This window comes from Rubrivirga marina (genome assembly GCF_002283365.1).
Lineage (GTDB): Bacteria > Bacteroidota > Rhodothermia > Rhodothermales > Rubricoccaceae > Rubrivirga > Rubrivirga marina.
The window spans coordinates 3,360,255-3,417,574 of the sequence record NZ_MQWD01000001.1; the positions used below are offsets into that span (position 1 = coordinate 3,360,255).

Below are 57,320 nucleotides of genomic sequence, written 5' to 3' on the forward strand. Positions count from 1 at the left end.
GGAAAGGTGCGGCCGAAGCGTCGGCCCTGCCACCCGATCCGCCGAAGGTCGTGTGGAACAGGTCGGTTCGCCCTCCCCTATCCCTCATCCCTCGTCCTCCGCGCCGTCCACACGACCCAGGCGGTGACCGCGACGGCGGCGAGTTGGCGGAACGGCACGAACGCGATCGCGAGCGTCGGGGCGCTCGGACGAGCGTCGGGACGAAGGGCGACGGCATAGAGGGCGACGCCCAGCCCGAGTGTCAGGAGCGCGCCGAGGAGCGCGGCCCACGACGCCAGCCGGTGGCTCCCAGCCAGGCGGATGGTCACCCAGGCGAGGCCCAGAGCCGGCAACGCCGCGTACGTGGCACCGTCCAGCACGCCCGTCAAGGTCGGGCCGGCACCGGCGCGCGAAGCGACGATCGCCGGGAACACCGCCCCCGTGCCCAGCACCAGGCCAGCCGTGACGAGCGCGCCAATCCGGAGTCCGCCCCCGCTCACCCGACGTCCCAGAGCGCCTCGTCCTCGCCGTCCGCCGCCGCGTCCACCGCGTCACGCGCGACGTCGAACCCGAAGCCGCGGCGGACGAGGTATTCCATCGTCTTCTTCTTCCGCTTGCGGACGTCCTCCTCGGACGAGAGCAACCGCCACTTTTTCGCGGCCTGCTCGCGGGCCTCGGCGCCGAGGTCCTCCGCCTCGGTGAGCTCCGCGAGCGCCTCGTCGATCACGCGGCGGCCGACGCCCTTTCGCATCAGATCCTGCCGCAACCGTGCCGGGCCATAGCCGCGACCGTTGAACCGGTCGCGCACGAACGCCCGGGCATACGCCGCGTCGTCGACGAGGCCCAGCCCCTCGAGATGGGCGACGGTATCCTCGACGATGGTCTCCGCGTACCCCTTCCTCAACAGCGACTGGCGGATCTCGTCGGCGGTCCGCGCGCGGTGGTTGACGCTCGCGAGCGCGGACGCCTTCGCCGCGTACGTCTCTTGCCGAATGAGGAGCTCGCGCTGCTCATCGGCCGTCAGCGTGACGCCCTTGCGGAGGCCGGACTGGATCACGAGGTCGACCGCGAGGCCGAAGGCGAACTGCTCGTCGATGAACACGCTCGCACGCTCGGGGTCCTTCTTCTGCTGCGCGACGCGGGTGACCGTCCCGTCGCGGAGGTCGAGGTCGGCGGGGTCGGGGCGCTCGCGGCGGGGGGTCAGAAAAGCCATGGCACAGGGTACGCCCGGGGGGTGACGCCTGGTCCGTCCGTGCCGCATCACCAGCGCGCCGAGACGCTCACGACGGGCCAGCCCGGGAGCCCCCGCGCGTCGGTCGCCAGCGGGAGCCCGACCTCACCGACCCCACGGCTGATGGATGGGCCGAGTGGACGCGCCGTGGCCTGTGCGAGCGCGGTCCACTGGAGCCCCCCAAACGCCGTGTGGGCGCCGACGGCCCCGCTCGCCCGGACCTGCACCCCGTCCCGGCTCCCATCGGGACGCGTGAGCCCGGATTCGACGTCGAGGCGGAGCGCGGCGGTCCACGGACCCGCGGCCCGCTGGGCGATGAGCCCGAGCGCGACCGGCCGGTCGTACGCCGACGCCCGCCACTCCCCTCCCGTCTCGGGCCGAATCTGGGCCCGACTGAGCGCCCCGCTGAAGCCAAGCGTCCAGTCGGCCACCGCGTATCGCGTGGCGAGTTCGATGCCTGCGGCGCGTCCGGCGTGCGCTGGATGGGTCGCGAGGAGATCGGCCGGAATCACGCCCGCCTCCTGAATCGAGCTGCCCACCGGCTCCAAGAGGCCGCGCGACCGCCGACCGTACACGTCGAGGCTGAACGCAAGCGGGTCCGAGGGCGCCCACTCCACGCCCGCGCCCACCTGCCACGCCCGCGCGAGCGCGACGGCGCCATCCGAGAGAAGCCAGCGCGAGGCTGCCAGCGCGTACCGCCCCGCGACGAGATCGCGGACGCGGTGGACGGCCTGCGTCTGGCGACTCAACCCAGCGCGGACCACGAGGCGATCCTCATCGGGCGACCACCGCGCGAACAGCCGGGGGCTGAGGTCCAGACCCATCGGCCGCCCGTCGACGACACGGGCCTCGGCGCGGAGGCCCGGCTGGACTTGCCACCCCTCCCCTGGACGCCACGTGTCCATCACGTATGCGGCGACCTCCCCGACCCGTTGCCGCGCGTCGTCGGCGCCCTCCGGCCGGACTTGTTTCCCCGTCACCTCGCGCGACGCGACCTGGATGCCGCCGCGGAGCTGGTGCGTCAAGGACACGAAGTGGTCGACGTCGAGCGACGCGCCCCGCTCGACGAGCGCTTGGTCGGTACGGGTCTCCCCCAGCCGGAGCCGTCGGTTCTCGACCGCCGAGTGGCCGGTCTGGTAGCCGAGGGCGGTCACGAGCGTCGTCTGCCCGACCAGCCCCTCGTAGCGGGCGGACGCCGTGTGCGTCCTCCACCCGTAGTCCATCCCGCCGATTCCGATGGGAAGGTCGATGCGGACGGCATCGGTCCCCAGCGTGCCGCCCACCTCGACGTGGCCGTGCCGCCCCACCCGCCGGCTGAACTTGAGGGCGGCGTCGCTGAACGTGACGTCGGGCCGGCCGGTACGCCGGAACGGGTCGCCGCCGGTCGGGTCGAGGACCCACGCACCGCCCTCAGCACGGAGGCCGGGCGTGAGGAGCGCGCCGAGCGCCGAGCGCCGGAAGCCGATGTGCATCCCGGTCTCGCCGCCCAGCGGCACGTCGGCGACGGCCCGGGCGGCGACGGCGCCGAGGCCGAGCGTGCGGAGCGTGTCGCCGGCGAGCGCATCCGTGGTTTCCACGTCGAGCACGGCCGCCAGCCCACCCCCGAGCGACGCTGGCAGGGACCCGCGATGGAAGCGGACGCGGGACAGCGCCTCGGGCTGGAACGCCGAGAACAGCCCGAACGCGTGCCACGGCTCGTAGAGTGGCACGCCGTCGCGGACGTAGCGCGTCTGCGTCGGGTCGGCACCGCGGACGACGAGCGCGCCGCTCGCGCCGCCGGTCCGCGTGAGGCCCGGGAGCCACGAGAGCGTCGCCGCGAGGTCGGCCTCGCCGAGGGCGTACGGGATGGCGGCGGCCTGGCGGGCGCCCAGTTCGGTCATGCCCGGCTGTACGCCGGGCGGCTCCGGACCGGCGATCACGTCGGCATCCGGGCTCTCGACGGTCTCGGTCTGAAGGCGGATCGTCGGCGGGAGCCGCGGCGAGTCGGGGAAGACGTCGAGCTCGAGGCGGACCGGCGTGTAGCCGACGTGCGACACGCGGACGACGTAGCGGCCCGTCGGGAGGTCCGCGACCGCGAACGACCCGTCATAGGCCACCACGTCGCCGAGGCCGAGGTCGACGAGCCAGACGTGCGCCCCCATCAGCGCGGCGCCCGTCTCGGCGTCCACTACACGGCCGTCGAGCGTGCCGGTGTAGGCCTCGCGCTCGGTCTCGCCGGCCACCGTCACGTTCAGCGGCTCCTTGATCAAGACGTACTGGCCCTCGCGGATCCGCTCGGCGCGGACGCCCGTCCCGCGGAGCAGGTACCGGAGCGCGCGGTCGGGGTCGTCGGACGCGCGGTAGCGGCCGGTCACGCGGACGTCCTCGACCAGCCGGAGGGCGAACACGAGCTCGAGACCGGTCGCCTCGGCGAGCTCGTAGAGCGCCTCCGACAGCGGCGCGCCGACCCACACGAACTCGGCCTCGGCCTGTGCCCCGGCCGGGCGCACCGCTCCCAGGGCGATCGCGGCGGCGAGCACGGGGAGGACGAACGGGCGCATCGGCGGAGGATAGGGACGGGCACAACGGCCGACGCCCCTCCGTCCGCGTCCGCGCCGCTGGTCGGGCCGTCCCCTACTCGACGATCCGGTAGCCCGCCCCGTCAACGAGAACCTCGCCACCGAGCGCGAGCGCGAGCTTGTCGAGCGCGTCGTCGAGACCGTCGGCGCCCCACTCACTCGCGCCGAGCGGCTCGCCCGCCAGCGTCGAGTCGATCTCGACCTCGGCGTCGAAGCGGTCGGCGAGGCGGCGGACGATCTCAGCAGCCACGGTACCCTCCGCGACGTAGAGCGTTCGGGTCCAGTCGAGGGACGCGAGGTTGGCGGCCTCAGGCGTCGTCGGCGGGTCGAGGGCGAGCACGCGGCTCCGCTGCCCCGGCTCGAGGCGGATGGCGGCGTCCGGCGTCGCGCGCGGCGCGAGCGCCACGGCGCCCTCCACCAGCACCACCTCGGTCTCGACATCGGAGGCGTCGACCGAGAACGTCGTCCCGAGCACGGTCACCTCGGCGTTGGGCGTCGTCACCTCGAACGGATGGTCCGGGTCGCTGACGATCTGGAACAAGGCCTCGCCGCCGAGCAGCCGCGCCTTGCGGGCCTCGTCGTCCGAGACTTCGAGCCGCGCGCCGTCCGCCAGTTCGACCGTCGAGCCGTCGGCGAGGGTGACGGTCTGGGCGCCCGCGACCGTCTCCCACCCGGCGTCGCGCGTGGCGAGGAACGTGAGGACGCCCGCGAAGGCCACGACGGCCACGACGGCGGCCATCCGCGCGATCCAGCGCGTCGGCCGAGCCGTGCTCCGCGCCGCAGGCCGGTCCGCCGCATGGCTCACCGCACGGTCCGCACGACGCGCCGCCGTCTGGGTAGGCGCCGCCGTCTGGGTGGGCGCCGCCGTCTCGGTGGACCGCCCCACCGAGGCGGACGCCGTCGCCGGTCCCGTCGCGGCCTCGGACCACGCGGCCTCGAAGGCGTCCCGGTCGGACCGGATGCGCCGGACGGCGGCGACGAGGCCGGGGTGCTTGGCGAGCGCGGCGTCGAGGGCCGGACGGGCCGCCTCGACCTGCTCGCGCTCGGCATCGCTCAGCAGGTCGTCGTCGGCGAGGGCGTAGAGGACCAGGAGCGCGCGGTCCGGGAGGTCGCGGGCGAGTTCACGGCGCACGCCGGCTCGGAGGCTCTGCCAGCGGGCAAACGCCTCGGCGAGCGCGGGGTGCTCGCGGAGCGCCGCGTCGAGGGCGGCCCGCTCGTCGGGCGGGAGCGCGTCGTAGAGGGCGAGGGCGTCGGGGTCGCGCATGGCGATGGACTTAGAGGGCCGCGTGGAGCGCGGCGAGGACGGCGAGGCCCACGGCGACGGCGGATCCGTCGGCGAGGAGCCCGCGGAGCTTCTCGAAGGCCCGCTTGACCTGCATCTTCACGGCGGCCTCGGTCGTGTCGAGCGTCTCGGCGATCTCGGCGTAGGGGTAGCCGAGCTCGCGCATCTCGAGGATGGTCCGGGCGTGGTCGGTCAGCGCCGCGAGCGCGCCCTCGAGGTCGAGCTTGAGCCCGACGTCCTCCGCGCCGACGGAGCCGGGCGTCGGGAGGTCGGGGTCGAAGAGGGCCTCGCGCGACGAGTAGCGGCCGCGGTAGAAGTCCTGGAGCTCGAAGAGGGCCGCTTTCATGGCGAAGGCCTTGAACCGGGCCGGGTTGTTGAGCGCGTCGAGGCCGCGGTGGACGCGGACGAGCGCGTTCTGGACGAGGTCGTCGACCTCGGGCGCGGCCCCGATCCGGCTGCGGAAGAAGCCCCGGATGGGGCGCTCGACGGCCGAGAGGAGGGCCTCGCGGGCCGCGTCGTCGCCGGACTGGGCTCGGGTGACGGCGTCGGGGTCGAAGGTCATGGGCGGGGTGCCTCAGGGGGAGGCATCAGGGGAGCCGCCGCTCGACCGTCCGGAGTCACACCGGGGCGGACGGCTACTCCGACGCGGTCTGCTCGCCGCCGGCCGCGCGCCAGCCGGCGTAGGCACGGTCGTAGAGGCCCTGGGCCTCCTCCAGCGTCGGGCTCTGCGGGAAGAGCGTCGTCAGCTGGTCGTAGAGGTCGAGCGCCGAGCGGTAGCGCGCGAGCTGGCGCGCCGCGATGCTGTTGTCGGCGTACGTGACCTGGGCGCGGAGCGCCCCGAGGAGTGCGTCATCGGCGTAGACGCTGGCCGGGTACTCGTTCAGCACGTCCCGGTAGGCGATCACGGCGGCCTCGTAGTACTCGCGGCGCTCGTAGAGCCGGCCGGCGTCGTACATCTTGTGAGCCAGCTTCTCGCGGAGCTCGGCGGCGATGGCCTCGGCCGCGGGCACGTTCGGGCTCTCCGGGTACTGCTGGACGTAGATCCGGATGTAGCTCAGGGCCTGACGCGTGTCGGTCTGGTCGAGCTCGTAGCGGGGGCTGAGCTCGGCGTACGCCTGGATCCGCTCGAAGGCGGCCTGCTCGACGCGCGGGTCGGTCCGGTAGAACTCGATGAACCGCGTAAACTCGCTCCCGGCGAGGAGGTACTGCCCGTCGGCGGCGTAGGCCCGCGCGAGCGCGAGTTGGGCGTCGTCGGCGAGTTCGCTGGTCCGGCCGAAGTCGAGGGCGGCGCGGAGGTGCTCGATGGCGCGACCGTAGTCCCCGTCCGCGGCCTCTTCGACGCCACGATCGTAGGCCTCCTGGGCCGAGCCAAACGTCGTGGGACCGGCCCCACACCCCGCGGCGGCGAAGACGGCGAGGGCGAGCAGCCCGGAACGGATCGGCATGGACGGTCGGGAGGGAGCGAGTCGCAGAGCGGGCACGAACGGAATCGGTGACGCCTTATTGCGACTCAATCTCGTCTGCCCGGGCCTCCTTTCGCAGACGAGAACCGGCGAAGACGAGGGGAGAACCGGCGAAGACGAGGGGTCGCTGCGCACGGGGAGACGGGGATAAAGGGAGTCGGCAGAGGTCTCAGGGTGAGCGTGACCGTCGCAGGTGCTGCTCCGCAGGTTCCCGATTTCCATCTCCCGATTCCCTACTCGAGCAGCACCGCCTGGCCGTCGCGGAAGCCGAGGACGTAGAGGGCCTCGTTGACCTGTCCGTCGTTGAAGCGGAACCGGTGGCCGACCCCGTCGAACAGCGGGGCCGAGCGGAGCGCGTCGGCGAGCGTCGTCTCGTCGCCCTCGGTCTGGGAGAGGAGGAACCGCGTGATGTCGTAGCCGATGATCGCGAGGCGGTCCTGCCCGATCCCGGCCAGCTCGCGGTAGCGACGCCCGAAGGCGTCGGCGGAGCCGGGGGCGACGAAGAAGTCCTGGGTGAACACGGCTCCGAGACGGCTGGCACGGGCTGTCGACGTCGAGAGGCCTTCCCACTCCGTGTTGCCGAGCGGGCGCGGCGCGCGGTTCAGGGCGTCGAGCGAGCGGAGCGCGTCGGCGGCGTAGCGAGGAGCGTCGCGGCCCGTGACCGGGAGGTAGACGGCGTCGACGCTCTGGAGGGCCGCGGCGCCGACCTCGCGGTCGAGGTCCTCCCAGTCGCCCGCGTCGGCCAGCGACTCCTCGAAGGCGACGGCCGCGCCGAGGCGGCGGGCCTCGGTCGCGAACGCCCCGGCCATGTCGGCCCCGAGCGTGCCGGTCTGAGAGGCCACGCCGAGCCGGTCGAGCCCGAGCCGGCCGACGGCGTAACGGGCCATCGCCCGGCCGCGCGCCGGGAACGTCGGGTTGGCCTGGAACACGAACCGGCGCCCGCGCCCGACGGCCTCGTCCGTCGCCAGCGGCGCCACGAGCACGATGCCGGCCGCCTCGGCGGCCTCGCCGGCCGGGGCGGCCTCGTCGCTGAAGAGCGGGCCCACGATGGCGTCGGCGCCCTCCGCCACGACGCCCTGGACGGCCTGGCGTGCCCCTTCGCCGTTGCCGCGCGAATCGCGGAACACCATCCGCACCGGCCGCCCCTGACCCGACGCGTTCCGCTCGTCGACCGCGATCCGGATCCCATTGAACAGGGCTTGTCCGAGGTAGCCGTCCGGCCCGGCGATGGGCAGCACGATGCCGAGGTCGAACGGCCGGCCGCGCCCGCCGGGGCCGCCCTGCTCGGCCAGGGACCGGATGCGCTCGGCCTCCGCCGTGTAGCGGCTCGACGGGTACGACTGGATTAGGACCGAGGCGGCCGCGATGGCACGGTCGAAGTCGGCATCGGCGTAGGCGGCCTTGGCCGCCATGAGAGTCGCTGCGGTCGAGCGCTCGTTGTAGCCGAACTCGTCGGCGGCACGCGAGAAGAGGCGCTGGGCCTCGGCGTAGGCGCCCTGCTGGTACGCGGCGAGCCCGTTCTGGAAGGCGGCCTCGGCGGCCGGGACGGCCTCAGCGGTCGCCGGTTGAGCGACGGCGGGGCCGGCGACGGCGAGTGCGAAGAGAAGGCAGAGGAGGCGGACCACGGGCGGAGGGGCGACGGACGAGGGCGGTCCCCCAAGATCCGACCGCACGTCCGGCCGGGCAAGGCGGCGCGTCCGCCAGCCGGTGCCACGTCCGCGAATTCTAGCCCCCGAGGTGCCGCCCCGCCCAGAGACCAGCCGCGACGAACAGGAGCCCGACGACGACGCTCCCGAGCGCGTTCGCGACCGCCAGCCCCGGCCGCCCGGCTTCCCAGAGGAGGAGCGTGTCGGCCGAGTAGGTCGAGAACGTCGTGAACGCGCCGAGGCCGCCGACGAGAATCGCGAGGCGGGCGTCGTCGCCTCGGACGACGGGAATCGCGAGGCCGATGAGGAGGCAGCCGATCGCGTTGGCCGCCCAGGTCCCCCACGGCACCCCCTCTCCGCCCCACCGCAGCCCGACGAGCGTCACGCCGTAGCGAGCGAGGGCGCCGAGCGCACCGCCGAGGCCGACGAGGAGGATGGAACGCACGCGGGGGACTGGGGATTGGGGACTGGAAGTTGCGGCGGGAATCCGCCCCCGGTGGGTCGATCAGCCCCCGGTCTCCGCGAGGTACTCGGCGCCTCGTCCCTTGATCTGCTCGTCCCAGACCTGCATCCACTCCGGGCCCTCTTCGGAGAGCCGGTTCCAGTCGAGGTCCATCGGCGTGAACGTGCCGTCGGCCATCCAGTCGGGGAGTCGATCCGCCTCGATGTCGGTTCGGGCGGGGATGCGGTGGTAGGCCTCGGCCTGGCGGAGGAGCGCGGCCTCGGTCGTCACGAACTCGATGAACTGGCGGGCGAGGTCGGGCTGCGGCGCGCCGGCCGGGATGCCGATGGCGTCGACGAGGACCGGCGTGCCGGAGTCGGGCGCGCGGAAGCCGAACGGGTAGTCCTGCGCCTGGAGGTACGTGTCGGGGAGGTTCCAGAGCGTGAGGTCGGCCTCGCCGCGGGCGATGCGGAGGTAGAGCTGCGTCGGGTTGGCGGCGTAGCCGGCCGTGTTCTGGTCGAGCCGCGCGAGCCAGCGGTAGCCCTCCTCGACGCTCGGCTGGCGGAGGATGAGTGCCCCCCAGATCGTCCGCATCGTGCCCGACTCGAGGGGCGAGCGGATGAGCAGCCGCCCTTCGTACCGGTCGTCGAGGAGGTCGTCCCAATCGGCGGGCACGTCCGCCTCTTCAAGGGCGTCGGTGTTGAAGAGGACGCCCTCGGGCGTGAGGTAGGTGCCCCACCAGCGGCCGTCGGCGTCGCGGGCGTCGGGCGGGACCGCGCCGGCCCAGGACGGCGTGAACGGCTGGAGGAGGCTGTCGGCGGCGGCGCGCATGAAGAGCGTTTGGGGGGCGCCCCACCAGACCGAGGCCTGGGGGTTCGCCCGCTCTCCTGCGATCCGGTCGTAGACCTCCTGGCTGCCCAGGTCGATCCACTGGACGTCGACCGTCGGGTTCTCGGCCTCAAACGACTCCTCGTACTCGCGAAGCATCTCCTTGCCGTGGGGCGAGTAGACGAGGAGCGGGGTGCGGCCGTCGCCGCCACAGGCGGAGAGCACGAGGACGGCAATGAGGCAGAGGACCAGTCGGGGCACGGCGGCGTCGGGAGGGCGCGCCGGGTATCGCCCTGAGACGAGCGACGTTCCCGGGCGGTGGATGTGGCCTCCCCCATCGGCGCCCGGACTATCATTGGAGGTCTGTCTCCCCGTCCTCATGCGCCGCCTCCTTCTCCTCCTCGTCCTCGCCACGCCACTCGCGGCCCAGCCCGTCCACTACGACGTGTCGTGGCCGAACGCGGCCGCCCACGAGACGGAGTTCACCGCGACGTTCGCAGGGGTCGGCGAGGCGCCGCTCCACGTCGTCATGAGCCGGACCTCGCCGGGGCGGTACGCGCTCCATGAGTTCGCCAAGAACGTGTTCGATGTCAGCGCGACCGACGGCGCCGGCCGGCCGGTCGGCGTCCAGCGCGTCACGCCGTACGAGTGGGTCGTGTGGGGCCACGACGGCACCGTCCGGTTCGATTACACGCTCTACGCGAACCGCGCCGACGGGACCTACGCCGGGGTCGACACGACGCACGCGCATTACAACATGCCGGCGGCCTTCGTGTGGGCGCGCGGGCTGGAAGGCCGTCCCCACCAGGCCACGTTCCACCCTCTCCCCGGCTGGCGCGTCGCCACCCAGCTCGTCGCGACCGACGAGCCGAACACGTTTGAGGCGCCCGACCTCGCGTACTTCATGGACTCGCCGACGGAGGTCAGCGCGTTCGATCTCTACGAGTGGGAGCAGGGGGGCCAGACGTACCGGATGGCGCTCCACCACCTCGGCACGGACGCCGAGGCGGAGGCCTACGTCGAGATGGCTCAGGACGTCATCGCCGAGCAAGCGGCCGTGTTCGGGGCCTACCCCGAGTTCGACCACGGCACCTACACCTTCCTCGCCGACTACCTCCCGTGGGTCGCCGGCGACGGGATGGAGCACCGGAACTCGACGATCCTCACGAGCACCGGGTCGCTGGCGGAGCCGCTGGGCGTGCTCGGCACGCTCGCCCACGAGCACTTCCACGCCTGGAACATGGAGCGCCTCCGCGACGCGGCGCTCGAGCCGTTCGACTTCGAGGCCGCCAACATGTCCGAGAACCTGTGGTTCGGCGAGGGCTTCACCAGCTACTACGACGGGCTCACGCGCGTGCGTGCCGGCGCCATGACCCTGGAGGAGTACGCGGCCGACATGACGGGCCAGCTCAACTACGTCCTCCTATCGCCCGCCCGCGCAACCCGAGGGCCGGCCGAGATGAGCCGGATGGCGACGTTCGTCGATGCGGCCTCAGCCATCGACGAGGTCGCCTACAACAACACGTTCGTCTCGTACTACACCTGGGGCGAGATCCTGGGCTTCGGCCTCGACCTCGCGCTCCGTCAGCGCTACGACGCCACGCTCGACGACGTGATGCGGACGATGTGGGAAGAGTTCGGCGAGCACCAGCACGCGACGACGCCGGCGCGACCGTACACGGCGGCCGACATCGAGCGCGTCCTCGGCGAGGTCTCCGGCGCCCCGGCCTGGGCCGCCGACGTCTTCGACCGCACGATCGAGGCGGGCGGGGTCCTCGACTACGCGGCGCTGGTCGAGCCGGCCGGCCTCGTGCTCCGCCCAGCCCGACCCGATCACGGATGGTTCGGACCGGTGGCGCTCCAAGCGGGCGACGGCGGCAGCCTCGTGATCGCGCCGGTCCGCCCCGGCACGCCGGCCTACGCCGCGGGGCTCTCGTCCGGCGACCGGCTCCTCACCGTCGACGGTGTCGCGGCGACCTCGACGCAGGCCGTGACCGACGTGCTCGCGGACGCCGCGCCCGGCGACGAGGTGACCGTCACCTACGAGCAGCGGGGCCAGATCAAGACCGCGCGCGTGGCACTCCTCGCCGACCCGGCGCTCGAGCTCGTGACGTTCGAGGCCGCCGGCCGGCCCGTCACCGATGAGATCCGAGCGTTCCGCGAGGCGTGGCTCGGCTCGAAGGCCGGCTGATCCACCGGTTCGGCCTCGGCGTCGAGGCGGAGGGAGTCGGCCTAGGCCTGCCCGTGGGCGACGACGTGCGGTCGCTGGCGGTCGGCGTAGGCCTCTCGGTAGTCCGCCTCGCGGCGGGCCTCGGCGTCGGCGACTTCGAGGAGCGCCTCCTGCACGAGCTCGCGGAGCCAGTCGCGGTTTTCGCGGAGCACCTCGGTGAGGGCGTCTTTCAGGGCGTCGCGGTCGGGGGTAGCGAAGTCGGGCATGCGGGCCGGGTGAGAACGATGCAGAAGGTAGGTGCGCACAGCATGCGCAGGGAGGCCGGAGGACGTGCCCTCCGGGGTGCTTCTGAACGCCCTACACGCGGAGCCCGTTGGAGATCCGGGGCGCTCAGGCGCCCAGTTCCTGGTCCGGCACGGCATCAGCGCCCTCCTCGCCCTCGACGAACTGGCGGTAGTGCTCGTAGCGCTCAAGGATGATCGAGACGTAGTGGACGGGCTCCAGGCCGCGGGCGTACCCGTGCCGGACCTCCGGCCGGTTGTAGACGCTCGGGTCCGACTTCTGGAGGAGCCAGTACGCGACGTCCTCCCAGAGCCGGGGGTCGCCCCCCTCCGCCTCGGTCAGCCGCTGAGCGTCCATCACGTGACCGGCGCCCGCGTTGTAGCTGGCGAGGATGAACTTGACCCGCTCGTCCGGGTCGGGGATGCGCTCCGCCCAGTAGTTGTCCTCGAGCCACTTGAGGTAGCGCGCAGCGGCCTCGATGTTGGCCTCGGGGTCGTAGGGGTCGCCGAGACCGAGGTCGCGGGCCGTGCCGGGCATGATCTGGAGGAGGCCCATGGCGCCGGCCCACGACCGGGCTCGCGGCTCGAACCGGCTCTCCTGGTACATCTGGCTGCCGAGGAGCCGCCAGTCCCACCCGACCGTCGGGGCGTAGCGCTTGAGGTAGTCGTCGTAGCCCGAGAGGTTGCCGGTCCGGCCCGTCAAGAAGCCGGTCTCCACGCGCTCGCGGTAGCCACGCCGGTCGACGTAGTACTTCCGGTAGAGCTGGTTCCACCGCCGCGTCTCGCGGTTCTCGGAGATCCACGTGTTGAGCGACGACAGGAGCTCCGGCGCGTTGTCGCGGACGGCCCACGCCACGCCGTGCGGCGCCCCGATCGCAGGGCGGACCGTGAGGTTCGTGTAGTACCCCTCCTCAAGCTGGGCCACGTTCTCCTGCGCCACGGTCAGCTCGATGTTGCCGACGGCCACGTTCCGGATGAGCGCCTCGCTCGTCGTGTCGACCTCGACGACCTCGATGGGGCCGCCGATCTCGGTCTCCAGCTCGACGAGGCGGGACACGTAGGGGTCGTCGCTGGGAAGGAAGACGGACTGGCCGGCGAGGTCGGCCGGCCGCTGGACGCGCCGCGCACGGATGGTAATCGGGTCGGTCGGGACGTCGCCCGTCGTGTCGACCTGCTCGGCCCGCTCGGCGATGGCCGAGGGCACCTCGGGCGTCTCGACCTCCGTCGTGTCGATCGGCCCCGTCGCCTGGACGACGGCCGGCTGCGTCTCGTACAGGTTGTTCGTGAACCCGAAGTTCGACGTGTCCTCCTCGACCGGCTGGAGCCGCGACGCCGCGATGTCGCCGAGGCCGGCGTTGAGGTAGTACAGGATGCTGTCGCGCGGGACAACGCGGATCTGGAACACGACGTCCTGGTCCTCGGCGAAGTCCCGGAGCAGCTCGTACTCAAAGCCGAAGGCCTGGCCCCGGTACAGGAAGTAGCTGGTCGAGGTGTAGGAGGTGAGGGCGACGAGCGTGTCGCGCTCGAGGATGTCGCCGAGGTCGCGCTCGATGGGCTCCGGGATGACGACCCCCTCGGGGTCGGCCGTGGTGCGAATGGCCGCGGCGACGAGCCCTCCGAGGATGAGGAGGGCGACGACGGCAAAAGACTTCCGGAGCATGAGGGGCGAAGAGAAAGGTGGGTCTCTTACGGTCCCCTCCAAGGAGGGGTCCGCCCCCCCACCCGCTCCTCACAGGGAATCAGTCTCCGGCTACCGCTGCGCGTCGAGCACGTCGAGGAGCGCGAGGAGCATCGCCGCCTGCTCCTCGCGGTGCCCGTGCTGGGCCTCGACATTGACGTACGGCACGGCACGCCGCGCGGCCCACACCGACAGCGAGCCGTCGTCGGTCGCCGCGTCGTTGTCCTGGAGCACCGCGTTGAACCCGCGCGCCACGAGCGCGTCGTAGATCGCCCGGTCGGTCACGAAGAAGAAGTCGTCGGGGTCTGTCCCGTTGTGAACCGTGACGGCCGCGGCGTCGGAGGCGTACGGGGCACCGGGCCCGTACGAGGCGGCCGAGTAGTTGGCGTCGGTGTTGTTGTGGAGCGTCAGGACGACGGCCGGCGGCTCGGCCGCGTAGACGGCGAGGACGGAGTCGGCGAAGGCCGCCAGAGCCGCCTCCGCCCGCTCATCGGCGGTCGAGAGCGAGCCGAGCGTCCGCGTCCGGCCGGCCGGAGTGAACATCCGGTTCGGGTCGGCCTCGTAGCGCGCGCCGCCGACGGAGAACCTCACGTTCCGGTCGCCCGAGTGGACGAGCTCGACCACCCGACCTCCTCGCTCACGGAGCACGTCGAGCGCGGCCTCCACCGACGTGCCCTCGTCGTCGTGGAGGTTGAGCGCGTTGAGCGGGAACGCCTCGAACCCCGGCGACCCGAGCGCGTCCGGAATCGGCGCCGTATGGACGCGGACGACGGCCTCCCCGCTCCCCATCGGCACCGGGACGTCGACGGTCCGGACCGAGTCGATGTCGACCGGGGCCCCGACGTCGTCGGCCCGCGCGATCACCGAGTCCGCCCGCCTCGGGTACGGGTCAGGCACGGCCGCCGGCTTGTCCACCGGCTGGGCGCAGGCGGGCGCGGCAAGGGCGACGGCGAGGAAGAGGGCGAGGCGCATGGGGTCCGGGGGGCGTCGGGCGTTCAACGGACGAACGGCCCCGACGCTCCCTCTCCTGCCCGCTAGATCAAGAACTCGAGCGCCAGCGGGAGCAGGTAGAACAGCCCGACGATGTAGGCCACCGCGTAGAGCCGGTTCTTGAACGCCAGCTCGCCGACCCACTCGGCCATCCGGATCGGGATGTTGCGGACGACCTTGAGCGGGTAGATCAGCACGATCCCGAACACGTTGAACAGGAAGTGGCAGAACGCGACCGTCAGGCCGGCCACGGCGGCGGGCTCACCGCTCGTCACGGCCACGAGGGCCGCCAGCATGGCCGTCGCCGTCGTGCCCACGTTGGCGCCGAGCATGTAGGGGAAGACGCGCGGCACGGTCAGGATGCCGGCCCCGATGAGCGGCACGACGATCGAGGTCGAGACCGACGACGACTGGACGAGGAACGTCAGGACGAGCCCGAAGGCCATGGCCTTGAGCGGGTTGCCGAACACGTACTTGTCGAGCACGCCCTCCATCCGCCCCAGCACGAACCCCTTGAGGACCACGACGAGGTAGCGGAGCGCGATGAACAGCAGGATCAGCCCGACGATCGCCATCAGCCACGGGATCTCGCCGAGGAGCGAGGCGATCAGACCGGACACGATCTCGAACGGCGTGTCGCCGAGGTCGCCGGAGTCGACGCCCGGGATGGCTTCGGCAAGGACCGTCGCCGGCCGCGAGATCACGCCGAAAAACACCTCGAGCGGCAGCAGGACGAGGACCGACAGCCAGTTAAAGAAGTCGTGGACGGTCGCGCCGGCCATGGCCCGTCGGAATTCGTCGGGCCGCGTCACGTGGCCCATCGACACGATCGTGTTGGTCACGGTCGTCCCGATGTTGGCCCCCATGATCACGGGGACCGCGTTCGCGAGCGGGAGCGAGCCCGTCGCCACGAGCGTCACGACCAACGACGTCGTCGTCGACGACGACTGGACGAGGCTCGTCACGAGGATGCCCGTGATGAGCGCCAGGAGCGGGCTGTGCGTCGCCCGCGCGAGGAACCCCTCGAGGTCGAACGTCCCCTGCCCCAGCGCCTTGATCCCGTCGCCCATGAGCTCGAGCGCGACGACGAACAGGAACAGGATCGCGAACAGGGCGAGCAGGCGGACCCAGATCGGGCCGCGCCCGGAGCCCGTTGCCGGGTCGCCGTCGAGGTCGAGCTCGTCGACGGGGACCGGGCCGGTCAGCGCGTCGAGGTGCTCGCGGCGCGTGGGCGCGGAGGGTGGCAGGGCGTCGTCGGGAGTGGGCATGAGCCGGGTCGAAGGGGGGACGGGTGGCCCTCGCCCCACGTCGGTGCGCCCCGGACCTGGTCGAAGGGGAGGGCCACGGCCGAGATGATGTTCGAGAGGTGCGACGACGTCCGCCCGATCATCCGAGAGCCGACGGCGAGCACGACGGCCTCGTTCGAGGTCACGTCGTCGGCCGTGGCGAGCTCGCGGAGGTAATCGGCGACGTCCTGCTTGGTCTTGTCGTGCTCCTCCATGATGGCCCTCCCCACGCGGGAGTCGCCGACGATGAATGACCGCCGGACGCGCGGGAACGTCGACTGGACGCGGTCGCGGATCGGGCGGAGCGAGTCGACGTGCCGGCCCATCCGGGGCGACGTGGCCAACTCGGAGGCCTTCGCGATGCTCTTGGCGAGATCGCCGCACCGCTCGGCGTCCTGGACGATCGAGATGAGGAGGAGGCTCAGCGAGGTCTCGACCTTCGGGTCGGCGACCATGTGTTCCAAGATGGCCCGCCGGATGGCCTGCTCGCGGTCGTTGATCAGGTCGTCCTGCGCGGCGAGGTCGACGTGGAGGTTCTCGTTGTCGAGCAAGCAGTTCGTGGCCGCGGCGAACATCGAGTCGGCCGTGTCGAGCATGGCGCCGAGGTCGTTCAGGGCACGGTCGACGAGCGGCGGGCGGGAGCCGGTAAGGAAGCTGAAGAGGTTCATGGGGGACGATGGGGTGGCCGGCCTCGGCCGTCACGCGCGGCGATGCGCGGACGGGCGGGAGGCGAGGACGGCACGTACGACACGGCGGCCACGGCCGATCCGGGGGCCCGCCTCGGACCGGTCAGCGGCGCCTGCGTCCGCGCCACCGCTCGATGGGGTGCCGAGGCCGACAGAGACGCGAGAGACGGTGTCGATGAGGGGACGGGCGAGACGATGGGCGGGGCCCGGCCGGAGGGCGCCGTCATGCGCCCGATCCCGGCCCCGGATGCGTCGCATCGGGCGAAGGTGGGAGGACCGACCAGCAGGAGGAGTGCAACCGGACGGCGGCCGCGAAGATGCCCGGGCGTCATTACGAGAGTGTTACCCCCACGCTCGGCGCCGGCCCCTCCCCGCCTGGCGCGCCCCTGACGCCACTTCAGCACCTCCAATCCACCGTCAATTGATCCCGAGTGCGGGGCCGGTGGGCGGGCGCAACCTCTACAGCGTGGCCGACACCTGCACCCGAACCGTCTGCACGACGCGCCCGTCGGCCGGCGCCCGGCCGTCGTAGACGACCGATCCGCGGAGGCGGTCGGTCAGGCCGATCTGGGCGTCGATCCCCCACAGCGCAGAGGTGCCCGGCCCGCGCCCGTCCGTGAGTTCGAACAGAGACAGCCCGCCCGTCCCCTCCCCGCGGAGCGAGACGGACGACACCTCGCCTCGGGCCGCCGCCGAGAACCGGCCCGAGCGCGTCCATCGGACCTCCGCCGGCAGACGGGCCACGAGCGCGCCCGTCGGACGGCCCGGTCCCGCGAGTGCGTCGGTGCGGTTCGCCACCGTGGGCGCGAGCGAGAGCGTGACGCGGTCCGAGGGCGTCCACCGGAGCGAGCCCTCGACGCCGAGGCTCCGCAGGTCGTAGGTCCGGCTGGCGAACGCCTCGCTGACGGTCCGGCGGCGGGAGGCGAGCACGGCGAGGCGCCCGTCGAGGCCGCCACCGATCGGGGCGAACGCCTCTGCCCGAGCACTCTGAACGAGGCGCGTCTCGAGCCCGGCCGCGAGGCGGCTGGTCGACCTCGCGTGGTCGGCCACCAGCCGGGCGCCGCGGTCCGGGAGGTCCGGGAAGAAGCGGACCTCCTGTTCGACGCGGAGCCGCCCGTCGACCGTGCCCGCCTCGGCCCCGCCCTCGGTGTCCTGGAGGACCGACGGGTCGAGGAGGAGCACGCGGAGCACGTCCCGTTCCCGCGTCCGCTCTCGAAGGTCGAGGACGGTGCGGAATGCGACGGCACGGAGGACCTGGGCGAGCGCCCCCTCCCCCGCCGCGAGCCGGCCCGGACGCGCGTCGAGGCGGAGGCCCACGCCCACGCCGACGGTCGGGATCAGCTCCGTGCTGGGGACGAACGTGCGGAGGTACGTCCCTTCGAGCGGCGTCGTCTCGGGGAAGAACTCGTCGAGCTGAGCCACCCCGTCGGGCTCGCCGGCGCGGGGCTCGCCCTGGCCGTCGCGCCAGACGAACTCGCCGAGGTCTTGGCCCACGAGGACGTAGGTCTCCTGGAGGATCGGCGCCCGCTCCGTCAGCGCGTCGTAGACGAGCCGCCCGTCGAGCGCACCGCCCCACAGCGAGGCCCGGGTCGACGACTTCAGCGCGACCGACTCGGCGTCCTGCCGGCCGATCAGGCGGAAGTCCTCGCCGTACCGCTTGCGGCGGTACGCGACGCGCCCCTCCGTCTGGACCGCCCCGCCTCGGAGGCGGCCCGACGCCTCGAGGGTGACCGCCTCGGCGGCGTCGGCGAGGTCCTCGTTTCCGATCGGGCCGATCGGCTCGGCCTCGCGACGGTACTCGATGGTCGCCTCGCCCTCGGCTCGCCCCACGGCGACGCCGAGGCCGGGACGGACGGCCCAGAATCCGTACGAGTTCGTCAGCAGCGAGTCTTGGCGGAGCCCGCCGTCCTGCGTCCGTCGCTCGTGCTCGAGGGCGAGGCTCGGCCGCGTGGCGCCCCAGCGCGTCGCGGCGACCGTCTGGGCGCGGATGAACTGTCCCCGACCGAGCTGATCGATCAGGAAGCCCGTCCCGCCCGACTCCGCGAGCGCGCCCTCTACCGTCAGCACCGTCCCGTCGACCGTGCCCAGGGTCGCGTCGAGCGCGCCGCGCGTCGCCTCGAACCCGGCGAGGGCGAGGTGGCCGCCGCCGACCTCGACCACCGCGAGTCCCTCCCGAGCCCACCGGAGCGAGCCCTCCGTCACGGCCTCGCCCAGCGTGTCGAGCCGGCTCCCGAACGGCGTCCCGCCTCGGGCCAGGTTCCACCGCCGGTTGAAGTCGACGTCGCGGATCCGGTCGAGCGGGCGGAACGCGTCGGACCGGTCGCGGCGGACGACCTCACCGGAGAGCGCACCGCCCGCGAGATCGACCGCCGCCAGCCGGAGCCCGACCTCCGTCGCCCCCGCCCCGTCGTCGCCGTCGCCGAGGGTGGAGAGCGTGTTGCCGTCGTCGACCGACCGCGCCCACTCGCCGAACAGTTCGACGCCCGGGAGCACGTCGACGCCGCCGCGGACGTCGAGGAGGGTCCGGCTAACCGGACGGGGGAGGATTCGGAACGGGATCGCGTCGCCTCGGCCGGGGCCGACGTACTCGTAGAATATGCCGTTCCGCGCGGCGCCGGCCCGGCGGTAGTCGCCCTGCCCCGTCGGGACTCGTGAGAATCGGACGCGGAAGACCTCCGCGTCGCTCGGCGTGGCGGGGACGAAGACGGAGACCGTGTCGCCGGCCACCACGGAGTCGCGCCGTGTGTAGAGGACGAACGGGCTCTCCGGATCGAACGGGACGCGCTGCTCGCCGGGCACGAGCACGTCGTCGTCGCCAGCCGCGCGAATGAGGTCGAGGTCGTCCTCGCTGAGGCCGAGGTCGGCGACGCTGCCGAGGGCGTCGGCCTCGCGGTAGACGCGGAGGCCGAGGCGGCCGCGCGGCTCGCCGCCAGAGCCGAGGTCGAGGTCGGCGCCCCCCGCGAGGAGGGTCCGCGTGAAGCCGCCCGAGGTGTACTCGAAGTCGACCGTGATCCGCCGCTCGGCCGTGATGAGGCGAGTCGGAGTGAAGGTGATCTCGCCCGTCGCGTAGTCGATGGTGTAGTCGGCGCCGGCGCCGCGCTCCATCAGCCGGCCGTCGAGGAACACGCGCTCGCTGCCCGGGACGACCACGACGAACGCCTCGCCGGCCTCGCCCTCCAGCCGGTACGGCCCCTGCACCCCCTCCAGCGCCGGGACGTCCTGGCTCCGGAACCGCCCGCGCGTCGCCGATCCGGACGCCAGCACTCGTCCGCCACGGACCAAGCCGACCGCCGGCACCCGCACCTCGGCGACGGCGCCCTGCACCTGACGAGCGAGCGGCGCGAACCGCGTGCCGGGAAGGGCCAAATCAACATCTCCGAGGCGGGCGCGGACGGCCGCGCTCTGGACCTCCACGAACACGCGGTCGAGGTCGCTCAGTTGGCGGGTCGTGCCCTCCGGCAGGATCGGCGTGTCCTCGTCGGTGAGCGCGGCCCGGAGCGCGACGCCCGGCGACACCTCCCCTTCGAGCGACAACCGGAGCGCCGAGGTCACCGACACGTCGCGGTTCGAGCCGGCGACGACGCCCCGGGTGATCGACCCGCGCGTCTGGATCGCGGGCGGCGGCCGTGTCGAAGCCGGAGGGCGCCGCCGCTCCCCGGTCGTGTCCGGAGCGTAGAGCGCGCGGAGCGAGTCGACCGACGGGACGCGGGCGCGGACGGGGCCGACGACCGGCGCCGTGCGGTAGGCGACCGCGACGTAGCGGAGGGTGTCCGCCTCGGCCGCCAGCTCGAGGCGGCCGGTCCCGTCGAGCGTGTATTCGCCAACGGCGAGCGCGACGAAGACCGAGTCGCGGAACACCTCGACCGTCTCGGTCCCAGGGATCGGCCGCGCGTCGAGCCGGGCGACCGTCTGGCCGGCCGCGAGCGCGAACGTGTCGCGCCGCACGGTCTGCGCCGCCGCCGACGCCCCGAGGGCGCCCAGGAGCAGGACGACGAACCAGACCCTCATCGGGCAGCGCAGGGCGAAGAAAACGCGGCGGACGAGGTAGCGGAGAGCGGGCGCGGTGCGGGTGAGGAGCCGAGCAACGTACCGGCGGGCGCCGGTCGCATCAATCCACCCCGACGCCCCCCCACTCCACGATGCCGGGCGCCGTGACCCCCACGATCGAGTCCCCGAGGCGGACCACCCCGCGCAGCGGCAGGTCTCCGATGGGGAGAGGGATGACCTCCACGAGGCCGTCCCGGATCTCGGCGACGCCCTCGACTCCTCCGACCATCAGGCCGGTCGCGCTCGCGTCGACGCTCACCAGACGCCCGACATCGCTGGGAATTGCAATAACGGGCCCGGGCGATCCGAACGGATCGAACGCCCGCACCTCGGCCCGGCCCGCATCCGCGACCCAGAGCGCACCGGCATCGTCCACCGCGACGTCGACCGGATCGGACAGCACCCCGGCACCGAGCACGCGCTCGACGGCCCCCTCGGCGTCGAGCCGGAGGACGTGCCGACGGCCGGCGTCGAGAACGTAGAGCGATCCATCGGGCCCGGCGGCGACCGCGATGGGCTGCGCGCGCATCCGCTCGCGGGCCCCGCCGGGCTGGCGGAGTGGCTGCGTCGGGTCGACGTCGTAGACCGGGAAGGTCGCGGCGACCCGGGCCTCGCCGGTGAACTGGAGCACGGCCCCCGCCCCACGGTCCACGACGAAGATCGCCTGCCCGTTCGTCGGGTCCACGTCGACCGGGTCGAGGAACGCCTCGGCTCCCGTCCCGACCCCACCGAGGCGGACGGGGAGGCCACCGCGGAGCACGACGACGCCCGCGGCGTCGACCACCCACAGGCGACCGTCCGGCGTCGTGGCGATCGCGCGAGCGTCGTCGAACCCGCCTGCTCCGACGCCGGGGCCGGAGCAGGCGCTCGCGGCGAGTCCGAGCGCACAGACCAGGGCGTGGATCCTCACGAGTCCGCCAGACGCCGGAGCCCCTTCTGTCCAATGTCGCGCCGCAGCGTCTTGCCCTCGAACGTGACCTCGTCGGCCCCCGCGTACGCGGCGTCGAGCGCGTCCTGGAGCGTGGCGCCGCGGCCGGTGATGCCGAGGACGCGTCCGCCGTTCGTCACGACGTTGCCCTCGGCCGTCCGGGCCGTGCCGGCGTGGTAGACCGTCGCGTGCGGGGCCGCCCGGTCGATCCCACGGATCAGCCTCCCCTTGTCGTACGAGCCCGGGTACCCCTCCGACGCCAGCACGACGCAGGCCGCGGCGTCGCCCGACACCTCGACCGCGAGGTCGGCGACGCCGCCCGACGCGACGGCCTCGAACAGGTCGAGCGGGTCCGAGTCGAGGAGGGGGAGGAGCACCTGCGCCTCGGGGTCGCCGAACCGGCAGTTGAACTCGACCACGGACGGCGCGCCGCTGGGGTCGATCATCAGCCCGACGTAGAGGACGCCGCGGTAGGGCGTCCCGTCGGCCCGCATCCCGTCGAGGATCGGGCGGACCACCTCCGCCTCGGCGCGCTGGCGGACCGCCTCGGTGACGACAGGGGCCGGCGCGTAGGCGCCCATGCCGCCCGTGTTGGGGCCGGTGTCGCCCTCCCCGATCCGCTTGTGGTCCTGGGCCGCCTGGAGGAGCACGTACCCCTCCCCGTCCGTGAGGACGAACAGGCTCGCCTCCTCGCCGTGCAGGAAGTCTTCGATCACGACCGTCGAGCCGGCCGCGCCGAACGCCCCGCCGTCGAGCATGTCGGCGAGCGCGTCACGGGCGGCCTCGCGCGTCTCCGCGACGACGACGCCCTTGCCCGCGGCCAGCCCGTCGGCCTTGAGGACGATCGGGAGCGGCTGGTCCTCGACGTAGCTCCGGGCCTCCTCGAGTTCGCCGAGGCCGAAGGTGCGGGACGCGGCCGTCGGGACGCCGTGGCGCGCCATGACGTCTTTCGCGAACGCCTTCGACCCCTCCAACCTCGCGGCAGCCCTCGACGGGCCCACGACGGCGATGCCCGCCTCGACGAGCCGGTCGGCGAGGCCGGCCACGAGCGGGACCTCGGGACCGACGACGACGAGACCGACCTCGCGCTCGCGGGCGAGGTCGACGAGTCCGTCGACGTCATCGGCCGCGACGGCGACGTTCTCGGCGTGGGCGGCCGTGCCCGGGTTTCCGGGGGCGCAGAGGAGGTCGGGACGGCGGGGGCTCCGGGCGAGCGCGTGGACGAGCGCGTGCTCGCGCCCACCGCTGCCGACGACGAGGACGGTCACGGGGTCAGGGGGAATGGAGCGAAAAGATACCGGGCGCGTACACCCGCCCGATCCCCCCTCTCTCGCCCGTGCCCGCGCTCCTCCTCGTCCTCGCCGCGCTCTTCCAGCAGACGCCCCCTCCGGCCCCCCCCGACACGACGGAGACCCCGACCGAGCAGGCTGCCGACGTTCTCGACCAAGCCAGCGACGTCGTCTCCGAGGGGGGCACCTACGACGAGAACGCCGAGGAGTCCGGCCCGGGCATCACGTTCCGGCCACGGATCGCGCCGTCGGCACTGTACTCGAGCGGGCGCGGGTTCGGGATCGGGGGCGGCGTCGGGATCCGAAACCTCGTCCGGCCCGGGACCGACCTCGTGCTCGACGTCCGCCTCCAGCAGCGCTTTCAGAGCGCCGACGCGACGTTCTTCACGGCGGACCCGTACGACACTCGGCTCCACGCGCTGTTCAACGTCGGCGGGGCGACGACGCAGCGGCGGCGCTACTACGGGCTCGGGCCCAACACGGTCGCCGACAGCGAGTTGAACCTGTACCACGACGCAGCGCAGGCGGAGGTTCGCCTGGGCTACTATCCGCTGGGCACGACCGCCATCTACGTCCAGCCCGGCGTCCGTTTCCTGTACGACTACTCGGGCGGAGTGAACGAGGACGCGAGCGAGAACCGGATCGACGACCTCTTCCCGGTGGGCTCGGCCTCGAACCAGGCCGTCCGCGTGGCCGAGGACGAGGCGCGATACGGGGCCTCGATCGGGGTCGAGATCGCGACGGACCTGAGGGACTGGCCGGCCTACGCGCGGCGCGGCTTCTTCGGGACCGCCGAGCACCGGCGGTTCTACGCCTTCGACGAGTCGAAGCTGACGCTCGCCCGGTACACGGCCTCTGGCCTCGCCTACCTCCCGATCCGCGGGCGGACGACGCTCATTACGCGCGGCGTCCTCGCCGTCACGCGCAGCGGCGATGCCGACGGGGACGGCGAGGACGACGACATCCCCTTCTACTACCTCCCGACGCTCGACGACCGGGTGGCGACCGCCTTCCAGCAGGACCGCCTGTCCGGCCGCGACCTGCTGGCCTTGGGGGTCGGCGTTCGCGCGCCCATCGTCGACCTCCTCGGCATCTACGGCATCGACATGCTCGTGATGGGCTACCTCGGCAACGCCTACGACAACGTGTTCGAGCAGTTCATCCCGAAGGTCTCGTTCGAGGAGGGATCGTTCCGCGACGAGGCGGGGAGGGCCTACCTCCGACCGGCGCTCGGCCTCGGCCTCGGGATCGTCAACCTCGACAAGGAGCGGGTGGTCGTGGGGGGCCTCGTGGGGATCGGGCCCGGCGGTCTGTCGCTGGCGACGCTCCGGATCGCCTACGACCTCCGCGACGCCCGCCCGCTGTTCCGCTGACCTGCCCCGAAGGCCTCCCGAGGCGGCCTCACCCGACCCTCACCGCTTCCTCGGCTCTTCGGTGGGTAGGGCTCCAGGGTGCGGCTACCTTCACGCGCCCCCTCCCCGGACGCCCCTCGTGCCCCTGCCCCGAGCCCCTCGCTGGCTGTTCGCGCTGAAAGGCGTGCTGGCCGTCGTCGCCGTCGTCGCGCTCGTCCACCTCGCCGATCCCGCCGAAGTCGCGACGGCCGTCTCCCACGCCGACCCTCGCTGGGCGCTCCTCGCGCTTGCGCTCGTGCCGGTCAACATCGGGCTGGAGGCGTACCGGTGGGGCCGGCTCGTCCGACGGATTGCGCCGCAGGTCCGGTACCGCGACGCCGTCCGCGCCGTGGTCGGGTCGTATCCGCTGGGGCTCCTGACGCCGGGCCGCGTGGGCGACTACGTGGGCCGGGCCGTCTACCTCCGCGAGATCCCGGCCGGCACCTCCGCCGCGCTCACGTTCGGGGAGCGGATGGCGACCCTGGCGGCGTGCCTCGTCGCCGGGCTGGCGGCGCTCGGGCCGTACCTCCAGACTGTCGCCGATCCGTCGCCGCTGTGGCCGGCCGTGCTGGCGATCGGGCTGATGGGGACGGGCGGTCTGCTCGCGCTGATCCTCTTCCCCGCCCTCGCCCAGACGGTTGTGACGACGCTCTTGCCGTTCGCGCCGGTCCGCCGGGCCGTCGGGGCGTTCGGGCAGATTCCGGGTGACGAGGCCGTGCTGCTCCTCGCGCTGTCGGGCATCCGCTACGTCGTGTTCTCGGCCCAGTTCGTGTGTCTCGTCCACGCCGTCGCGCCGGCCGCGCCGGTGGGCGGACTGATGATGGGCGTCGCGCTGGTGTTCTTCGCCAAGAGCGCCATCCCGCAGGTCACCCTCGGCGACCTCGGCGTGCGCGAGGGCGCGGCCGTGTTCTTTCTCGGGGCCTACGGCGTGGCTCCGGCCGCGGCGCTCGACGCCTCGCTGGCGCTGTTCGGGCTGAACCTCCTGCTGCCGGCCCTCGTGGGCGTCCCGTTCCTGCTCCAGCTCCAGCTCCGACGGAAGGCCGCCCGCCGTCCGTCGCCCGTCGAGGTCCCGGCGTGACGACGGTCTGGGGCCTCATTCTGATCGCCCTCGCCGCCTACCACGGCGCGTGGCTGCTGGCGTGGGCCGTCGGCCTCCGCCGCGAGGCTCGGCGCACGGACGCCACGCCCCGCCTCGCCGACGCCGACCTCCCGACGATCACGGTCGTCGTCCCCGCCCGCGACGAGGAGGACACGATCGGACCGTGCGTCGACTCGATCCTCGCGACCGACTACCCGCGCGAGAAGCTCGAGGTGATCGTCGTCGACGACGACTCGTCCGACACAACGCCCGCGGTCGTCCGCCAGCGGATGACGGCGACGGCGGCGCTCGTTCCGGCTGGCGACGAGTTGCCCGAGGCCGAGTGGGACGAGTCGGAGGGCGGCGGGCGGCTCCGCCTCGTCCAGATCCCCGAGAACCGCCGCCGCGCCCGGGCTCACAAGAAGCGGGCGATCGAGAAGGCGGTCGCCCACGCCCGTGGCGAGCTCATCCTCACCACCGACGCCGACTGCGTCGTGCCGCGGGGCTGGCCGCGCGCCCTCGCGGCCCAGTTCGAGGGCGACGAGATCGCGTTCGTGTCCGGCCCCGTGGCCTACGTCGTCCGGCCCGAGGACGGCCTGTTCGTGCGTTTCCAGGCCCTCGACTTTTTCGGCGTGATGGCGTGTGGCGCGGGCGGGATCGGGATCGGCCAGCCGCACCTCGCGAACGGCGCCAACGTGGGCTACCGTCGCGAGACGTTCGAGGCCCTCGGTGGCTTTTCCGGCATCGACCACGTGACGAGCGGCGACGACGAGCTGCTCATGCAAAAGATCGCGTACACCACCCCGCTGGACATCCGCTTCTGCGCCGACCCCAGCGCGACGGTCCTTACGACGCCGGTCTACACGGCCTCCGAGTTCTTGCACCAGCGGAAGCGGTGGGCGTCGAAGAGCCTGAACTACCCGCTCCGGCTGAAGGTCATGCTGGGTGGACTCGTCGCGTTCTATTTCGCGCTCACGGCCACGCTCATCGCGGCCCCGTTCGTGCCGGCGCTGTGGCCGTGGCTCCTGGGCGCGCTCGCGATCAAGGCGGCGACGGAATTGCCCGTGCTGGTCCCGGCCGCGCGGCGGTTCGGGCAGACGCACCTCATCCCGGTCTTCCCGCTCCACCTGTTGCTCCACGGCCCGCAGTCGCTCCTCGTCGGCGTCCTCGGCCCGCTCGGCGGGTTCCAGTGGAAGGGGCGAACGCTGGATCAGTAGACCTCATCCCCGCCTCGGTCGCATCGTGGACACGCCGGTGGTCCGTCGCGGACGGTGGCATCTTGCGGCGCACTTCCCTCCCGCTCCCCTGCCGTTCCAGCGATTCCGCGACTCGCTGCTCCCCCGCGCGCTCGGCCCCCTCGTGCCCGGCGCGATCGTCCGGGGGCCGACGCACGTCGAAGGCCGGCCCTGCCTCTACGTCACGGTCGATGACGGGCCCGACGCGGAGGGCTCGCCGCGCTGGCTCGACGTGCTCGCACGCCACGATGCGCGAGCCGTCTTCTTTCTGTCCGCGGGCCGGGCCAAAGATCACCCCGACCTCGTCCGCCAGTTCGCCGAGGCGGGGCACCGCGTGGGGAGCCACGGCGACGACCACGTGAGCGGGTGGAGATCGCCTCGCGCCGTCCGGGCCTCGTTCGAACGGGCCGAGCGGGTCCTCGAGTCGCTGGTACGCGCCCCCGTCCGGGACGTCCGGCCGCCGTACGGCCGGGTCACGCCCGGACTCGTCCGGTGGGCACGGGAGGGGCGTCGGCGGATCGTGCTCTGGGACCTCATGCCGGGCGACTTTTTACCTTCCCGGTCGCCGTCAGCGCTCGCGGACGAGATCGTTCGGCTCGTGCGGCCCGGCTCGATCCTCGCCCTCCACGACGGCCCCCCTGCGCGCCGGGCCGTCGCCGCGCTCGACCTCGCCTTGCCTCGGCTCGCCGCTGCGGGGTGGACCGTCCCCCTCCTCCCCGCCCCATGACCGTAGCTCTCGCCCTCGTGTTCGGGGGCTACGTCGCGTTCCTGCTCGGCGTCGCCTGGCGAATCCGAACCCATCCTCCCATCGAGCCTCTCCCCGACGCGAAGCTCCCGACGGTCGCCGTCGTGGTCGCCGCGCGGGACGAGGAGGACTGCATCGGCCGCTGCCTCGACGCGCTCCAGGCCCAGGACTACCCGGCCGGCCGCCTCACGCTCGTCGTCGCCGACGACCACTCGACCGACGGGACCGCTGACGTCGTCCGTCAGCGTGCCGAGGCGGGCGGGCCGCACACCGTCCGCTACCTCCGCGTGCCGGACCCCGTGGGTCACCTCCGTGGCAAGGCCCAGGCGCTCCACACCGCGTTCGAGGCGGTCGACGCCGACGTCGTCCTCATCACCGACGCCGACTGCGCGCCCGTCGCGACGTGGGCGCGGACGCTCGCGTCGGCGTTCGCGGACGAGACGGTCGGCATCGCGTGCGGCCTCGCGCGGCTGGTCGAACGGGACGGCCATCCGTTCGACCGGGTCCAGGCGCTTGATTGGGAGCTCCTGATCGGGACCGTCAGCTCGGCGGCGGAGTCGGGACGGCCAGCGACGGGGATGGGCAACAACATGGGCGTTCGGCGAGAGGCGTACCTCAGAGTCGGGGGCTACCCGGCGCTGCCTTTTTCGGTCACGGAGGACTTTACGATCGTGCAGGCCGTCGCCAAGGCCGGCTGGCGCGTCCGCTTTCCCCTCGACGCGGCGGCCGTGGTGTGGTCGCTTCCGGCCGACAGCCTGCCCCAGGCCTACCGGCAGCGTCGGCGGTGGGCCCGAGGCGGGCTCAGCGGCGACCCGTGGGTGTTCCCGTTGTACGTCCTCCTGTTTGTCGTCCACGCGCTCCCCCTCGTCGGGCTGGCCGTCGCTCCGGGGGCGGCCATCGCCGCCCTCGCTGCAAAGGCCGTGGGCGACGGGGCCGCGCTGACCGCCCTCCGGCGTCGGGCAGGCGGGCGCGTCCACCTCGGGGCCTTGCTCGGGACGGTCGTATTCGTGACCGGCTACCTCGTCACGCTCCCCGCGGCCCTGGTCCTCAAACCCCAGATCGGCTGGAAGGGCCGGCGGCACTAAGGATCCCGCGGGGTGGGCGGCCCGTCTGTAGCTCCCCTTCTCCCCTGCCCCATGTCGACCGCCACCTCGTCCGCCCGCCACGCCAAACGCCACCCCCTCGAAACGCTCGGCCGCGTCGGGTACGGGGTCAAAGGTGTGCTCTACGCTCTGCTCGGCGTCATCGCCCTCGACGCTGCGATCGGCCCCGAGGACCCCGAGGGCCAGGAGGGGGCGTTCGCGACGCTCGCCCAACAATCCTATGGCGAGGTCCTCCTGTGGGTCCTGGTCGTCGGCCTCGCGGCGTACGCGCTGTGGCGCGTCGTCCTCGCGATCACCGACCCCGAGGGCGAAGGCGACGACGTCGAGGGCGCCGGGAAACGGTTCTTCTACGTCGTGAGTGCCGTCGCGTACGGGAGCCTTGCCTACTCGGCCTACCGGGTCGTGTCAGGTGCCGGGCAGAGCAGCGGCGGGGGGGCTGAGGACCGCGCGCAGACTCTCCTTGGCCTGCCGGCCGGCCGGTGGATCGTCGGGCTCCTCGCGCTGGGCCTCCTCGGCTACGGCCTCTATCAATTTGTCCGGGCCTACCGAGCCTCGTTTATGAGCAACTTCCACCTCGACCAGCGCGCAGTCCAGCACCGCGACCTCATCAAGCGGGCCGGCCAGTGGGGGCTGAGCGCCCGGGGGGTGGTCTACGTCCTGACGGGCACGTTCATGGCCCAGGCCGCTCTCCGTGCCGACGCCGACGAGGCCGGCGGGCTCGACCAGGCGCTCGGGGCGCTCCAACGGCAGAGCTACGGCCCGTGGCTGCTGGGCCTGGTAGCGATCGGGTTCATCCTCTACGGTGCCTATTGCTGGGTAAACGCGAGGTACCGACGTTACGAGGGGCAGTAACGGTCTAGCACTTATTCTCAAACCCCATTGAAACAATGCCATACGCCCCATAGCTTAAGCCACGTGTCCCCCTCCGTTCTCATGCCCCGCGCGAAAGGTGTCATCCGGATCGACTCCGACTCGACCCACGGGTGGCAGGTCCGGGTGTACCGGGACGGAAAAACGTTCTCGCGCCTGTTTTCCGACAAGAAGTGGGGCGGGCGCGACGAGGCCTTCGAAGCCGCAGCGACGTACCGGAAGGAGCTCATCGACGAGGTCTCGCAGCTCCCCGCGAAGCCGCGGCGACGTCGCCTGATCCGGTCCAACAAGAGCAACACGAGCGGCGTCGTCGGCGTCTCGCGGACCTACAAGCGCGACCGACGCGGCATCCGGCACGAGGTCTACGCGGTCTCCTGGAACCCGGAGCCCGGCGTCGCCCGCGGGACCTCGTTCTCGATCAAGCGCTACGGAGAGGACACGGCGTTCCGCCTCGCCTGCCAGCTCCGCTGGAAGAAGATGAAGGAGATCTACGGCGACCGCTACGATGTCGAGAGCTACCTCGACCTGTACCGCCAGAAGGCGGCGGTCGACGAGCGCGCGGAGAGGCGCCGCCGCGACAAGGGCGACGATTAGGCCTCGACTCGGCGGCGGACCGTCTCGACGACTGCGTCCACCGGCTCGGTCCCGTCGAGGCGGAGCACGTCGGCCGGCGGTTCGAGCGCCGCGAACTGGCTCGAGGCCAGGCCCACCCCTGCGTAGTGCCCGCGCCGCCCGGCCAGCCGCGCCTCGATGACACCGCGGGGCACGTCGAGCCACGCCACGAACACCCGCGGCTGGCCAGCGGTGAGGCGCTCCCGATAGGACGCCTTGAGCGCCGAACACGCGAGGACGGTCGGCGGCCCCTCCTGCACGCGGTGGCGGATGAGCGCCGCGAGCCGGTCGAGCCACGGCGCGCGGTCCGCGTCGGTGAGACCCTCACCCCGGCTCATCTTGGTGCGCGCCGCGACGCTGTGGTGGTCGTCCGCGTCCTCGAACGCCCAGCCGAGCGCGTCGGCCAGCCGTCGGCCGACCGTCGTCTTGCCGCTGCCCGCGACGCCGATGAGGAGGACGACGCGGGGGGTCGGGGTCACGGAGGGTTCGCGGGCGATGGATCGGAGCGTGCGTACTCTCTCGGCGTCTCATCGGTCCCGCGCCTCGTGTCCAACCGCCGCCTCATCCGCCTCGCCCTGTTCGCCGTCCTTGCCGTCGTCGTCGTCTTCGCGCTGAGCGACGTGCTCGGGCTCCGGGCGTCGGACACGAGCGTGGTCTCGCCGAAGGGCTACGTGGGGATCTCGCACGGGAGCCATACCCATTACGTCCCGAACGGTTGGGACGGGAGCACGAGCATCTCGGACTTCCCCACGAGCCCGCCGCCCGAAGGCATGACGGTGGCCGAGGACGGACGGATCGTGCCGGTGGAGTAGGCAGCGTACAGACCGTAGGGCGCTATCCGGATGCGGGTGGACACGACAGCCGCCGAGTCGCCATCGATGCGGAAATGGGCGTACCCGCGGTACGCTGGCTCGATGTAGCAACAGGCGACGAGCGTCCGCCCTCCACTCTCGACGGCGACAGCAGACTCGCCACGCGGCTCGACGGCGACCTCGGTCGTGCCCCCCGGCGGGATCGGCGGAAGCGCGTATCTCTCGCCGGTCACGGTCACGACGAGGTCTGATCGCTCGACAGGCCCGGCGTTTTCGACACGGACGAGCAGACCGGGCTCGCACCCGACGAGGATCAGCATCGCGCTGGCGGCGGTGGCTCGCCAGCACGACGCGATCGAATTACGCACCCTCTTGGTCGCCGGGGGTCGGATCGACGAGCGAGGGAGGAGCGGCGCCGGAGGCCAGCGGGGTCGACCCGTCGCCCGAGGCGGACGTGGCCGGCGCCTGGCGGTCGGCCGTGAGACGCTGCGCGAGGGCAGCGAGGTCGACGCCCGCGATGCTCTTGACGAGCTCCGGCGTCGTCGCCATGAGCCCGGCGACCGTGTCGGTGATCCGGCGGACGCCCTGGCCCGAGCCCGTGTCCACAACGGTCAGGGAGCCGATCGACGCGAGCGGCTTGGCGACCTCTCGGGCCAGCTCCGGCATCATCTTGGCCAGGAGGTCGAGCACGGCGGCCTCGCCGAACTTCTCGAATGCCTCGGCCAGCTTCTCCTTGGCCTCGGCCTCGGCGAGCCCGCGCTGGCGGATCACGTCGGCCTCGGCGAGACCCTCGGCGCGCGTCCCCTCCGCCCGGGCCTTGGCCTCGGCCTCGATCTCGAACTGCCGCGCCTCGGCCCGCCGCACCTGGCGGAGCTTGTCGGCCTCGGCGGCCTGCTCGACGGCGTAGCGGTCGGCGTCGGCCTTCTTCTTGACCTCCGAGTCGTACTGCTTCTCGCGGCGTTCGATCTCGAGCTTCTCGAGGTCCACCTCGCGCTGCTTCCGCACGAGCTCGACCTGCATCTGCTCTTCGACGACCGTCCGCTGGGACGTCGCCTCCTGGACGGAGTAGGCGAGGTCGGCTGCGGCCTTGGCCGTGTCCTGCTCCTGCTTGAACGCGGCGACCTTCAGCTCCTTCTCCTTGGTCGCCTCGGCCACGTTGGTGTCCCGGACGAGCTCGGCCTTCTGGCCCTCCTCGTCGGCGTTGGCCTTCTTGATGCGGCTGTCCCGGAGCGCCTCCGCCTCGGCGATGTCGGCGTCGCGCTTGATCGCGGCGATGCGCGGCCGGCCGAGCGCCTCGAGGTACCCGTTCTTGTCGCGGACGTCCTTGATCGTGAAGCTCACGATCTGGAGGCCCATCTTCTTGAGGTCGCGCGCGGCGACCGACTGGACCTCCTGGGCGAACTTGTCTCGGTTCCGATAGACCTCCTCGACGGTGAGCGTGCCGAGGATGGCGCGGAGGTGACCCTCCAACACCTCACGCGCTTCCGCACGGAGCTCCTCGTCGGGCTTGCCGAGGAACTGCTCGGCCGCCGTCGCGACGTCTTCGACCGACGAGCCCACCTTGATGACGGCCACTCCGTCGGTCATGACGGGCACGCCCTCGGCCGTGTAGACCTCCGGCGTCATGACGTCGAGCTTGTGGGAGAGCAGCGAGAGCTGCTCTCGCTGCTGGACGATCGGAACGATGAACGCGCCGCCCCCTCGGACGATCTTGACCTTCCGGGCCGACTCGTCGGTAAGGACGTTCTTTCCCCCCAACGCGGCGCCCGTGATGATCATGGCCTCGTCGGGCGAGACCGTTTTGTAGCGGCTCGCGACGAGCACGACGATCACGACGATCGTCGCGATCAGCACGACGGCGACGAGTCCAGTGGTTCCGAGGAGCTCTAACATGGGGATGGGGGGCTGAGTGGGTGTGTCTAGGCGCGCGTCTGGAGCCGGGGCGGCAGGCCCACCTGCTCCGGCGACTCCGCGAAGTCGTCGGTGTCGAGCGGCGCGACGCGGAGGACGCCGTCGGCGTCGACTTCCACGACGACGACGCGCGTGCCCGTGGGGATGGCGTGGCCCGAGAAGGACGCCGCCGTCTGGAACGTGGTGCTGGCGCCCATGCGGACCACGACCTCGCCGAACCCGCCCTCTGGGACGCCGGTCGCCAGCTCGCCGGTCTTGCCGGCGTACTCGCGCACCGAGAACCCCGTCGAGTTCTCGCTCTGCTGCATCGGCTTGACGTAGACCACGTGGAGCACCACCGCCCCCACGACGCCGACGAGAACGGCGACCGCGACCTCAGGGGCCGTCGCCAGCCCGGCGTACGTATCGAGCAAGACGCCGGCCCCGCCGAAGAGCGTCACCCCGGCGACGGACGAGAGCGGGTCGAACGCGTCCCCGAGGTCGAGGGCCTCGAGCGCGCCGTCGAGCGCGTCCAGGGCCGCCTCCAACACCTCGCCCACCACGAGGAGCACGAGGGTAACGGCGAAGCCGCCGATGAGGCAGAACCAGTAGAGGGGCGGCATCGGTGCGCGGGGAGGATGACCCGGCTACGGCCCCAGCGGCCAGGGGTTACGGAGCCATTCCCGGCCAATCTAGCGGCGAGACTCCGAACGCACGCGCCCCTGACGCCGCCCGTGAGGACGGCATCGGGGACGGTCGGGTTGGAGCCGGACGACTTAGATGTAGAGTGAGTCGAGGATCGCGTGCCGGGGCGTCGGGTGAGCCTTCGCGAGGAAGACCGACGACGCGAGACACGCCAAGCCGATCACGGCCATCAGGCTGAGGCGAGCGGGCGTCATAGCAGGAGGGGTGTGACGATGGAAGCGCTTTTCTCAAAGATCGAGCCTGATTGCTCCCTCCCCTTGCAGCCGGTTGCGAATCGACGAAATGAGCCGCTGAGCGGACGAACTCCGTGACTGAACGCTCGCGATCTCTGCCGGTGACCCGCCTAGGCTTTGACTTCGGGCGTCAATTCTTCCCCTCTACTCTTTCGAGGTCGCCCCACAAGGGATCCAACCGACTCTGCGTCTCTATAACGTCTCGCTTGGCAGATTGCCCTGCCGAACCTTCTCACCACCTCCCATCGACCTCCTATCTCTATGGCCAAATCCACAAGCGCTCCGAAGTTTGACATGGACGTCGTAAACAAAAAGGAAGCGGCGAACATCCTCAAGACGTCCCGCCAGCGTGGGTCCCGTACGTCCAAGTACACGCCGGTCTACGAGAGCATCTCCGACCTGAAGAGCGGCGACTTCCTCGTCCTTCGCTCACTCGAGAAGAGCTCGAAGCTGGGCATCTACCAGGGCGTCAAGCGGAACTTCGGCGACGACATCAAGATGGCGTCGGCCCGGGATCAGGACGCCGACGGAGAGCACTACACCGTCGTGATCGGGAAGGCGACCGATCATGACGAGATGCGCGAGATGGCGAAGCGCGGCTGAGCGCCTAGGGCGCGCCCGGGTCTCCACCCCGACCCGGGTGCGTCTCGTAGAAGGGGTTCTCCGATGGCCGGTCGACGCCCCGATACATGCGGGCCATTCGGACGTAGTGTGCCGCGTTGGCCCGGTTCCGGCCCACCTCCGCCTCGGTCAGCCCGCGAACGACTCGGGCCGGTGATCCGAGAACGAGCGACCCGGGAGGAACCTCCGTGCCTCCGGTGACGAGGGCACCGGCACCGACGAGGGACCCGGCACCGATGACGGACCCATCGAGGAGGATCGCGCCCATCCCGATCAGGACGTCGTCCTCAACAGTGCAGCCGTGGACGACGGCGTTGTGGCCGATGGTCACGCCGGCGCCGACGTCGCACGGGTGCGTCCCCCGAGAGACGTGGACGGTCGCGTTGTCCTGGACGTTCGATCCGGAGCCGATCCGGATCCAGTGGACGTCGCCGCGGAGCGAGGCGCCGAACCAGACGCTGGCGCCGTCGCCGAGCGTCACGTCGCCGACGACGGCGGCGGTGTCGGAGATGTAGACGCCGTCACCGAGGCGGGGCGAACGGCCGAGGAAGGAGTCGGTCATCGGGACAAGGACGGGAGGAATGGAAGCTCTGACGAGCGGGGCCGGGCTGCCATGGATCCGGAGACTCAGGGGTTCCCCCGGGGCCAATGACGAACCGCTGCGGCCCGCGTCGCGTACGCCGCTCACCCCCGTCGCCATGCCTGACATCGTCCTCTCACGCCCCCACGCCCTCGGACTCGACGCCGCTCGCCGCGCCGTGGACGAGGTGGCCGGCCGGCTCCGAGAGGAGTTCGGCGTGTCGACTCGCCGCGAGGGCGAAACGGTCTTCGTCGAGGGGCGCGGCGTGACGGGTCATCTCGAGGCGGGCCCGCACGACCTCCGCGTCGTGGCCACGCTCGGTCTTCGAGCGCGACCGTTCAAGCGGCTGCTGAAGCGCGAGATCGAGGCCGAACTCGACCGCCTCGCCCCCCTCTCCTGACCCCTGCTCCCATGTCTACCACCGTCCGCCGGTTCGTCCTCGACCGCCTGTACCCCTCCGTCCTCGACGGCGTGCCCGGGCTCGGAACGCCCGAGGCGCGCGCGGCCGACGCCCGACTCGGAGGGGGCTCCCTCGACGAGCAGGTCGACCGTCTCGTCCGCCGTCACGTCGCGCTGTCGGCCTCGGCCGGGTTCGTGAGCGGCCTCGGCGGGTGGCTGACATTGCCCGTCGTGCTCCCGGCCAACCTCGCCGCGGTCGCGTCGGTCCAGCTCCACATGGCCGCGTCGATCGCGGCCCTCGCCGGACACGACCCGCGTCTCCCAGCGACTCGGGAACGGGTTCTGTCCTGCCTCGTGGGGTCCGGCCCCGCGGATCCGGCCCGCGACCCCGAGCAGGAGACGATCGACCGCGTCGGCCTCAAGCTGGCCGAGCGTGGGCTCAACCTCGTCGTCTCGAGCACCGTCGGGGCGGCGAAGTGGGGCGCGAAGAAGGTCGTCAGCGGCCAGGTCAAGCGGAAGTTCCTCCGCGGCATCCCGCTCGTCGGCGGCTTCATCGGCGCCGCGTCCGACGGCTACGTCACGCTGAAGGTGGCCGAGGCCGCCCGCGGCGAGTTCTTTGGCGGCATCGAGGAGCCCGACGCACCCGGCTTCCCGCCGTCGTCCGGCGACGGCCTCCCCTCCGGCATCGTCCCTTCGCCCACCGGCGAGGAGGCGTAGCCCCTCCCCTCTCTCTTAGCCACTCCCCTCTTCCATGGACAACATCCCCAACGAGACTGAGGCCGCCGAGGTGGCCGCGACGGTCGACGACCTCGAGCGTGGGCTCGCACAGATCCCACTCTCCAAGGCCATCAACAAGATCGACGACTGGAAACGCAAGATCGAGCAGACCGAGCGGGAGGACCTTCGCCCCATCGCGGCGGGCCTCGGCGAACTCCACCAGTCGCTCGTCGGCGAGGCCATCAACGGCGCCCGAATCGGGGCCATCCTCGTCCGCCTCGGCGAGCAGACCGAGGCGGCCGAGGTGTCCGAGGCGACGACGGGGGACACGACGGAGGACCTCGAGCGGTCGCTGAAGCGGCTCGGCTCGCTCCTCCGCCACGCCGGCGGCGCCATCGGCGGCGCCACGGCCGACGCCACCACCGACGAAACCGCAGAGGCATGAGAGGCTCCACCCCCGACACCGGCCGCGTCACGCTGGAGCAGACCGAGGCGGCGCTCGACGGCCCGATCACGGCGCTCACGCCCTCCGCTGCGCTCGGCATCCTCGACCACTGGCGTACCGCCTGTCTCGACGAGGACCAGCTCGACCTGAGCGGCGTCGCCGCCGGCCTCGACGATCTCCGCGGGCTCCTCGCGGGCGACCGCCTCGACGGCCGCGCCATCGCCGACGCGATCGCGGGCCTCGCCGAGGCCACGCGGGAAGCCGCCGCTGCGGCCCCCGACGAGCGCGTCCAGCCCCGCCTCGAGCGGATCGCGACGAACCTCGACCGGGCCGCGACCGCGCTCGGCGCCTAGCCGCCGTCCTTTCCTTCCCCATCTCTTTCCTTCCAGCTATGGCCTCCGACGACACCCGCCCCGACCAGATCGAGGGCATCTCCACCGAGACCGGCGACACGCCCGGCGACCCCGAACTCCGCACGGTCAACGCGGCCCCCGACCTCTCGGACGACTCCCCTGACAGCGACGCCGAGGTGGCGGACGACGTCAACGACGTCCCGGGGGATGAGACGCCGGGCACCGCGCTCAACCCGCACTAGACAGGTCACCTGAACGCCTCTCGTCCAGAACGGCTGGCGGCCTCGGTCGCCGGCCGTTCGTGCGTTTAGGCGCCGTAGCGGATGGAGACGACCGTGAGTGGGGTCTCGCCGGCCGGCGTCTTCAGCGTGACCGTGTCCCCCGCCTTCGCGCCCGTCAACGCTCGGGCATATGGGGACGTGAACGCGACCGCGTCCTCGGCCGTCCCAGCCTCGTCGACGCCGACGATCCGGACCGTCCGCTCCTCGCCGTCTGCGTCGCGGACGACCACGGTCGCCCCGAACCGGATGTCGGACCGGCCGATCTTGGCGGGGTCCACCACTTGACTCCGTGCGATCCGCTCCACGAGTTGGCCGAGGAGGCCCGTCAGAAGTTCGCGCTCGCGGGACGCGTCCGGGTCTTCCGCATCGATCTCGGCACGGCTGCGTTCGAGGGCGGCCTTCTCCGCCCGGAGCGCCGCCAGCCCTGCGGGCGTGACGTAGTTCGGGACGCCGGCCGGGAGCGGCGGGCGCGGAGGGATAACGATGGGGACCTCAGGGGCTCCTTCCTTGACAAAGGCTCGGCTCAAAACGGGGTGGGATAGGAGACAAAAAAGGCGCCCCCCGGAAACCCGGAGGACGCCTCGTACGAGAAGACCGTCGGCCTACATCTCGGGCTCGCCGGGCTCGTCGATGACCTCGCCGTCGCCGATGACGTCCTCCTGGTCGCCGACCGGAGCGCCGTCCTCGATGGCCTCGTCAACCTCTTCGGCAGCCTCGTCGTACTGCTCCTCGATGGCGTCGCCGGTGTCGTCCATACCGGCGTCCTCGTAGGCCTCGTCGATGGCCTCGCCCTGGTCCTCGATCGCGTCAGCCTCTTCGGACTGGCAACCAACGAGGGCGAGAGGGGCCGCGAGGGCGAGCGTAAGAATGAATGCGCGCATGACTCTGGGTGTGGGTGAGTGGGTGAGGGCTGGCCGCGCGAGCGATAGCGCGGACCAACCTGGGTCGGCGAGGGTGCTCGCCGACGCGAGGCCCGAGGGCCTCGAAGGGTTTGGACAGGAGAATCCCCATGCGGTTCCAAGGAGCCGCCCCACATGTCCGACAAACAAGCGGGGCGCCCCGAATGGGACGCCCCGCAAGACGGGTCGGGAGACCTTGACTTACATCGTCGTGCTTTCGTAGGCGCCGTACTCGTCCTCGGTGAGGTAGCCGTCACCGTCGGTATCGTAGGTCCCGAAATCGGTGTCGCCGATGCCAGTGTCGTACTCGGCTTCCGAGAGCCGACCGTCGGCGTCGGTGTCGTAGGAGGTGAAGCCGTCGCCGAGAACGTCAGCGTCGGGCTCCCCGGGCTCGTCGATGATCTCGCCGTCGCCGATCACGTCTTCGCGGTCACCGACGGGGGCGCCCTCTTCGTAGGCCTCCTCCTGTGGGCTGTCGGCGCAGGCGGCGAGACCGAGTGGGAGGGAGAGAGCGAGAGCAAGAATGAATGCGCGCATGGGAGTGCGGGGCGGGTGGGTGAGCGCCCTTGGACGACCGCCCGGTCCGCCCGTTCGGACGTCGCGCGCGACTGGGAGGGGCCCCGGCGATCGTCTAAGGGCGATCCCTATCCCTCCGCTGACCTTTTGAGGTCGGCCAAGGCCATCAAGGCCTCGATCGGCGTCATCCGCTCGGGCTCCAGCGCATGGAGCCGGTCCAAAACCTCCGTCGCGATGGGGTCGGGAGCGGCGAGTGCGACGGGGACCGCCTCGGCGTCCGGAAGCGCGGAGACCCGTGGGCGTGCGGTCGCCGGCATCCCGTCGCCGGATGCGTCTGTCGGCTCGCCGTGGACACCGACCTCGGCCGCCACGTCGTGCGCCTCGAGGTGACGGAGGACGCTCTTCGCCCGCGCCACCACCGAGGTGGGCAGGCCCGCCATCCGGGCGACCTCGATGCCATAGCTGTGGTCGGCGCCGCCTGGCACGAGCGTCCGCAGGAACACGACCTTCCCCTCGTGCTCGCGCACCCGGACCGAGTAGCTCTTGACGCGCGGGAGCCGCTCGCTGAGCGCGTCGAGCTCGTGGTAGTGGGTCGCGAACAGCGTCCGCGCCGCGCGGCCAGGCGTCTCGTGGAGGTGCTCCACGATGGCCCATGCGAGGCTGAGACCATCGAACGTGCTCGTGCCCCGTCCCACCTCGTCGAGCAGGATGAGCGACCGGGCCGTCGCGTTGTTGAGGATGTTCGCCGTCTCGTTCATTTCGACGAGGAACGTCGACTCGCCCGCGGCCAGGTTGTCGCTCGCCCCGACGCGGGTGAACAGCGCGTCGACCACGCCGACGCGCGCGCGCCGCGCCGGCACGAACGCGCCGACCTGCGCCAGGAGCACGATGAGCGCCGTCTGCCGGAGCACGACGCTCTTGCCGGCCATGTTCGGCCCGGTGATGAGCAGGATCTGACCGGCCTCGTCGGCCGCCTCCGCCTCATCGCCAATGGGCGCCGCGAGGCGGACCGAGTTGGGAATGAACGCCTCCCCCGCCGGCAACATTCGCTCGACGACCGGGTGCCGGCCCTCCTCGACGTCCAGCACCGCCGAGTCGTCGACTTCGGGCCGGACGTAGCCGTTCCGCTCGGCAACCTCGGCGAACCCGCAGACCACGTCGAGCGCCGCGAGCGCGCGGGCGTTCGTCTGGATTGGCTCGACCGCCTCGGCCACCCGCTGGCGGAGCCCATCGACCAGCCGCGTCTCGATCTCGACGATCTTCTCCTGCGCCGTGAGGATCGTCTCCTCGTACTCCTTCAGCTCGGGCGTGATGTAGCGCTCGGCGTTGACGAGCGTCTGCTTGCGAATCCACTCGTCCGGCGCCTTCTCCTTGTGGGCGTTCGTGACCTCGAGGTAGTACCCGAACACCTTGTTGTAGCCGACCTTGAGGCTCGGGATGCCGGTCCGCTTCGACTCGCGTGCCTGGAGCTCCGTCAGATACTCCTTGCCGGAGCCGGCGACGTCGCGGAGCCGGTCGAGTTCGTCGTCGTGGCCGGGGCGGATGGTGCCGCCGGCCGAGATCTGGGCCGGCGGCTCGTCCACGAGCGCCTCGGCGATGTCGCGGGCCGTGTCGTCGCAGGGCGCGAGGCGGCCGTGGAGCCGGTCGAGCAGGCCGGCCTCTTCCCCGTCGAGGAGATCCTGGATGGGCGGGACACGACGGAGCGTCTGTCCCAGCGCCACGAGGTCGCGCGGCGTGGCCCGGCCGGTGCAGACCTTCCCCGCCAGCCGTTCGAGATCGCCGACGTGGCGGAGCTCTTCGCGCAGCGACCGCCGGAGCCGCGGTGAGGTGAACAGGGCGTCGACGGCGTCGAGCCGCTGGCGGATACGGCCGACGTCGCGGAGCGGGCGGACGAGCCACTGGCGCAGGAGCCTCCCCCCCATCGGCGTCAGCGTCGCGTCGAGGACGCCGACGAGCGAGCCGTCGCGCCGGCCGTCCTGCATCGAGGCGACCAGTTCGAGGTTCCGCTTCGTGGCCGGGTCGAGCGCGATGTGGTCCTCGGCACGGTACCGCTGGAGCCGGCGGACGTGCGGGATCCGCCCTTTTTGGGTTTCTCCCAGGTAGTAGAGCGCGGCGCCCGCCGCCGTCACGCCGACCGTCATCCCGTCGACGCCGAAGCCCTTGAGGCTGTGCGTCTGGAAGTGGCGGAGGAGCGTTTCCGTGGCGAAGTCGAGTCCGAAGACCCAGTCCTCCTCCTTGGTGATGGCGAACGGCGGCTCGCCGCCCTGGACGGCACGCATCGCCTCCCGCAGCCGGTCCACGTGCCGCTTGTCGACGACGACCTCCGACGGCGCAATGGTCTGCAACAGCCCCCCGAGGCGGCCGGCCTCGGCCTCCGTGAGGAAGAACTCGCCCGTCGAGGCGTCGGCGAACGCCACGCCGACCGTCCCCGTGTCGCGCCCCTCCCCCCACGCCACGGCCGCGAGGTACGTCGACCGCTTCGCGTCGAGGAGCGGGTCGCGGAAGGTGACCCCGGGCGTGACGACCTCGACCACCCCGCGCTTCACGATCTTGCGCGCGTACTTCGGGTCTTCGAGCTGCTCGCAGACGGCGACGCGGTGGCCGGCCTGGACGAGCTTCGGGAGGTGCTGGTCGAGGGCGTGGTGCGGGAAGCCGGCCAGGGGCGTGTCCTCGGCGGCCCCGTTGCCGCGCTTGGTCAGTGTGATGCCGAGCACGTCGGCGACGAGGACCGCGTCGTCCTCGAACGTCTCGTAGAAGTCGCCCATCCGGAAGAGGAGGATCGCGCCGGGGTGGCGGTCCTTGATCTTCCAGTACTGCCGCATGAGCGGCGTCTGGTTCTGGCGTTTCCGCTCGCTGTCGCTCAAGAAGAGGTCGTTCTGTTCAGCCACGGTGCCCGGGTGCCCTCGGATCGGAAAGTCGTCGGCCCGCAAAATAGCGGCGCCCGCCGCCACCCTCGTGACAGCGGGCGCCGAGGGCTCCCGCCTCGGACCCGAGGCGGGCGAGGCCGGATCAGTCGCCGTCCGGGTCGGTCGCCCACGCTGGAGCGCCGTGGCCCATCGTGGCGACGAGCGCGACGGCTCCGGGCGCCGCCCCCGTCGCTGTCGTGGTCGTCCAGGCCGCAGGTGCCGACCCCACCGGGACCCCGTGGGCGCTGGTGAGGACAAGGCCCGTTGACCTGGACGACTCCACGGCGGGACTCTCCCTAGGTGGTCGGGTTGTCGCTCTCGGGGATCGGGAAGCGGTCGAAGACGTCGTCGTTGGCGCGGTCGATGGGGAGCGTCCCGAGGCGGCCGTACCGGCGGAGATCGATCCAGCGGTGGCCCTCCGCGAACAACTCGTAGCGCCGCTGGCGGAGCACCTCGTCGACGAGCGCGTCCGTGCCCGTGCCCCCGCTGTAGGGAGCGAGGCCGGCCGCAGTGCGGATCACGTCGAGGGCCGCGACGGCCGGTCCCGTGTTGCCCAGCTGCGCGTTCGCCTCGGCCCGCAGCAGGAGGAGCTCCGCATTCCGGACGATCGGGATGGGCGTCGTCGGCGAGTCGTACACGTCCACGTCGTAGCTCGACGTCAAGCCGTCGAACGTCCGCGACGCCGTCCGCTCCGCCACCTTCGCGATCCGGTCGTCGCCGTCGGCGATGTCGGTCACGAATGTCGGGTGCGCGAGGACGCCGTCGCCGCCCCCGTCGAGCGGGAAGAAGAACGGGTTCGTGATGTCGCCCGCGCTCGTCGAGAACGTGTGGTACGCCCCGATCGTGAGCGGCCGAGACGCGTCGACGAACGAGTCGTCGAGGGCGTCGAGCACGCCGCCCCAGTCCTCCCGGTAGGCGTCGACGCGGGCCGCGAGGGCCCGGTTCACCTGGAGGTAGCCGTCCACCGAGTTCGGGATGCCCTGCCCGATCGACACGTCGAAGAAGAACGACGATCCCGCCTCGAGGTCGTCCGCGGCGTCGTCGAAGAGGGCCGCGATCCGGTCGAGCGACTCGTCGTAGCCCACGATGGGGCCGGCCTCGTCGGCGCCGGGCTCGATAAAGCGGATCCCGTTCTCGTAGGTCAGGTTGAGGTTGAGGAGGTACTGGTACGCGATCCACGTCTTGGCGAACCCGCGGGCCGCCGACTTCTCGGCGGCCGACAGCGTCTCGTTCGCCTCGAGCGCGACGAGCATCGTGTTGGCGTTTCGGATCACGGTGTACCGCGAGGCCCACGGCGTCGTGATGTAGAACGTGTTGTTGTCGAGCGTCGACTGCGCGAAGCCGAGGAGGTCCTGCGTGAACCGGGGGTCCGACGGGCTGACCCGCCAGTACTCGCGGCCGAGCACGCCGACGTCGACGAGGTACGTCCCGAGGCCGAGCCGGGACGACGCCTCGACGCCGACGGCCACGTTCGCCAGGGCCGCCTCGGTCGGGTTATCGATGATGTCGTCGAGCGCGGGCCCGTTCGGGTTCGGCCGGTCGTCGAGGCCGACGAGGTCGCACCCGGCGAGGCTCGGCGCCAGGAGCCCGAGGGCGACGGCCAGGGCCGCCGTACGAAGAGAGAGAGTCATCGGAGGGAAGGGCGTTCGGAGAGAGGGCAGCATGGGGGCTAGAGGCCGAGGTTGACGTGGAAGTACACGTTCCGCGACGACGGGAACGGCGCCACCTCGACCCCCGACGCGACCGGCTGGTTGCCGAAGTTGCTGACCTCCGGGTCGTAGCTCTTGTAGGGCGTGATCGTGAACAGATTCGTGGCCGAGATGCCCAGCCGGAGGCTCTGGAGCGCGCCGCCCAGCGGGCCGAAGAACTGGGGCGCCACGTCGTAGTCGAGCCGGACCTCGCGGAGACGGAAGTACGAGGCGTCCTGAACGAACGGCCGCGCGCTCGACCCGAACTGGAGCAGCCGCTGCAGGCCGTCCGGCGTTCCGTCGCCATCGGCGTCGTCGTCGTAGTCCGGGCTCGTGCCCGACAGGTCGCCGAGCAACTCGCTCAGGTTGATGATGTCGCCGCCCTGCTTCCAGTGGGCGAACGCGGTGAAGCGAAGGCGCCGCGCGATCGTGACGTCGTTGAAGAACGACATCTGGAAGTCCGGCGAGACGTCGCCGAGTTGGACGACCTCGCCGCCGTCGATGCCGACGATCTGGGTCGGGCTCTCGCCCTCCTCGATCCGGATGGAGCCGAGCCCGGTCCCGAACCCGCCGCCGGCCGCCTGGAACGGCGGGACGTTGAGCTCGGTGACCTCGGCCTGGTTGGCCCAGAAGCTGGTCCGCGAGATCCACCGGACGCTCGGGCCGTCGACGGGGATCAGGCTCAGGCCGAGCTCGATCCCGTTGTTCTGAAGCTGGCCGCCGTTGAACGTCTCGACCGTGAACCCGGATGAGAGCGGGACCTGCCGCGTGAGGAGGAGGTCGTCGACCGTCTTGGCGTAGACCGTCCCCTCGAAGTTGACGCGCCCGTCGAGGAGCGTGAGGTCGAGGCCGGCCTCGATCTCGCTCGCCCGCTCGGGCACGACGTCGGCCAGGCCGCGCTGGCCGCCGATCGACAGGCCGATGTTGCCGCCGACGGCGAGCGTCCCGTAGGTCGTGAACTTGGCCCCGAACGGCGCCGTGTTGCCCGTCTGGCCGAACGCCGCGCGGAGTTTGAAGAGGTCCACGGGTCCGCCCTCGAACAGCCCGAGGTTGGTCAGGTTGACGGCGAGGCCCGCCTTCGGGTAGGCGTAGAACGTGTCCACGTCCCCGTTGGCCGACGACTGCTCGGCCCGGACGCCGAGCGTGCCGATGATCGCGTCGTTCCAGTTGACCTCCTCCTGCGCGAACACGGCCCGGTCGTTCTGGAACAGGCGGCCCTGGTTCGTCTGGAGCGCCGCGGCTTGGTCGAGGTTCTGCTGGTTCGGGATCAGCCCCTGCGCCACGCTCGACACGTTGTTGAAGTCCTGGTCGAACGCCGTGAACCCGAGCTGCGTCGTGAACGACAGGCTCCGCCCCTCCGGCGCGTAGCCGTGGACCGCGAGGGCCTGGAGGTTCGTGTTGAGGTTCGTCGTCCGGCCCAGGATCGACGTCCCGGGGAGCCCGTCGTCGTCCTCGAACTGGAGCTCGACCGGGAACAGGTTGACCTGGTCGAGCGCGTAGTAGTCCACGCCGCCGGTCCCGACGAGCTGGAGCGACTGGGTGTTCGTCGTGAAGAGGTTGACCGTGAGCTGGCCGGAGCCGAGGAACCGGTTGTTCTCCTCCTCGATCGTTGAGAGGTCGCGGGTCTGGAGGAAGTTGGACGAGTTGAACGGGTTGTCCGGGTACACCCCGTTCGCGTCCGGGAAGAGGTTGACGAAGTTGGGCGTGGCCAGGAGCCCGATCCCGTAGGTGGTACCCGAGTTGTCGTTGCCGGTGATGCCGCGGCGGGCGACCGACCGGATGTAGTTGGCGTTGGCGTCGACCGAGAACACGTTGCTCAGCCGGTGCGTCAGGTTCACGCGGCCGGACTGCTTCTCGTAGCCGGTCTGCTCGATGATCCCCTCGTCGTCCTTGACGATGCCCGAGACGAAGAACTGCGTCCGGTCGTTGCCGCCGGAGACCGAGAGGTCGGACGTGAGGAGCAGCCCCTCGTTGCCGTAGAGCGCCTCTTCGTAGTCGTAGAACCCGGCGGCCTCGCCGGCCCGGTAGAGCTGGCGGATCTGCTCGACGCTCGCGTTGTACTGCGCGATCTCCTCCGGCGTCGCGTCGTCGTCCGGGGCGGTCGTGAACTGGTCGATCGCCGTGGCCTCCGTGAACTGCCGCGTCCCTAGCCGGCGGCCGATGCTCGTCATGCCGACCGACTGCGAGAACGACACGTCGGTCCGGCCCGAAGAGCCCCGCTTCGTGCGGATCACGACGACCCCGTTGGCCGCGCGGGCGCCATAGATGGCCGCCGCGGACGGCCCCTTCAGGATCTCGATCGACTCGATGTCCTCGGGCGCGAGGTCCGCGATGCGGTTGGCCGGGTTGTCCTGGTTCGAGGCGTTCCCGCCGCCGGCCGCGGCCGTCACCGCGTTGATCCCGTTGGAGACGGCGTCGTTCGAGATGATCACGCCGTCGACCACGTAGAGCGGCTGGCTGTTGCCGTTGATCGTCGTGATCCCCCGCAGGCGGATGTTGATGCCGCCGCCCGGCGCACCGGAGTTCGAGTTGATCACGGCGCCCGTGACCTTGCCGTTGAGCGCGCCGTCGAGCGTCTGCGGCGTCGAGACTTCGGCGAGTTCGCGGGCCGAGATCGTCTCGACCGAGTTGGCCGAGTTCGCGCGGCGGATCGTCGTGCCGAGCCCGGTCACGACCACTTCCTCCAGCCCGAGCAGGTCCGGTTCGAGCGCGATGTTGAGCGTCGTCTGCCCCTCGGGCACCTCGAGCTCTTGTGACCGATACCCGACGAACGAAACCGTCAGCGTGCGCTGGCCGGGCGGGAGCGCCAACTCGTACGCGCCGTCGGCGTCGGTTGTGGTCCCGATGTTGGAGGCCGCGACAAACACGGTCGCGCCGGGGATGCTGGCCCCCGTCTCCGCATCGGTCACGGTTCCACGGACGGTGCCCTGAGCGGCGGCGAGGGCCGGCAGAACGAACAAGGCGGCCAGCGTGGCGCGCCGAAGGGTAGAGAGGAGCATGGAGGGGAGGCGGAGGGACGTCAGCGCCTGAACGTACTCCTCCCCTTCACATCTGGTCGGCTCGAACGACGATCGGTCCGGGTGCGCTTCCGAACCGTCGGAATCGTCCCCCAAACTGTTCGGCCATGGAGACGCGGACCCCGGCGGGACTTGCCGGAGCCCCTGGAAACGCAATCCGTTACGGCATCCGCCCCTCGATCACGCCACAGCCGACCCGCGCGCCCGCGTCCCCGGCCGGGTCCGTCTCCAGATCATCGCGGCCCTGGTGGATCACGACCGCGTGGTCGGCCACGCTGTACTCCTCCGTCGGGAACGGCGACACGGCGACGACGATGTCCGCCGTGCCGTCGGGTTCGACCTCGAAGTTGCCGAAGTCGCCGAGGTGCTTGCTGTCGAGGTCTTCGGTCGGCGCGCCGTGGTCCATCGACCCGGCCGGGTCCCAGTGACCACCGGCCGCGCCTCCGGGCGTGCCGTCCTCGCCTGGCCCGCACGCTGCGTTCTCGTGCACGTGGACGGCGTGCGTCCCCGGCCGGAGACCGCTCAGGCTGAGCGCGAGAACGATGCCGCCATCGGATTCGCGGAACGAGACGGTGCCCTGGGCACTGGCGCCAGGAGCGGATGTCGGGCGGACGACGGCGGCGGCGTAGGCGCTGTCATCACTGTCGAAGATGTCCGTGACGGCGCCGTACGCAGCACCGGCCGCGTCCTCGACGGCGTCGGCGGCGCCTCGGGCCACGTCGACCGTCGCATCGGCGGCGTCTTCAGCGCCTTCGGCGGCCCGGTCGGTCGCGCGTTCAGTGGACTGGCACGCCGTCAGCCCGAGGAGGAAAACGGCGACGAGGGAGAGGGTTCGCATGGGAGGTGGGGTGGGGTGAGAGGATGACTCTCACGCTCCATCTCCGCTCACAGATCGGCCCTTATACCCCGTTCAGGGTTCTACCGACCCCGTGGGGACCGCCAGCGAATCGGGCAACGAGCCGACGGCCGCGGCCTCCTCGATCACGCCGCACCCGACGCGCGGGCCAGCGTCGCCGCTCGGCTGGCTCGTCAGGTCGTCCTCTCCGCCGTGGAGCAGCAGGGCCTTGCCGAGGATCGAGGTCGGCCCGTCGAAGGACAACACCGAATCGACGCGGACGCCGATGGCCCGGCCGCTCGCATCGGGCTCGACGTTGCCGAGATCGCCGGCGTGGCGTTGGGCCGGCGCGGCACTTGGGGCGCCGTGGGGACTGGCGAGCGGGTTGAAGTGTTCGCCCGCAGCACCGGCGGGGGTCCCGGTCGAGTCAGGTCCGCAGTCGCCGGTCTGGTGAACGTGGAAGCCGTGCAGGCCGGCCGAGAGCCCAGACAGGTTGTATCGGACCTCGACGGCGTCGCCGAGGTCGACGAACTCGACGGCGCCGACGACCCCAGACCCGTCCACCTCGGCGATCCGGGCGACGGCACGGTCCGGGCCCGACGGCGACGGCGCCAGGGTCGTGTCGGCTCCAGCGCCGGACGTGTCGATGGGCTCCGGGGCGTCGGCACACGCCGCGAGGAGAATGGGGAGAGACAGGAGGAGAACGCGCATGGATGAAGCGGGGGGGCCGGCGATCAACGCCACGCGGCGCCCCCAGTTCAGCCGGCCCTCGGATTCGAGCTCAATCCAGCCCACGCTCCGCCCGCACCCTCCGGGTCAGCCCGGCCACCACGAGGTCGTACGAGTGGTCCACCAGCTCGCGCACGACGTCGCCCGGCACGTCCCCTCGCAGGCCGACCCCGTTCCAGTGCGTCTTGCTCATGTGGTACGCCGGCCCGACGGCCTCGTACAACTCGCGGAGCTCGAGCGCCCGCTCCGGGTCGCACTTCAGCGCCACCGTCGGCGGCACGCGCTCGAGGCCGACGAGCGCGAACATCTTCCCCGCCACCTTGAACACGAGCGTGTCCTCGTCGAACGGGAAGCTCTCCGTCACGGCGGGCTTGGCGAGGCAGTGGTCGCGGAGCTGGTCGAGGTGCATGGCGGGACTGGGGACTGGGGACTGGGGACTGGGGACTGGGGACTGGGGACTGGAAGGTGCTCCGCGCCGCTGTCAGCCGCCAGTCAGTGCCCGGCCGATCGTCTGCCGGCCCCCTCCGCCTCGGCGCCGAGGCGGGCGGGGTCAGTGGGGAGCGCAGCCTCTGCCCGGTTCCCATCTCCTCGTTCCCGATACCACGAGTGCAGGCCCCCTATCGCTTCCAGAAGCCCGGCGTGAACAGGAGGAGCACCGTGAAAATCTCCAGCCGGCCGGCCATCATCAGGACCGACAGGATCCACTTCCCGGCCGTCGGGACGTGCGTATAGTTCTCCGTCGGCCCCATCGCCCCGAACGCCGGGCCCACGTTGCCGACGCACGAGAACGTGGCCGAGAACGCGCTCCAGATGTCGAGCCCGAGGATGCCCATCAGGAGCGTCCCCAGCCCGATGAGCCCGACGTAGAAGACGATGAACGAGAGGACGTTGCGGAGGATGCCCTCCGGCACCACGCGGTGATCGAGCCGGATCGGGAGGATCGCCTGCGGGTGGACGAGCTGGCGGAGTTCGCGGAACGAGTTCTTCAGGATGAGGAGCACGCGGACGACCTTCACGCCGCCGCCCGTCGAGCCCGCCATCCCGCCCACGAAGAACAGGGCGAACAGGACGACGAGCGCGAGCGGCGGCCACACCTCGTAGTCGGCCGTCCCGAAGCCCGTCGTCGTGATGATGGCGGCGGCCTGGAAGGCCGCGTAGCGGAGCGAGTCCCAGAACGAGTCGTAGCGGACGACCGTCCGGCCGCGCTCCTCGCGCGACGCCAGCTCCGCGGCTTCCTGCGCCCCGCCCCCAATGTTCTCGCCGCCCACGCGGTCGGCCGACTCGGTCTCGACCTCCTCGAGGTCCGCGCCCTCGGCCGCCGCGTCCGCTTCCGCTTGGGCGGCCCCGACGGTCTGGTCGACGACGTCCTGCGTGACGACCTCGCCGTCGAGCGTGACCGGCGCCGGGAGCACGTCGCCCGTCGGCGTCCAGAGGACGAGGGTCAGGAGGAGGGTCGCGCCACCGAGGAACGCGAAGTAGACCTTCAGTTCCTCGTTGTTCGTGGCCGACCAGTCCTTGTGAAGGAGCCGGTAGTGGAGGACGAAGTTCATCCCGGCCAGCACCATGAACACGGTCACGACCCAGTCCACGTAGGCGCTCCCGTATTGCCCGACGCTCCCGTTCTCGGTCGAGAACCCGCCCGTCGCGAGCGTCGCCATCGCGTGGTTGACGGCGTCGAAGAACGACATCGCCGGGAGCAGAAGGATCACCTGGATGGCCGTCAGCGCCACGTAGATGGCCCAGAGCCGCTTGGCCGTCTCCGAGACCCGCGGCGTGAGCTTGTCAGCCGACGGACCGGGGACCTCGGCCTTGAACAGCTGCATCCCCCCCACGCCGAGGAGCGGGAGCACGGCGATCGTGAGCACGATGATGCCCATCCCGCCGAGCCAGTGCGTGAGGCTCCGCCAGAAGAGGAACGCGTTGGGGACGGCCTCGATCTGAGGCGTCGTCGCGCCGCCGAGGATCGTCGCCCCCGTCGTCGTGAAGCCGCTCATGACCTCGAAGAAGGCGTCGGCGTAGCTGTCGAGCACGCCGGTCATCGTCCACGGCAGCGCGCCCACGAGCGAGAGCACGAACCATGCGAGGGCCACGATCGCGAACCCCTCGCGCACACGGAGCTCCTCCTTCGGTCGGAACGCGAGCCACAGCCCGCCGCCCACGATCCCCGAGCCCGCGGCCGTCGCCGCGAACGCCCACCATTCGGGCTCGCCGTAGAGCAACCCGACCAGGGCCGGGACCACAAGCGCCACCCCGAGCGCCCCGAGCAGGACGCCCATGATGCCGGCAATGGCCTTCCAGTCGATGATCACGAGGTCAGAGCTCGGGTTCGGAGTTCAGAGGACACGGAGGCAGAGCCCGAACTCTGACCTCCGAATTAGGAACTGAAGAGGGGTTCGACGTCGCCGGCGCGCTCGGGCGTGGCGAACACGACGGCCCGCTGGCCCGGCTCGACGTGCGTCGTGCCGGTCGCGATCTCGACGCGGTCGCCGACGACGGCGCCGAGGAGGATCCCCTTCGGCAGGCGCAGTCGGGCGAGCGGGACGCGCGTGATCGGCGCGCCCTCGTCGGCCACGAGCTCCATGATCTCGGCGTCGAGGCCGTGGACCGTCGCGACCGAGCGGACGTGGGCGCCGCGGAGGAACCGGAGGACCTCGCGGGAGACGGCCAGCTTCTGGCTCACGGCCGCGTCGAGGCCGATGGACTGAGAGATCGGGATGTAGGCGCTCTTCGAGAGGAGCGCGACGGTCTTCTTGACCTCGAGGTGCTTGGCCATGAGGCAGCTCACGAGGTTCGACTCCTCGTCCTCGGTCACGGCCACGACGGCGTCCGTCTCGGCCAGGCCCTCCCGGGCGAGGAGGTCGATGTCGGCCGGGTCGCCGTGGATGACGAGGACGCCCTCCAGCGTCTCGGCGAGGTACTCGGCCCGCTTCCGGTCCTTCTCGACTAGCTTGACCTCCATCCCCCCGTCTCGCCGCGACCGCCCCGCCAGCCCCGCTGCGACGCGCGCACCGACGCTCGTCCCGCCCAGGATCATGACGTGGCGGAGCCGCCCGGCCTCCTTGCCGAGCACGCGCGCGACCTCGGCCACGCGGCCCGTCTCGACGAGCACGAACACCTGGTCGCCGCCCTGGATGGTCGCGTCGCCGGAGGGGACGATCGTCCGGACGCCCCGCGAGATGCCCATGACGCGGAACGGGAGCGGGCTCGACTGGGCCAGTTCGATGAGGCTCATCCCGACGACCTCCGCATCGCGCTCGACCCGGATGCCGACGAGCTGAACGCGCTCCTGGCAAAAATCGACGATGTCGGTCGCCGCGGCCCGTCGCAGCAGCGAGATGACCTCGTTGGCCGTCGACTGCTCCGGGTGGATGATGTGGTCGATCCCGAAGTCGGCCAGTGTGAGGACAGCGTGCGGGCCCGTGAACTCGTCGCTCCGGACGCGGGCGATGGTCGTCGTCTCGTGGGCCGACTTGCCGACGCGCTCGGCGAGCATCGACGCGATCACGTTCACCTCGTCGACGTCGGTGACTGCCACGACGAGGTCGGCGTCTTCGATCTGGGCCTTGCGGAGCGTGGCCGCGCTCGTGCCGGAGCCGAGGACGGCGAGCACGTCGAGGGTGTCGCGGACGTGGTCGACCTTGGCGGGGTCGGCGTCGACGACGGTGACGTCGTGGCGTTGGAGGGAGAGGAGCCGCGCGACGTCGTACCCGACGTCTCCGGCCCCGACGACGATGGCTCGCATGAACCGCCCGGGGGCGCGATGGGGACGGCCCGCAAGGTAGCCCGATCCGGCCAGCACACGAGGTCGGCCGCGGTTCTCGTCCAGCCTCCACACGCGGCCCGGCCCGCCTCGACGCCGAGGCGGAGCTACTCAGCGCCCACGCAGGTCGCCCCCGGGAGGCAGAGGACCCGAGCGCCCTCGTCCACGACCAGCCCACCGGCGAACGTCACGGTCGTCCCGGGCTCCACGCGGAGCGTCGCGCCGTCGGTGACGCGGACCGGCCCGTCGAACACGAGCCCGTCGGACTCCGCGCCCATCCACGAGTCGGCCGTGATCACGATCGCGTCCCACTCCCGCACGTCGGCGACGACGTCGAACGCCATCGTCCCGTCATCGCCGTCATGGCGGACGTTCGTGACGGCGAACCAGTTCGGCTCGAAGCCCTCCGGATAGTGGGTGTAGCCGCTCACGTTGGGCCGCGTCCACGGCGTCATCTGCGTCGCCGACGGCCCGGGGCGGAGCATGTCTCGGGCCCACCACACGTACGGATCGACGCAGCCGTCGGAGGTCCCGTCGCAGCGCGACCGAGGCCGGCGGAACCGGTTCGACGGAGGGGCGATGTCGTAGAGCGCGCCGCCGGGGCCGGCCGGGTCGCCATAGGACAGCGTCGCCAGCAGGCCCGTCGAGGGCAGGTCGCGGTTGACGAGACCGTAGTACGGGTCCTCGAGATCCCACGACGGGAAGCGGTCGAAGTAGCCATTCCGTTGGCGGTTCTCCAGGCTCAGCGTGTCGGCGCCGGAGCCGTCGCGGAGCGGGATCAGGGCGACCTCGCCGGAGCCGTAGAGCGTGCGGAGACGGACCCCGGTCGTGTCTCGGCTCGGGTCGAGGACCGTCCGCCGCGCCCACCCCATCCGGCGGAGCTCCAGTCCGGAGAGCGTGAGCGTGACGTCGTACCCGGACGACTCGTACGGCCTGTCGCCGCGAGCGCCACCCCCGCACATCCGGTTGTAGGCGCAGGCGTAGGCGCCCGTCCCCTCGGGCACCCAGTACGGCACGTCGTTGCTCACGGCCGTCCGGACGGCGGCGCCCTCCGGCGTGATCATCCGCGTGTGCCCCATGCTGAACAGGACGTGCCCGTACTCGTGGATGAGCGTCGCGGCCGAGTACTCGCCGCCGACCCAGTTGATAGCGCCCGAGCCGTTCATGTCGACGGTCACGGTCCGGTCGCGGCGGCCGACGGTCAGCGCCGCCGCCGGCCGCCCGAACGTCCGCGCGGCCGGGCTGTTGACGCCCGACAGCCCCGCGACGCCGCCCGTCACGCGCACGTCCGGGTCGCGGCGGACGACCAGCATGAGGTGGTCGAGCTCGCCGTCGCGGTTGGCGTCGAACCGCGTCGGGTCGAACCGCGGATCGGCGTCGAGCGCGTCGAACAGCTCGGCGACGAGGTAGCCGTAGCCGGACTCGCGCCCCGCCTGATAGCCGGCCGACGGCTTCGAGGGCGTGAACACGTGCGGCCTGCCGCCGCGGTCACGGGGCCAGACCTCGCCCGTGAGGACGTGCGGCCCCTCCGGCCCGCTCTGGGACTGCCAGAAGAAATAGGCCGAAAGCGTCGGATCGTCGAGACCCATCGCCCCGGTGACGTCGGCGGGGTTCTCTTTCAACAGCGTCCCGCCCCAGTCCGGGATGGGCTCCACGCCCGGCTCGCCGCGGATCGGCCACTCGGGTGCGCGGTCGGTGTCGTTCTCGAAGCGGACGAACACGACGAGCGCGTGGACCGAGTCCTCGAACGCGATCGAGCCCGGCGTCCCATCGACCACCGCTCGCGTCCCGGTGCCCGGAAGCCCTCCCCCCTGCCCCGTGCCTGGCGTCAGGCACACGTGCTGCGCTTCAACGGCCGGTGCCAACAGGAGGACGGCGAGTGGGAAGAAGCGCATGGGCTCGGGGCGATCGGGCACACCAACGTCGCACCAAACTGTTCTCGCGCCCTCCCCCGCCTCGGCGCCGAGGCGGACCTAGCTGATAGCCCCGTCTCCGCCCGGCGCCAGCGGGAGGCGGACGGTGAACGTGGTCCCGTCCTCCCCCGTCTCAAACGCGATCGCCCCGCCCGCAGCCTCGACGGCGCGCTTCGAGATGGCCAGCCCGAGACCCATCCCGCTCGTCTTGGTGGAAAAACTGGGCTGGAACACGCGTTCCTGGATCTCCTCCGGAATGCCCGTCCCGTCGTCGGCCACGCGCGCCTCGGCGCGGCCGTCGTGGTGGACGGTCGAGAGCGTCACACGGCCCGGCTCCTTGCGATCCGGGATGGCCTGGAGCGCGTTCGTCAACAGGTTCACGAGCACGCGGCGGAGCTCCTCGCGGTCGGCCAGGACCGGGAGCGGCGTCTCGGTGAGGTCGACCTCAAACGTGGCCCGGCCGCTTTCGGCGAGCGGCCCCTCGAACAGCGCCGCCGCCTCGCGCGCCACAGCGCTGAGGTCGACCGTCTCGGGGTTCCGCATGGGCATCCGGGCAAAGCGCGAGAAGTCCGACGCGATCCGGTCGAGCGTCTCGATCTGGTCGATGAGCATCCCGGTCGTCCGCTCGAACTGGCCGGCGAAGCGGACGTCCTCGGGCGGGGCCTCGTCGCCGGGCCGGTGGAACGTCCGCTGGAGGTGCTGGACCGACAGCTTCATCGGCATCAGCGGGTTCTTGATCTCATGGGCCACCTGACGGGCCATCGTGCTCCACGCCAGCTCGCGCTCCTGCTCGGCGAGCTTCTTCCGGCTCTCGGCGAGCGCGGCCTGCATCGCGTTGAACGTCTCGACCAGCTCGCCGACCTCATCGCGCGTCTCGACGGGGATCGGCTCCTCCGCCTCGCCCGCACCGACGGCCCGAAGCCCTTCGCGGAGCCGCCCGAACGGCCGCGTGAGCTGGCCCGCCAGGAGCACGGCGATGCCGAGGATGGCCGTCATGAGCGCCAGCAGCCCGCCGAAGAGGTACGCCACATAGCGCGACCGCCCCGCCTCGATCCCCGCCTGCTCCGAGAGCGTCGGGATGGCGAGCGCCTCGGCGGGCCGGCCCGTGGAGTCGGGCAAGGCGAGGTAGCCCGTGGTGTATGAGAACGTCCCGATCCGGTCGTCGGAGAAGGCGTAGGGCTGGTCGTCGAGGTACAGCGCGCGGTACACGACGCCGGGCAGGCGGGGCTCGATGAGCCGCTGGCGGACGAGCTGCCGCCGGCTGGAGGCCTCCAGCGTCGCCCCCCGGTACAGGTGGACGTCGACGCCGAGAGCGGCCGAGACGGCGTCGAGGCGGGTGCCGTCGGGGACGTCGGGCTCGGACGCGAAGACGGCGGCGGCCCGGCTGAGGCGCTGGCGGAGCCCGTCACGCACGGCCTCCCGGTTCTGCTCCACGATCACCCGCTGCCCCACCACGCCCGTCAGCGCCACGCTCGCGAGGCCGACGACGAGGAACCGGTTGAGCACCTTGTCGCGAAACCGCGTCCGCGCGACAGGCAGCAGCCCTGCCCGCCGCCGGACCCACAACCCGACGACGAACACGACCGCGCCGAGCCCGAGGCCGGACAGGCTGAGCCGGAGCAGCACGAAGAGCGCGTCCAGCCGGTCGGGTGCGGGCGCGCGGACGGCCACGACGTCCTGCGCGTCGTCGCCCTGCCGCTCGTAATACGCGAGCGTCGGCCGGCCGTCAAGGACCTCGGGGCGGCGATACGCGCGGGCGCGGTCCGAGAGCGCGGCGTAGACGGTCGAGTCGATCCGCAGCGGCGCCGGGCCGCGCTGGCGGACGAGGACGCCGTCGTCGTACTCGGCGTAGCCGAGGGCCTCGTCGTCGAGGCCAAACAGGCCGGTCGGAGCGAGGACGCGGGGGAACGGGGTCTCGGTGGGGAAGCGGGCCGTCCGCGGCGTCACGCGGAGGTAGAGCCACGCGGCCGTCTCGTCGCCGTCGCGGATCGGGCCGATGGCGGCGGTCCGCCGGAGGCCCCGGCGGTCGGGGACGACGGCGCGGAGTCGGAGGGACCGGGGCGCGTCCTCCCGCTCGTCGAAGGCCGTGCGGATCGCGGCGTAGCCCAGCGCGTCGTTCCCGCCCGTCGCGCCGCGCTCGACGTAGCTCCCGAGCGTGTCGCCCGACGGCGCGACGATCCGGAGCTCGGTCGCGATGTCGGCGAGGGAGCCGAGGAGCGAGCTCGACACGAGGCCCGACGCGATGGCGTCGACGGCCCGGCGGGACGAGTCGGCGGCGGCCCGGGTCGTTCCGCGGGCCGAGTCGGCGAGCGCGACCGCGTCGAGGAGCACGGGACCGAGGGCGTCGTCGGCCTGGGCCTCATCGAACACCTGGTCGATGGCGGCCGTGACGCGGTCGTCCCGGTTGTCGGAGAACGCGAACGCGGCGTCGGCGAGGAGCAGGCCGGTCCGCTCCCGCAGCGGCTCCTGCATGATCCCGTAAAGGATCGGAGCCAGCACGAGGACGCCCGCGAGGACGCCGCGGAACGAGAGGACGCCGGACCACCGCTCGAGACGCCCGCCCAGATACGCCCCGAGGGCCGCTCCGAGGAGGGCGACCCCGAGCGCGGGCACGAGCGGGATCCACCCGGCAAGGCCGGCCGCGCCCCCGGCCGCGACCGCTACCGCTCCGGCCGTCCACCGCCGCTGTCCTCCGCCGACCTCCGCCATCCTGACCGTCGCGGCAATCAGCAGCACGGCGGCGCCGAGCACGCCGATCAGGCCGGCCAGGACAGCGGCCATCGGCCCGCTCAGGAGCGGTCCCGCCTGGTCGGCGTAGGCGATCGTCGCGTCGAGGACGGCCTGCCGGACCCACAGCGCCGCGACCCGGAGCACGGCGGGCGTGACGACGGCGACGGCGAGGAGGCCCAGGCCCATCCCCCACCCCGGCCACGGCCGCTCGCGAGACGCCGTGTAGCGAACGACGAGCGCCAGCACCGCCCCGCCGAGGGCGAGCACGAGCAAGGCCGACAGCGCGAGGTCGCCGGGCGACCGGAGGGCGCCCCAGAGGAAATCTGACGCGAGGAGCGCGGGGTCGAACAGGAGCGCGGGGCGACGCGTCCCATCGAGCCAGCGGACCGGGACGTCCACGTAGAGGAGCGCGTAGCGAGACGCGACGGCCGCGGCGACGAACACGACCAGGGCCCCGGCCGCCCACCGCCACGACCGGCCGACGGCTTCGGCCGCCCGCATCGCCCGAACGTACACGGCGCCGAGACCGGCGAGGAGCCACGCCAGCAGCACGACGCCCCAGACGGCGGCCACGTTGCCCGCCTGGCGCCGACGTTCGGCCGCCAGGGCTTCGACGTCGGGGACGCCCACCTCGACGAGACCGAGCGGACTCCCATCCGGCCCCACCAGAGGGACGCCGCCTTGTCCGTCCGAGAACCGGACCAGGAACGGGACGGGCGCTCCTGGCCGCCACGAGTCCGCGATATCGTAGTCCTGGAGGTACCGGTTCCGTACGGGCACGGCCGCCTGGACGACCTGCGAGACGCGCACGGCCCCCAGCGCCTCCCCGCCGACCGTGACCGGTGACCACACCACGAGCGCGCTCCGGTTGTCGTCGCGGACGACGCGCGTGCGAAGCGTGTCGGGCGGTGGCCCGGCGAGGCGCGGCACGTCGGGCCCGTCCCACGCCACGACCGTCCCGTCGGCGGAGATGACCTCGATCGACGACCGTTCGGGCAGCGGCCTGCGTGCGAGCGCGTCCAGCGCGGCCCGATCGACTCCGTCTCCGCGGAGCCCGGCGACGACCTCGGGCACGGCAGCGACGGCCTCGGCCTCGTCGCGCATCCCGTCGATCAGGTCCGCCAGCTTGGCCTGGACGTACGACGCCGTCTCGGACCTCGCGCGCTCGACATCGGAGGAGCCGACCGCATCCGCCCCGAGCGTCCCCATAAGGAGGGTCCCAGCCAATAGCAGTGCCAGTGCGACGGCGCCGCCCACGAAGACGGTGCGACGACGAGACAGGACGCGCGAGCGGGTCACCGAGGCGGAGCGAGAGCGGCCCGAAAGCTAGGCCGAGTCCTCGCGCGTGTTGCGCCCCGGGGCGTCGACGGACAACACGGGGCCGGCCGGCTGCAGACGCCTAGCGTCCGCCCGTCCGGACGACGGAGCGCTGATCGATCCGGATCGAGGACAGCTCCCACTCCTCGTCGACGA

General features: G+C 72.0%; 51 protein-coding genes (1 of these 51 only partly in view). 15 read left to right on the plus strand and 36 right to left on the minus strand.

Annotated elements, in window-relative coordinates; all coding sequences use genetic code 11:
* Positions 1-77: 77 nt before the first annotated feature.
* The 9 genes from BSZ37_RS14245 to BSZ37_RS14285 form a co-directional block, all read right to left on the minus strand.
* Positions 78-359 carry a hypothetical protein gene (locus tag BSZ37_RS14245; protein WP_179299650.1) on the minus strand — a complete coding sequence of 94 codons (282 nt, stop codon included), beginning with the start codon at positions 357-359 and terminating at the stop codon, positions 78-80.
* A gap of 116 nt (positions 360-475) precedes the next feature.
* The gene (locus tag BSZ37_RS14250; RefSeq protein ID WP_179299651.1) at positions 476-1,192 is read right to left on the minus strand and encodes a regulatory protein RecX; all 717 of its coding nucleotides are present in this window, start codon (positions 1,190-1,192) and stop codon (positions 476-478) included.
* 47 nt (positions 1,193-1,239) lie between these two features.
* On the minus strand, positions 1,240-3,750 hold the full coding sequence (locus BSZ37_RS14255; protein WP_095511197.1) for a TonB-dependent receptor: 2,511 nt from the start codon (positions 3,748-3,750) through the stop codon (positions 1,240-1,242).
* Between the two features lie 73 nt (positions 3,751-3,823).
* Positions 3,824-5,032: a FecR domain-containing protein gene (locus tag BSZ37_RS14260; RefSeq protein WP_095511198.1), complete on the minus strand. Its 1,209-nt coding sequence runs from the start codon at positions 5,030-5,032 to the stop codon at positions 3,824-3,826.
* A 10-nt stretch (positions 5,033-5,042) separates the two neighbouring features.
* Positions 5,043-5,612: an RNA polymerase sigma factor gene (locus BSZ37_RS14265; protein WP_095511199.1), complete on the minus strand. Its 570-nt coding sequence runs from the start codon at positions 5,610-5,612 to the stop codon at positions 5,043-5,045.
* 73 nt (positions 5,613-5,685) lie between these two features.
* Positions 5,686-6,495, minus strand: coding sequence for an outer membrane protein assembly factor BamD (locus BSZ37_RS14270; protein ID WP_179299652.1), 810 nt, complete (start codon positions 6,493-6,495; stop codon positions 5,686-5,688).
* 251 nt (positions 6,496-6,746) lie between these two features.
* The gene (locus BSZ37_RS14275; protein WP_095511201.1) at positions 6,747-8,138 is read right to left on the minus strand and encodes an ABC transporter substrate-binding protein; all 1,392 of its coding nucleotides are present in this window, start codon (positions 8,136-8,138) and stop codon (positions 6,747-6,749) included.
* Positions 8,139-8,238: 100 nt separating this feature from the next.
* Positions 8,239-8,604, minus strand: a complete 366-nt coding sequence (crcB, locus tag BSZ37_RS14280; RefSeq protein ID WP_095511202.1) for a fluoride efflux transporter CrcB — start codon at positions 8,602-8,604, stop codon at positions 8,239-8,241.
* 60 nt (positions 8,605-8,664) lie between these two features.
* Complete coding sequence (locus tag BSZ37_RS14285; protein ID WP_179299653.1) at positions 8,665-9,690, minus strand: extracellular solute-binding protein; 1,026 nt, start codon at positions 9,688-9,690, stop codon at positions 8,665-8,667.
* A 118-nt stretch (positions 9,691-9,808) separates the two neighbouring features.
* Here BSZ37_RS14285 and BSZ37_RS14290 point away from each other — a divergent pair, with 118 nt between their 5' ends.
* Positions 9,809-11,620, plus strand: coding sequence for a M61 family metallopeptidase (locus BSZ37_RS14290; protein ID WP_179299654.1), 1,812 nt, complete (start codon positions 9,809-9,811; stop codon positions 11,618-11,620).
* A gap of 41 nt (positions 11,621-11,661) precedes the next feature.
* On the opposite strand, the gene BSZ37_RS14295 is transcribed toward BSZ37_RS14290, so the two are convergent.
* From BSZ37_RS14295 to purD, 8 genes are all read right to left on the minus strand, one after another.
* The gene (locus tag BSZ37_RS14295) at positions 11,662-11,865 is read right to left on the minus strand and encodes a hypothetical protein (protein ID WP_095511204.1); all 204 of its coding nucleotides are present in this window, start codon (positions 11,863-11,865) and stop codon (positions 11,662-11,664) included.
* Positions 11,866-11,989: 124 nt separating this feature from the next.
* Positions 11,990-13,540 carry an MltF family protein gene (locus BSZ37_RS14300; protein WP_095511205.1) on the minus strand — a complete coding sequence of 517 codons (1,551 nt, stop codon included), beginning with the start codon at positions 13,538-13,540 and terminating at the stop codon, positions 11,990-11,992.
* Between the two features lie 90 nt (positions 13,541-13,630).
* A complete protein-coding gene (locus BSZ37_RS14305) occupies positions 13,631-14,530 on the minus strand; it encodes a hypothetical protein (protein ID WP_095511206.1) in 900 nt (299 codons plus the stop codon).
* A gap of 62 nt (positions 14,531-14,592) precedes the next feature.
* On the minus strand, positions 14,593-15,816 hold the full coding sequence (locus BSZ37_RS14310; protein WP_095511207.1) for a Na/Pi symporter: 1,224 nt from the start codon (positions 15,814-15,816) through the stop codon (positions 14,593-14,595).
* Positions 15,750-16,502, minus strand: a complete 753-nt coding sequence (locus tag BSZ37_RS14315) for a PhoU domain-containing protein (RefSeq protein WP_095511208.1) — start codon at positions 16,500-16,502, stop codon at positions 15,750-15,752. Before BSZ37_RS14315 ends, BSZ37_RS14310 begins: the two co-directional genes overlap by 67 nt.
* Positions 16,503-16,979: 477 nt before the next feature.
* Complete coding sequence (locus BSZ37_RS22095) at positions 16,980-20,528, minus strand: hypothetical protein (RefSeq protein ID WP_095511209.1); 3,549 nt, start codon at positions 20,526-20,528, stop codon at positions 16,980-16,982.
* Positions 20,529-20,628: 100 nt separating this feature from the next.
* The gene (locus BSZ37_RS14325; protein WP_095511210.1) at positions 20,629-21,477 is read right to left on the minus strand and encodes an NHL repeat-containing protein; all 849 of its coding nucleotides are present in this window, start codon (positions 21,475-21,477) and stop codon (positions 20,629-20,631) included.
* On the minus strand, positions 21,474-22,763 hold the full coding sequence (gene purD / locus BSZ37_RS14330) for a phosphoribosylamine--glycine ligase (RefSeq protein ID WP_095511211.1): 1,290 nt from the start codon (positions 22,761-22,763) through the stop codon (positions 21,474-21,476). Before purD ends, BSZ37_RS14325 begins: the two co-directional genes overlap by 4 nt.
* Positions 22,764-22,831: 68 nt before the next feature.
* On the opposite strand from purD, the gene BSZ37_RS14335 reads away from it, so the two are divergent.
* From BSZ37_RS14335 to BSZ37_RS14365, 7 genes are all read left to right on the plus strand, one after another.
* Positions 22,832-24,157: a hypothetical protein gene (locus tag BSZ37_RS14335; RefSeq protein WP_095511212.1), complete on the plus strand. Its 1,326-nt coding sequence runs from the start codon at positions 22,832-22,834 to the stop codon at positions 24,155-24,157.
* Between the two features lie 118 nt (positions 24,158-24,275).
* Positions 24,276-25,253 carry a lysylphosphatidylglycerol synthase transmembrane domain-containing protein gene (locus BSZ37_RS14340; RefSeq protein WP_179299655.1) on the plus strand — a complete coding sequence of 326 codons (978 nt, stop codon included), beginning with the start codon at positions 24,276-24,278 and terminating at the stop codon, positions 25,251-25,253.
* Positions 25,250-26,470 carry a glycosyltransferase gene (locus BSZ37_RS14345; protein ID WP_095511214.1) on the plus strand — a complete coding sequence of 407 codons (1,221 nt, stop codon included), beginning with the start codon at positions 25,250-25,252 and terminating at the stop codon, positions 26,468-26,470. The genes BSZ37_RS14340 and BSZ37_RS14345 overlap by 4 nt, the downstream gene beginning before the upstream one ends.
* Positions 26,471-26,612: 142 nt before the next feature.
* A complete protein-coding gene (locus BSZ37_RS22100) occupies positions 26,613-27,215 on the plus strand; it encodes a polysaccharide deacetylase family protein (protein ID WP_179299656.1) in 603 nt (200 codons plus the stop codon).
* Positions 27,212-28,318 (plus strand): glycosyltransferase, encoded by a 1,107-nt coding sequence (locus BSZ37_RS14355; protein ID WP_095511216.1) that lies wholly within the window; start codon positions 27,212-27,214, stop codon positions 28,316-28,318. The genes BSZ37_RS22100 and BSZ37_RS14355 overlap by 4 nt, the downstream gene beginning before the upstream one ends.
* A gap of 51 nt (positions 28,319-28,369) precedes the next feature.
* Positions 28,370-29,188 carry a DUF1206 domain-containing protein gene (locus tag BSZ37_RS14360; RefSeq protein ID WP_095511217.1) on the plus strand — a complete coding sequence of 273 codons (819 nt, stop codon included), beginning with the start codon at positions 28,370-28,372 and terminating at the stop codon, positions 29,186-29,188.
* An 81-nt stretch (positions 29,189-29,269) separates the two neighbouring features.
* Positions 29,270-29,800 carry a hypothetical protein gene (locus BSZ37_RS14365; RefSeq protein WP_095511218.1) on the plus strand — a complete coding sequence of 177 codons (531 nt, stop codon included), beginning with the start codon at positions 29,270-29,272 and terminating at the stop codon, positions 29,798-29,800.
* Here BSZ37_RS14365 and BSZ37_RS14370 read toward each other — a convergent pair.
* Entirely contained in the window at positions 29,797-30,297 is a 501-nt protein-coding gene (locus BSZ37_RS14370; RefSeq protein ID WP_218830509.1) for a gluconokinase, read from the minus strand. The two genes, BSZ37_RS14365 and BSZ37_RS14370, sit on opposite strands and share 4 nt — an antisense overlap.
* A gap of 66 nt (positions 30,298-30,363) precedes the next feature.
* Between BSZ37_RS14370 and BSZ37_RS14375 the strand changes: the two genes are divergently transcribed.
* On the plus strand, positions 30,364-30,630 hold the full coding sequence (locus BSZ37_RS14375) for a hypothetical protein (RefSeq protein WP_095511219.1): 267 nt from the start codon (positions 30,364-30,366) through the stop codon (positions 30,628-30,630).
* Between the two features lie 360 nt (positions 30,631-30,990).
* On the opposite strand, the gene BSZ37_RS14380 is transcribed toward BSZ37_RS14375, so the two are convergent.
* From BSZ37_RS14380 to BSZ37_RS22680, 3 genes are all read right to left on the minus strand, one after another.
* Positions 30,991-32,523: a flotillin lipid rafts scaffold protein FloT gene (locus BSZ37_RS14380; RefSeq protein ID WP_095511220.1), complete on the minus strand. Its 1,533-nt coding sequence runs from the start codon at positions 32,521-32,523 to the stop codon at positions 30,991-30,993.
* Between the two features lie 26 nt (positions 32,524-32,549).
* Positions 32,550-33,143 (minus strand): NfeD family membrane protein, encoded by a 594-nt coding sequence (locus BSZ37_RS14385; protein ID WP_095511221.1) that lies wholly within the window; start codon positions 33,141-33,143, stop codon positions 32,550-32,552.
* 153 nt (positions 33,144-33,296) lie between these two features.
* Positions 33,297-33,419, minus strand: a complete 123-nt coding sequence (locus BSZ37_RS22680; RefSeq protein ID WP_281253035.1) for a hypothetical protein — start codon at positions 33,417-33,419, stop codon at positions 33,297-33,299.
* A gap of 333 nt (positions 33,420-33,752) precedes the next feature.
* On the opposite strand from BSZ37_RS22680, the gene BSZ37_RS14390 reads away from it, so the two are divergent.
* Positions 33,753-34,061 (plus strand): hypothetical protein, encoded by a 309-nt coding sequence (locus BSZ37_RS14390; RefSeq protein WP_095511222.1) that lies wholly within the window; start codon positions 33,753-33,755, stop codon positions 34,059-34,061.
* A 4-nt stretch (positions 34,062-34,065) separates the two neighbouring features.
* Here BSZ37_RS14390 and BSZ37_RS22685 read toward each other — a convergent pair whose 3' ends face one another.
* Positions 34,066-34,641: a gamma carbonic anhydrase family protein gene (locus BSZ37_RS22685; RefSeq protein WP_095511223.1), complete on the minus strand. Its 576-nt coding sequence runs from the start codon at positions 34,639-34,641 to the stop codon at positions 34,066-34,068.
* Positions 34,642-34,777: 136 nt separating this feature from the next.
* Here BSZ37_RS22685 and BSZ37_RS14400 point away from each other — a divergent pair, with 136 nt between their 5' ends.
* The 5 genes from BSZ37_RS14400 to BSZ37_RS14420 are packed head-to-tail and all read left to right on the plus strand — an operon-like array spanning position 34,778 to position 36,815.
* Positions 34,778-35,059: a polyhydroxyalkanoic acid system family protein gene (locus tag BSZ37_RS14400; RefSeq protein ID WP_179299658.1), complete on the plus strand. Its 282-nt coding sequence runs from the start codon at positions 34,778-34,780 to the stop codon at positions 35,057-35,059.
* Positions 35,060-35,070: 11 nt separating this feature from the next.
* Complete coding sequence (locus tag BSZ37_RS14405; protein ID WP_095511225.1) at positions 35,071-35,775, plus strand: EcsC family protein; 705 nt, start codon at positions 35,071-35,073, stop codon at positions 35,773-35,775.
* A gap of 34 nt (positions 35,776-35,809) precedes the next feature.
* On the plus strand, positions 35,810-36,220 hold the full coding sequence (locus BSZ37_RS14410) for a hypothetical protein (RefSeq protein WP_095511226.1): 411 nt from the start codon (positions 35,810-35,812) through the stop codon (positions 36,218-36,220).
* Complete coding sequence (locus tag BSZ37_RS14415) at positions 36,217-36,573, plus strand: hypothetical protein (RefSeq protein WP_095511227.1); 357 nt, start codon at positions 36,217-36,219, stop codon at positions 36,571-36,573. The genes BSZ37_RS14410 and BSZ37_RS14415 overlap by 4 nt, the downstream gene beginning before the upstream one ends.
* 38 nt (positions 36,574-36,611) lie before the next feature.
* The gene (locus BSZ37_RS14420; RefSeq protein WP_095511228.1) at positions 36,612-36,815 is read left to right on the plus strand and encodes a hypothetical protein; all 204 of its coding nucleotides are present in this window, start codon (positions 36,612-36,614) and stop codon (positions 36,813-36,815) included.
* 65 nt (positions 36,816-36,880) lie between these two features.
* Here the strand turns inward: BSZ37_RS14420 and BSZ37_RS14425 are convergent, their stop codons facing one another.
* From BSZ37_RS14425 to BSZ37_RS14490, 14 genes are all read right to left on the minus strand, one after another.
* On the minus strand, positions 36,881-37,381 hold the full coding sequence (locus BSZ37_RS14425; RefSeq protein WP_095511229.1) for a GreA/GreB family elongation factor: 501 nt from the start codon (positions 37,379-37,381) through the stop codon (positions 36,881-36,883).
* Positions 37,382-37,456: 75 nt separating this feature from the next.
* The gene (locus BSZ37_RS22105; RefSeq protein ID WP_095511230.1) at positions 37,457-37,735 is read right to left on the minus strand and encodes a hypothetical protein; all 279 of its coding nucleotides are present in this window, start codon (positions 37,733-37,735) and stop codon (positions 37,457-37,459) included.
* Between the two features lie 219 nt (positions 37,736-37,954).
* On the minus strand, positions 37,955-38,290 hold the full coding sequence (locus BSZ37_RS14435) for an EF-hand domain-containing protein (RefSeq protein ID WP_095511231.1): 336 nt from the start codon (positions 38,288-38,290) through the stop codon (positions 37,955-37,957).
* 107 nt (positions 38,291-38,397) lie between these two features.
* Positions 38,398-41,091 carry a DNA mismatch repair protein MutS gene (gene mutS / locus BSZ37_RS14440; RefSeq protein ID WP_095512403.1) on the minus strand — a complete coding sequence of 898 codons (2,694 nt, stop codon included), beginning with the start codon at positions 41,089-41,091 and terminating at the stop codon, positions 38,398-38,400.
* 380 nt (positions 41,092-41,471) lie between these two features.
* The gene (locus tag BSZ37_RS14445) at positions 41,472-42,806 is read right to left on the minus strand and encodes a RagB/SusD family nutrient uptake outer membrane protein (RefSeq protein WP_095511232.1); all 1,335 of its coding nucleotides are present in this window, start codon (positions 42,804-42,806) and stop codon (positions 41,472-41,474) included.
* Positions 42,807-42,844: 38 nt separating this feature from the next.
* A complete protein-coding gene (locus BSZ37_RS14450; RefSeq protein ID WP_095511233.1) occupies positions 42,845-45,862 on the minus strand; it encodes a SusC/RagA family TonB-linked outer membrane protein in 3,018 nt (1,005 codons plus the stop codon).
* A gap of 178 nt (positions 45,863-46,040) precedes the next feature.
* A complete protein-coding gene (locus tag BSZ37_RS14455) occupies positions 46,041-46,718 on the minus strand; it encodes a superoxide dismutase family protein (protein ID WP_095511234.1) in 678 nt (225 codons plus the stop codon).
* Between the two features lie 72 nt (positions 46,719-46,790).
* On the minus strand, positions 46,791-47,426 hold the full coding sequence (locus BSZ37_RS14460) for a superoxide dismutase family protein (protein WP_095511235.1): 636 nt from the start codon (positions 47,424-47,426) through the stop codon (positions 46,791-46,793).
* A gap of 70 nt (positions 47,427-47,496) precedes the next feature.
* Entirely contained in the window at positions 47,497-47,853 is a 357-nt protein-coding gene (locus tag BSZ37_RS14465; protein ID WP_095511236.1) for an MmcQ/YjbR family DNA-binding protein, read from the minus strand.
* 208 nt (positions 47,854-48,061) lie between these two features.
* Positions 48,062-49,753 carry a TrkH family potassium uptake protein gene (locus tag BSZ37_RS14470; RefSeq protein WP_095511237.1) on the minus strand — a complete coding sequence of 564 codons (1,692 nt, stop codon included), beginning with the start codon at positions 49,751-49,753 and terminating at the stop codon, positions 48,062-48,064.
* 65 nt (positions 49,754-49,818) lie between these two features.
* A complete protein-coding gene (gene trkA / locus BSZ37_RS14475) occupies positions 49,819-51,186 on the minus strand; it encodes a Trk system potassium transporter TrkA (protein WP_095511238.1) in 1,368 nt (455 codons plus the stop codon).
* Positions 51,187-51,311: 125 nt separating this feature from the next.
* On the minus strand, positions 51,312-53,099 hold the full coding sequence (locus BSZ37_RS14480) for a metallopeptidase domain-containing protein (RefSeq protein ID WP_095511239.1): 1,788 nt from the start codon (positions 53,097-53,099) through the stop codon (positions 51,312-51,314).
* Between the two features lie 78 nt (positions 53,100-53,177).
* Entirely contained in the window at positions 53,178-57,146 is a 3,969-nt protein-coding gene (locus BSZ37_RS14485; protein ID WP_143537673.1) for a sensor histidine kinase, read from the minus strand.
* Positions 57,147-57,246: 100 nt separating this feature from the next.
* A protein-coding gene (locus BSZ37_RS14490; RefSeq protein ID WP_095511241.1) for a DUF4783 domain-containing protein crosses the window boundary here: on the minus strand, positions 57,247-57,320 show its 3' portion. Its footprint extends 385 nt past the window's final position; only the last 74 of its 459 coding nucleotides appear in the window; its start codon lies off the right edge, out of view; its stop codon occupies positions 57,247-57,249.

Excerpts from the sequence above, each read along its gene's own strand:
- BSZ37_RS14250 (WP_179299651.1), bottom strand. The coding sequence starts at position 1,192 with ATGGCTTTTCTGACCCCCCGCCGCGAGCGCCCCGACCCCGCCGACCTC.
- BSZ37_RS14255 (WP_095511197.1), bottom strand. The coding sequence starts at position 3,750 with ATGCGCCCGTTCGTCCTCCCCGTGCTCGCCGCCGCGATCGCCCTGGGA.
- BSZ37_RS14260 (WP_095511198.1), bottom strand. The coding sequence starts at position 5,032 with ATGCGCGACCCCGACGCCCTCGCCCTCTACGACGCGCTCCCGCCCGAC.
- BSZ37_RS14265 (WP_095511199.1), bottom strand. The coding sequence starts at position 5,612 with ATGACCTTCGACCCCGACGCCGTCACCCGAGCCCAGTCCGGCGACGAC.
- BSZ37_RS14270 (WP_179299652.1), bottom strand. The coding sequence starts at position 6,495 with ATGCCGATCCGTTCCGGGCTGCTCGCCCTCGCCGTCTTCGCCGCCGCG.
- BSZ37_RS14290 (WP_179299654.1), top strand. The coding sequence starts at position 9,809 with ATGCGCCGCCTCCTTCTCCTCCTCGTCCTCGCCACGCCACTCGCGGCC.
- BSZ37_RS14295 (WP_095511204.1), bottom strand. The coding sequence starts at position 11,865 with ATGCCCGACTTCGCTACCCCCGACCGCGACGCCCTGAAAGACGCCCTC.
- BSZ37_RS14300 (WP_095511205.1), bottom strand. The coding sequence starts at position 13,540 with ATGCTCCGGAAGTCTTTTGCCGTCGTCGCCCTCCTCATCCTCGGAGGG.
- BSZ37_RS14305 (WP_095511206.1), bottom strand. The coding sequence starts at position 14,530 with ATGCGCCTCGCCCTCTTCCTCGCCGTCGCCCTTGCCGCGCCCGCCTGC.
- BSZ37_RS14310 (WP_095511207.1), bottom strand. The coding sequence starts at position 15,816 with ATGCCCACTCCCGACGACGCCCTGCCACCCTCCGCGCCCACGCGCCGC.
- BSZ37_RS14315 (WP_095511208.1), bottom strand. The coding sequence starts at position 16,502 with ATGAACCTCTTCAGCTTCCTTACCGGCTCCCGCCCGCCGCTCGTCGAC.
- BSZ37_RS22095 (WP_095511209.1), bottom strand. The coding sequence starts at position 20,528 with ATGAGGGTCTGGTTCGTCGTCCTGCTCCTGGGCGCCCTCGGGGCGTCG.
- BSZ37_RS14355 (WP_095511216.1), top strand. The coding sequence starts at position 27,212 with ATGACCGTAGCTCTCGCCCTCGTGTTCGGGGGCTACGTCGCGTTCCTG.
- BSZ37_RS14360 (WP_095511217.1), top strand. The coding sequence starts at position 28,370 with ATGTCGACCGCCACCTCGTCCGCCCGCCACGCCAAACGCCACCCCCTC.
- BSZ37_RS14365 (WP_095511218.1), top strand. The coding sequence starts at position 29,270 with ATGCCCCGCGCGAAAGGTGTCATCCGGATCGACTCCGACTCGACCCAC.
- BSZ37_RS14380 (WP_095511220.1), bottom strand. The coding sequence starts at position 32,523 with ATGTTAGAGCTCCTCGGAACCACTGGACTCGTCGCCGTCGTGCTGATC.
- BSZ37_RS14385 (WP_095511221.1), bottom strand. The coding sequence starts at position 33,143 with ATGCCGCCCCTCTACTGGTTCTGCCTCATCGGCGGCTTCGCCGTTACC.
- BSZ37_RS22680 (WP_281253035.1), bottom strand. The coding sequence starts at position 33,419 with ATGACGCCCGCTCGCCTCAGCCTGATGGCCGTGATCGGCTTGGCGTGT.
- BSZ37_RS14390 (WP_095511222.1), top strand. The coding sequence starts at position 33,753 with ATGGACGTCGTAAACAAAAAGGAAGCGGCGAACATCCTCAAGACGTCC.
- BSZ37_RS22685 (WP_095511223.1), bottom strand. The coding sequence starts at position 34,641 with ATGACCGACTCCTTCCTCGGCCGTTCGCCCCGCCTCGGTGACGGCGTC.
- BSZ37_RS14400 (WP_179299658.1), top strand. The coding sequence starts at position 34,778 with ATGCCTGACATCGTCCTCTCACGCCCCCACGCCCTCGGACTCGACGCC.
- BSZ37_RS14405 (WP_095511225.1), top strand. The coding sequence starts at position 35,071 with ATGTCTACCACCGTCCGCCGGTTCGTCCTCGACCGCCTGTACCCCTCC.
- BSZ37_RS14410 (WP_095511226.1), top strand. The coding sequence starts at position 35,810 with ATGGACAACATCCCCAACGAGACTGAGGCCGCCGAGGTGGCCGCGACG.
- BSZ37_RS14415 (WP_095511227.1), top strand. The coding sequence starts at position 36,217 with ATGAGAGGCTCCACCCCCGACACCGGCCGCGTCACGCTGGAGCAGACC.
- BSZ37_RS14420 (WP_095511228.1), top strand. The coding sequence starts at position 36,612 with ATGGCCTCCGACGACACCCGCCCCGACCAGATCGAGGGCATCTCCACC.
- BSZ37_RS22105 (WP_095511230.1), bottom strand. The coding sequence starts at position 37,735 with ATGCGCGCATTCATTCTTACGCTCGCCCTCGCGGCCCCTCTCGCCCTC.
- BSZ37_RS14435 (WP_095511231.1), bottom strand. The coding sequence starts at position 38,290 with ATGCGCGCATTCATTCTTGCTCTCGCTCTCTCCCTCCCACTCGGTCTC.
- mutS (WP_095512403.1), bottom strand. The coding sequence starts at position 41,091 with ATGCGGCAGTACTGGAAGATCAAGGACCGCCACCCCGGCGCGATCCTC.
- BSZ37_RS14445 (WP_095511232.1), bottom strand. The coding sequence starts at position 42,806 with ATGACTCTCTCTCTTCGTACGGCGGCCCTGGCCGTCGCCCTCGGGCTC.
- BSZ37_RS14450 (WP_095511233.1), bottom strand. The coding sequence starts at position 45,862 with ATGCTCCTCTCTACCCTTCGGCGCGCCACGCTGGCCGCCTTGTTCGTT.
- BSZ37_RS14455 (WP_095511234.1), bottom strand. The coding sequence starts at position 46,718 with ATGCGAACCCTCTCCCTCGTCGCCGTTTTCCTCCTCGGGCTGACGGCG.
- BSZ37_RS14460 (WP_095511235.1), bottom strand. The coding sequence starts at position 47,426 with ATGCGCGTTCTCCTCCTGTCTCTCCCCATTCTCCTCGCGGCGTGTGCC.
- BSZ37_RS14465 (WP_095511236.1), bottom strand. The coding sequence starts at position 47,853 with ATGCACCTCGACCAGCTCCGCGACCACTGCCTCGCCAAGCCCGCCGTG.
- trkA (WP_095511238.1), bottom strand. The coding sequence starts at position 51,186 with ATGCGAGCCATCGTCGTCGGGGCCGGAGACGTCGGGTACGACGTCGCG.
- BSZ37_RS14480 (WP_095511239.1), bottom strand. The coding sequence starts at position 53,099 with ATGCGCTTCTTCCCACTCGCCGTCCTCCTGTTGGCACCGGCCGTTGAA.